The 56032-nt window shown below is 60.4% G+C and carries 55 protein-coding genes (1 of these 55 cut by a window edge); 40 read left to right on the forward strand and 15 right to left on the reverse strand.

The genetic code is table 11. The features are described 5' to 3' along the window. Positions 1-37: 37 nt before the first annotated feature. Positions 38-751 carry an L-ribulose-5-phosphate 4-epimerase gene (locus ABRP93_RS00005; protein WP_023023045.1) on the forward strand — a complete coding sequence of 238 codons (714 nt, stop codon included), beginning with the start codon at positions 38-40 and terminating at the stop codon, positions 749-751. Positions 752-767: 16 nt separating this feature from the next. Here the strand turns inward: ABRP93_RS00005 and ABRP93_RS00010 are convergent, their stop codons facing one another. Further along, positions 768-1772 (reverse strand): zinc-dependent alcohol dehydrogenase, encoded by a 1005-nt coding sequence (locus ABRP93_RS00010; protein WP_023023043.1) that lies wholly within the window; start codon positions 1770-1772, stop codon positions 768-770. Positions 1773-2999: 1227 nt separating this feature from the next. On the opposite strand from ABRP93_RS00010, the gene ABRP93_RS00015 reads away from it, so the two are divergent. After that, the gene (locus ABRP93_RS00015; protein ID WP_023023041.1) at positions 3000-3248 is read left to right on the forward strand and encodes a hypothetical protein; all 249 of its coding nucleotides are present in this window, start codon (positions 3000-3002) and stop codon (positions 3246-3248) included. A gap of 569 nt (positions 3249-3817) precedes the next feature. After that, positions 3818-5176: a hypothetical protein gene (locus ABRP93_RS00020; protein WP_023023038.1), complete on the forward strand. Its 1359-nt coding sequence runs from the start codon at positions 3818-3820 to the stop codon at positions 5174-5176. A 139-nt stretch (positions 5177-5315) separates the two neighbouring features. On the opposite strand, the gene ABRP93_RS00025 is transcribed toward ABRP93_RS00020, so the two are convergent. Beyond that, positions 5316-6548, reverse strand: a complete 1233-nt coding sequence (locus ABRP93_RS00025; protein ID WP_349886400.1) for an MFS transporter — start codon at positions 6546-6548, stop codon at positions 5316-5318. Then, positions 6545-7189, reverse strand: a complete 645-nt coding sequence (locus tag ABRP93_RS00030; RefSeq protein ID WP_034659114.1) for a GntR family transcriptional regulator — start codon at positions 7187-7189, stop codon at positions 6545-6547. Before ABRP93_RS00030 ends, ABRP93_RS00025 begins: the two co-directional genes overlap by 4 nt. A gap of 79 nt (positions 7190-7268) precedes the next feature. Here ABRP93_RS00030 and ABRP93_RS00035 point away from each other — a divergent pair, with 79 nt between their 5' ends. Then, positions 7269-8654 carry a DNA polymerase IV gene (locus ABRP93_RS00035; protein WP_349886401.1) on the forward strand — a complete coding sequence of 462 codons (1386 nt, stop codon included), beginning with the start codon at positions 7269-7271 and terminating at the stop codon, positions 8652-8654. Here the strand turns inward: ABRP93_RS00035 and ABRP93_RS00040 are convergent. Then, positions 8651-9565, reverse strand: coding sequence for an asparaginase (locus ABRP93_RS00040; RefSeq protein ID WP_349886402.1), 915 nt, complete (start codon positions 9563-9565; stop codon positions 8651-8653). The genes ABRP93_RS00035 and ABRP93_RS00040 overlap by 4 nt on opposite strands. A gap of 107 nt (positions 9566-9672) precedes the next feature. Between ABRP93_RS00040 and ABRP93_RS00045 the strand changes: the two genes are divergently transcribed. Next, complete coding sequence (locus ABRP93_RS00045; protein WP_284771391.1) at positions 9673-10308, forward strand: WKL family lipoprotein; 636 nt, start codon at positions 9673-9675, stop codon at positions 10306-10308. 2 nt (positions 10309-10310) lie between these two features. Here the strand turns inward: ABRP93_RS00045 and ABRP93_RS00050 are convergent, their stop codons facing one another. Then, positions 10311-11255, reverse strand: a complete 945-nt coding sequence (locus ABRP93_RS00050; RefSeq protein ID WP_349886403.1) for a hypothetical protein — start codon at positions 11253-11255, stop codon at positions 10311-10313. Between the two features lie 32 nt (positions 11256-11287). Between ABRP93_RS00050 and lspA the strand changes: the two genes are divergently transcribed. Genes lspA through ABRP93_RS00070 form a run of 4 tightly spaced genes read left to right on the forward strand, consistent with a single transcriptional unit; the run spans position 11288 to position 14323 of the window. Then, a complete protein-coding gene (gene lspA, locus ABRP93_RS00055) occupies positions 11288-11788 on the forward strand; it encodes a signal peptidase II (protein WP_349886405.1) in 501 nt (166 codons plus the stop codon). Further along, complete coding sequence (locus ABRP93_RS00060) at positions 11781-12707, forward strand: RluA family pseudouridine synthase (protein ID WP_023023021.1); 927 nt, start codon at positions 11781-11783, stop codon at positions 12705-12707. Before lspA ends, ABRP93_RS00060 begins: the two co-directional genes overlap by 8 nt. After that, positions 12704-13243, forward strand: coding sequence for a hypothetical protein (locus tag ABRP93_RS00065; RefSeq protein ID WP_023023019.1), 540 nt, complete (start codon positions 12704-12706; stop codon positions 13241-13243). The genes ABRP93_RS00060 and ABRP93_RS00065 overlap by 4 nt, the downstream gene beginning before the upstream one ends. Positions 13244-13303: 60 nt before the next feature. Further along, entirely contained in the window at positions 13304-14323 is a 1020-nt protein-coding gene (locus ABRP93_RS00070) for an HNH endonuclease signature motif containing protein (protein WP_349886406.1), read from the forward strand. Positions 14324-14630: 307 nt separating this feature from the next. On the opposite strand, the gene rarD is transcribed toward ABRP93_RS00070, so the two are convergent. Then, entirely contained in the window at positions 14631-15506 is an 876-nt protein-coding gene (rarD, locus tag ABRP93_RS00075; protein WP_349886407.1) for an EamA family transporter RarD, read from the reverse strand. A 45-nt stretch (positions 15507-15551) separates the two neighbouring features. Here rarD and dnaE point away from each other — a divergent pair, with 45 nt between their 5' ends. Then, complete coding sequence (gene dnaE, locus ABRP93_RS00080) at positions 15552-19124, forward strand: DNA polymerase III subunit alpha (protein ID WP_349886408.1); 3573 nt, start codon at positions 15552-15554, stop codon at positions 19122-19124. 277 nt (positions 19125-19401) lie between these two features. On the opposite strand, the gene ABRP93_RS00085 is transcribed toward dnaE, so the two are convergent. After that, the gene (locus ABRP93_RS00085) at positions 19402-21270 is read right to left on the reverse strand and encodes a choice-of-anchor I family protein (protein WP_023023011.1); all 1869 of its coding nucleotides are present in this window, start codon (positions 21268-21270) and stop codon (positions 19402-19404) included. 122 nt (positions 21271-21392) lie between these two features. Here ABRP93_RS00085 and ilvA point away from each other — a divergent pair, with 122 nt between their 5' ends. Genes ilvA through ABRP93_RS00105 form a run of 4 tightly spaced genes read left to right on the forward strand, consistent with a single transcriptional unit; the run spans position 21393 to position 23930 of the window. Further along, positions 21393-22661: a threonine ammonia-lyase IlvA gene (gene ilvA / locus ABRP93_RS00090; RefSeq protein ID WP_023023009.1), complete on the forward strand. Its 1269-nt coding sequence runs from the start codon at positions 21393-21395 to the stop codon at positions 22659-22661. Continuing rightward, positions 22661-23305 (forward strand): YigZ family protein, encoded by a 645-nt coding sequence (locus ABRP93_RS00095; RefSeq protein WP_349886410.1) that lies wholly within the window; start codon positions 22661-22663, stop codon positions 23303-23305. Before ilvA ends, ABRP93_RS00095 begins: the two co-directional genes overlap by 1 nt. Next, entirely contained in the window at positions 23302-23541 is a 240-nt protein-coding gene (locus tag ABRP93_RS00100; protein ID WP_349886412.1) for a hypothetical protein, read from the forward strand. The genes ABRP93_RS00095 and ABRP93_RS00100 overlap by 4 nt, the downstream gene beginning before the upstream one ends. Further along, positions 23541-23930: an RNA-binding S4 domain-containing protein gene (locus ABRP93_RS00105; protein ID WP_284769542.1), complete on the forward strand. Its 390-nt coding sequence runs from the start codon at positions 23541-23543 to the stop codon at positions 23928-23930. Before ABRP93_RS00100 ends, ABRP93_RS00105 begins: the two co-directional genes overlap by 1 nt. Here ABRP93_RS00105 and ABRP93_RS00110 read toward each other — a convergent pair. From ABRP93_RS00110 to ABRP93_RS00125, 4 genes are all read right to left on the reverse strand, one after another. After that, positions 23927-24925: a GTP pyrophosphokinase gene (locus ABRP93_RS00110; protein ID WP_349886414.1), complete on the reverse strand. Its 999-nt coding sequence runs from the start codon at positions 24923-24925 to the stop codon at positions 23927-23929. The genes ABRP93_RS00105 and ABRP93_RS00110 overlap by 4 nt on opposite strands. Positions 24926-24935: 10 nt before the next feature. Continuing rightward, positions 24936-25553, reverse strand: coding sequence for a hypothetical protein (locus ABRP93_RS00115; protein ID WP_284771403.1), 618 nt, complete (start codon positions 25551-25553; stop codon positions 24936-24938). A 72-nt stretch (positions 25554-25625) separates the two neighbouring features. Continuing rightward, positions 25626-27011, reverse strand: a complete 1386-nt coding sequence (locus tag ABRP93_RS00120; protein WP_349886416.1) for an exonuclease domain-containing protein — start codon at positions 27009-27011, stop codon at positions 25626-25628. A gap of 102 nt (positions 27012-27113) precedes the next feature. Beyond that, positions 27114-27647, reverse strand: coding sequence for a TetR family transcriptional regulator (locus ABRP93_RS00125; RefSeq protein ID WP_023022998.1), 534 nt, complete (start codon positions 27645-27647; stop codon positions 27114-27116). A gap of 161 nt (positions 27648-27808) precedes the next feature. Between ABRP93_RS00125 and ABRP93_RS00130 the strand changes: the two genes are divergently transcribed. Together ABRP93_RS00130 and ABRP93_RS00135 are read left to right on the forward strand one after the other, a co-directional pair. Then, entirely contained in the window at positions 27809-28579 is a 771-nt protein-coding gene (locus ABRP93_RS00130; RefSeq protein WP_349886418.1) for a hypothetical protein, read from the forward strand. A gap of 106 nt (positions 28580-28685) precedes the next feature. Then, positions 28686-29129, forward strand: a complete 444-nt coding sequence (locus ABRP93_RS00135; RefSeq protein ID WP_349886420.1) for a hypothetical protein — start codon at positions 28686-28688, stop codon at positions 29127-29129. Here the strand turns inward: ABRP93_RS00135 and ABRP93_RS00140 are convergent. Next, on the reverse strand, positions 29116-30015 hold the full coding sequence (locus tag ABRP93_RS00140; protein ID WP_349886422.1) for a YbjN domain-containing protein: 900 nt from the start codon (positions 30013-30015) through the stop codon (positions 29116-29118). The two genes, ABRP93_RS00135 and ABRP93_RS00140, sit on opposite strands and share 14 nt — an antisense overlap. Positions 30016-30152: 137 nt before the next feature. On the opposite strand from ABRP93_RS00140, the gene hisD reads away from it, so the two are divergent. From hisD to pyk, 14 genes are all read left to right on the forward strand, one after another. After that, the gene (gene hisD / locus ABRP93_RS00145; protein ID WP_349886423.1) at positions 30153-31463 is read left to right on the forward strand and encodes a histidinol dehydrogenase; all 1311 of its coding nucleotides are present in this window, start codon (positions 30153-30155) and stop codon (positions 31461-31463) included. Then, positions 31464-32576: a histidinol-phosphate transaminase gene (locus tag ABRP93_RS00150; RefSeq protein WP_349886424.1), complete on the forward strand. Its 1113-nt coding sequence runs from the start codon at positions 31464-31466 to the stop codon at positions 32574-32576. A gap of 3 nt (positions 32577-32579) precedes the next feature. Further along, positions 32580-33182: an imidazoleglycerol-phosphate dehydratase HisB gene (gene hisB / locus ABRP93_RS00155; protein ID WP_349852702.1), complete on the forward strand. Its 603-nt coding sequence runs from the start codon at positions 32580-32582 to the stop codon at positions 33180-33182. Positions 33183-33194: 12 nt separating this feature from the next. Then, positions 33195-33353 carry a CG2302 family histidine operon protein gene (locus tag ABRP93_RS00160; RefSeq protein WP_034659193.1) on the forward strand — a complete coding sequence of 53 codons (159 nt, stop codon included), beginning with the start codon at positions 33195-33197 and terminating at the stop codon, positions 33351-33353. After that, entirely contained in the window at positions 33350-34600 is a 1251-nt protein-coding gene (locus ABRP93_RS00165; RefSeq protein WP_349852703.1) for an MFS transporter, read from the forward strand. The genes ABRP93_RS00160 and ABRP93_RS00165 overlap by 4 nt, the downstream gene beginning before the upstream one ends. Before the next feature lie 3 nt (positions 34601-34603). Then, positions 34604-35236: an imidazole glycerol phosphate synthase subunit HisH gene (hisH, locus tag ABRP93_RS00170; protein WP_349886425.1), complete on the forward strand. Its 633-nt coding sequence runs from the start codon at positions 34604-34606 to the stop codon at positions 35234-35236. 13 nt (positions 35237-35249) lie between these two features. After that, positions 35250-36038 (forward strand): bifunctional 1-(5-phosphoribosyl)-5-((5-phosphoribosylamino)methylideneamino)imidazole-4-carboxamide isomerase/phosphoribosylanthranilate isomerase PriA, encoded by a 789-nt coding sequence (gene priA, locus ABRP93_RS00175; protein WP_349852705.1) that lies wholly within the window; start codon positions 35250-35252, stop codon positions 36036-36038. Positions 36039-36041: 3 nt separating this feature from the next. Continuing rightward, the gene (locus tag ABRP93_RS00180) at positions 36042-36812 is read left to right on the forward strand and encodes an inositol monophosphatase family protein (RefSeq protein ID WP_284771414.1); all 771 of its coding nucleotides are present in this window, start codon (positions 36042-36044) and stop codon (positions 36810-36812) included. 36 nt (positions 36813-36848) lie between these two features. Further along, complete coding sequence (hisF, locus tag ABRP93_RS00185; protein WP_349886426.1) at positions 36849-37619, forward strand: imidazole glycerol phosphate synthase subunit HisF; 771 nt, start codon at positions 36849-36851, stop codon at positions 37617-37619. Then, on the forward strand, positions 37616-37978 hold the full coding sequence (hisI, locus tag ABRP93_RS00190; protein WP_349852707.1) for a phosphoribosyl-AMP cyclohydrolase: 363 nt from the start codon (positions 37616-37618) through the stop codon (positions 37976-37978). The genes hisF and hisI overlap by 4 nt, the downstream gene beginning before the upstream one ends. Beyond that, positions 37978-38613: a TIGR02234 family membrane protein gene (locus tag ABRP93_RS00195; RefSeq protein WP_349852708.1), complete on the forward strand. Its 636-nt coding sequence runs from the start codon at positions 37978-37980 to the stop codon at positions 38611-38613. Before hisI ends, ABRP93_RS00195 begins: the two co-directional genes overlap by 1 nt. Positions 38614-38699: 86 nt before the next feature. Beyond that, positions 38700-39530 (forward strand): indole-3-glycerol phosphate synthase TrpC, encoded by an 831-nt coding sequence (locus ABRP93_RS00200; protein ID WP_349852709.1) that lies wholly within the window; start codon positions 38700-38702, stop codon positions 39528-39530. A 53-nt stretch (positions 39531-39583) separates the two neighbouring features. Beyond that, positions 39584-40555, forward strand: coding sequence for a prolipoprotein diacylglyceryl transferase (lgt, locus tag ABRP93_RS00205; RefSeq protein ID WP_502879639.1), 972 nt, complete (start codon positions 39584-39586; stop codon positions 40553-40555). Between the two features lie 121 nt (positions 40556-40676). Then, complete coding sequence (pyk, locus tag ABRP93_RS00210; protein ID WP_349886496.1) at positions 40677-42095, forward strand: pyruvate kinase; 1419 nt, start codon at positions 40677-40679, stop codon at positions 42093-42095. Positions 42096-42165: 70 nt separating this feature from the next. Here the strand turns inward: pyk and ABRP93_RS00215 are convergent, their stop codons facing one another. After that, positions 42166-43368 (reverse strand): amidohydrolase, encoded by a 1203-nt coding sequence (locus ABRP93_RS00215; RefSeq protein WP_349886427.1) that lies wholly within the window; start codon positions 43366-43368, stop codon positions 42166-42168. 36 nt (positions 43369-43404) lie between these two features. Here ABRP93_RS00215 and ABRP93_RS00220 point away from each other — a divergent pair, with 36 nt between their 5' ends. Beyond that, positions 43405-43803 carry a hypothetical protein gene (locus tag ABRP93_RS00220; RefSeq protein WP_023022961.1) on the forward strand — a complete coding sequence of 133 codons (399 nt, stop codon included), beginning with the start codon at positions 43405-43407 and terminating at the stop codon, positions 43801-43803. Here the strand turns inward: ABRP93_RS00220 and ABRP93_RS00225 are convergent. Then, positions 43800-44885 carry a glycerate kinase gene (locus tag ABRP93_RS00225; protein WP_023022960.1) on the reverse strand — a complete coding sequence of 362 codons (1086 nt, stop codon included), beginning with the start codon at positions 44883-44885 and terminating at the stop codon, positions 43800-43802. The genes ABRP93_RS00220 and ABRP93_RS00225 overlap by 4 nt on opposite strands. A 201-nt stretch (positions 44886-45086) precedes the next feature. Between ABRP93_RS00225 and gdhA the strand changes: the two genes are divergently transcribed. Both gdhA and ABRP93_RS00235 read left to right on the forward strand, forming a co-directional pair. Further along, the gene (gdhA, locus tag ABRP93_RS00230) at positions 45087-46433 is read left to right on the forward strand and encodes an NADP-specific glutamate dehydrogenase (protein ID WP_349886428.1); all 1347 of its coding nucleotides are present in this window, start codon (positions 45087-45089) and stop codon (positions 46431-46433) included. 239 nt (positions 46434-46672) lie between these two features. Next, positions 46673-47452 (forward strand): SPFH domain-containing protein, encoded by a 780-nt coding sequence (locus ABRP93_RS00235; RefSeq protein WP_034659126.1) that lies wholly within the window; start codon positions 46673-46675, stop codon positions 47450-47452. A gap of 101 nt (positions 47453-47553) precedes the next feature. Here the strand turns inward: ABRP93_RS00235 and ABRP93_RS00240 are convergent, their stop codons facing one another. Then, entirely contained in the window at positions 47554-48171 is a 618-nt protein-coding gene (locus ABRP93_RS00240) for a hypothetical protein (protein WP_023022954.1), read from the reverse strand. Between the two features lie 150 nt (positions 48172-48321). Between ABRP93_RS00240 and ABRP93_RS00245 the strand changes: the two genes are divergently transcribed. The 7 genes in view from ABRP93_RS00245 to ftsY are tightly spaced (at most 57 nt apart) and all read left to right on the forward strand, a layout consistent with a single transcriptional unit that may run on beyond the window. Next, a complete protein-coding gene (locus ABRP93_RS00245) occupies positions 48322-48870 on the forward strand; it encodes a YceD family protein (RefSeq protein WP_284771424.1) in 549 nt (182 codons plus the stop codon). Further along, complete coding sequence (gene rnc / locus ABRP93_RS00250; protein ID WP_023022950.1) at positions 48867-49637, forward strand: ribonuclease III; 771 nt, start codon at positions 48867-48869, stop codon at positions 49635-49637. The genes ABRP93_RS00245 and rnc overlap by 4 nt, the downstream gene beginning before the upstream one ends. A 3-nt stretch (positions 49638-49640) precedes the next feature. Beyond that, entirely contained in the window at positions 49641-50456 is an 816-nt protein-coding gene (mutM, locus tag ABRP93_RS00255; RefSeq protein ID WP_023022948.1) for a bifunctional DNA-formamidopyrimidine glycosylase/DNA-(apurinic or apyrimidinic site) lyase, read from the forward strand. A gap of 53 nt (positions 50457-50509) precedes the next feature. Then, the gene (locus ABRP93_RS00260; RefSeq protein ID WP_023022946.1) at positions 50510-52012 is read left to right on the forward strand and encodes an alanine/glycine:cation symporter family protein; all 1503 of its coding nucleotides are present in this window, start codon (positions 50510-50512) and stop codon (positions 52010-52012) included. A 30-nt stretch (positions 52013-52042) separates the two neighbouring features. Next, positions 52043-52321: an acylphosphatase gene (locus ABRP93_RS00265; RefSeq protein WP_023022945.1), complete on the forward strand. Its 279-nt coding sequence runs from the start codon at positions 52043-52045 to the stop codon at positions 52319-52321. 57 nt (positions 52322-52378) lie between these two features. Then, positions 52379-55909: a chromosome segregation protein SMC gene (gene smc, locus ABRP93_RS00270; RefSeq protein WP_023022943.1), complete on the forward strand. Its 3531-nt coding sequence runs from the start codon at positions 52379-52381 to the stop codon at positions 55907-55909. A gap of 54 nt (positions 55910-55963) precedes the next feature. Next, a protein-coding gene (gene ftsY / locus ABRP93_RS00275) for a signal recognition particle-docking protein FtsY (protein ID WP_349886430.1) crosses the window boundary here: on the forward strand, positions 55964-56032 show its 5' end (the start). 1983 nt of this gene lie beyond the right edge of the window; only the first 69 of its 2052 coding nucleotides appear in the window; it begins with the start codon at positions 55964-55966; its stop codon lies off the right edge, out of view.

Below are 56032 nucleotides of genomic sequence, written 5' to 3' on the forward strand. Positions count from 1 at the left end.
CTCAAGAAGAAGACTAAGGCACTAGGGAAAGGCCACAATGGTTCAGCATCTATCTGAGTATCGCCCAGAAATCCAACAAGCGGTGTCTAAGACCCGCCAGCGCGTCAGCGACCTTCACGCCGAACTGCCGCGGTGGGGCCTTGTGTCGTGGACTGCAGGCAATGTCTCTGAACGCATTGTCGTCGATGCCTCCGGTACTCCGAGCACACAGGATCTTTTCGTCATCAAGCCCTCTGGCGTGCGCTACGAGGAGCTAAGCCCAGAATCGATGGTGCTCTGCGACTTAGAAGGCGTGCTTGTCGATGGCGCTTATGCTCCCTCCTCGGATACCGCCGCACATGCCTATGTGTATAAACATATGCCGGAGGTTGGCGGAATCGTCCACACCCACTCGAGCTACGCCACAGCGTGGGCCGCCCGCGGGGAAGAGATTCCATGCGTACTTACGATGATGGCCGATGAATTCGGCGGGCCAGTGCCCGTTGGACCCCTTGCGATCATCGGCGATGACTCCATCGGCCGGGGCATCGTGGAGACCTTGCGGGAGTCCCGTTCACCTGCCGTGTTGATGCAAAATCATGGTCCCTTCACCATCGGTGACGATGCTGAAAATGCCGTGAAAGCAGCCGTGATGGTTGAAGAAGTTGCGCGTACCGTGCACTTAGCCAAGGAGCTCGGCGGCCCTAAGCCCATCCCACAGGACATTATCGATAACCTCAATGACCGCTATCAGAATGAATACGGCCAATAAGGCTTCCGGCTGATATTCATTTATCCGTAATGAATATCTTGATGTGCTCTGGGCTCTTCATAGCCTCGAGCGCTTCTTCGTAGCGGTCAACTGGGAAAGTACCGGTGACTAGGCCATCGAGCTTGTCATAAAGGTGAGCCATCCGCTTGGCCGCAGCGGGGTACATATTAGCCAGGGACTGGGCCCCGATGAGCGAGATTTCCTTCTCGAATAGGTCGAGCGGGCGGAAATCTATCGTGGCATCTGGAGAAGGCACACCCATCTGGATTAAGCGGCCGCGCTTGCCGAGGATACGGATGGCATCAGCAATAGCACCTGCATTGCCGGATGCATCCAAGGTGAGGTCATAGGAATCCTGATCCAAATCTGCGGCTGAGTCCACTGCTTGGACGGCGCCCAGTTTCACAGCTTGCGCGCGCCGGGCCGGGTTGGGTTCAACAACAGAGACGCTTGCTGCGCCCTCATCCAATGCGACGACGAGCGCCACTAAGCCGATGGAACCGGCACCGAAGATGACCATATCCTGGTCTTTCCAATCAGGCGCGAGGTCCAATGCGTGTAAAACGCAAGATAGCGGTTCGGTCAGCGGTGCAACATGGTGAGGAATTTCTGTGGAGAGCTTGTAGACGAATTTGGCCGGCATGGCGATGAATTCCGCACAGGAACCATCCTGCATAATGCCGGCGGGTGAGATGTGCTCGCACAGATTCGTTGCGTTTTGCTTGCACCAGGTGCACTCGCCGCACGTCACGTTGGGGTTAGCGCCAACGTAGTCACCGACGGAAAAATCGGTGACCTCTGCGCCGACCTCCGTGATGTAGCCCGCCATTTCGTGCCCCAGAATGAGTGGGTAGTTGCCGATGACATAGTCACCTCTTACTAAGTGCAGGTCAGTGCCACAGATACCGGTGCCCACCGGTTCGATGATTACCTCGTTGGCTTTTGCGTGGGGAACAGGGACGTCTTGGATTTCAATATCGCCGTGACCAGTGGTAACAACGGCGCGCATGGTATCGGTCATGGGGTATGGCTCCTCTCCGGCGCAGATTGGGCTACGCCGGTACCTGGAATTATCCAGTTGTAGGGTGGGAAGAACTTAGTCTCGAGATGTGTTACCTACGATGTTAAGCGTATCACTTGGACTTGAAGATTTAAGGCAAATAAAATTTTAAAGATAGTGATAGCTACATCATAAAATGACTGGCTAAGCCTCACTTCCTCGTAGTGAGCCAGGCGAGCGAAGTCTCATCATGCGTAATGGCCAAAAGTGCGAGGAACATACACCGTAAAGGGGTTTGTCATTCAAATGGTTTACGCATGATCTGATGTACAGGTTGAAAACGCTAAGAGCACGGGAAGTATCGTGCTCTTAGCGTTTTCTGTGGATTGTTCTATCTCTCTATTGGCACTGACAGTGAAGGCGCATTATTGCGCTTATAGCCTGAAGTCCTCACTAACGCCTTGAAAGGTTCGTATGAAATTCAGTAAACGTATTGTCGCTTCTGCAGCTCTGCCTGTATCTCTCGTTGCTCCGGCCGTCACTCTAGTCGCTGGAGCTGCTGACGGTGAAGCTTGCTTTTAAAACTGTGAAACAGGCACTGTTGATCGATCCAAACTCAGGAATGCGGGCGGATTTGCAGTAGTCGAATACCTGCAAAAGCACTGCGGCATGACCCCAGGTGAGATCTAAAAGTTGAGCCTTCGAAGAGCTGAAGGAAGTAGTTCAACGGCCAAATGATGACGAGGGTAATCCGACTTTCACTGAGTTGGAATTTCTAAGGTATCAAAAACCAATCTCGCGCCTCCCTCCCCAATCTTGGCGTATCTGGACACGTCAGATAACCGGGCAGGTATTGTGCCGCAGGAGAATGGGGACCTTATTGGAGCTGCAAGGGTCTCCTGCGGAGGTTTCGGGTGATGTGAACGGCATCCAGCTCGGGGCAAGATGATCACCGGTAAAGTGGGCCTAAATTCAGGGCAGAAAGTTGAATGCGCGGTAACTTTCTAGGCAAGGACCCAGTGAAGACTCTTGTTGGACCGTTGCAAGGTGATGAGACTCAGGACATTCCGTTTCAAATTGGCGTTTCAGAAGGCGTTAACTAAAGACCGGTGATGAGGGATTGGTCACCGCAGTGCCGAACTTTTCAGTCTTCAAGACTGGGAAAGGAAACGGCAAAATCGTTGTTGTGAAGGCCACCGAGGAGGCTGGGGCCAAGAGCAAGATCCTGACAATGCCAAGGACTCTAATGTGCCTGAGGTGTTGCCGCAGCCTGAGTGCCCAGAGCAGCCGACCGAAACTGGGGGCAATGAGCCTTCGGTTGAGTCGTCTGAGGTTGAGCAGTCCGAGTCTGCGGGTAAGCCGACCTTGGAACCGAAGCCGGGAGACACTCCGGGCAACGGCACTGGCGACAAACTGACAAAGCCGTCGGTTACGAGCAACGATGGTGCCTCTGATGGCGTAGAAGTTGGCTCTAAATTTGGCACGGTTTTGGTGTAATTGATGGCCTCGGTGGCTTGGTTGCTCTGGTTGTAGGTGCTACCCCACTGAATGAACCAGAACCACGATGTCGCTCACTTGCTGCAGCCACTCTGTGACTTTTTGGCATCGTTCAACATCAAGTTCTAATCGCGCCCGGTAGCGCGGAATTGCGGGACAGAAATTCCGATTGCTTTTCGGTGTAGAGACGGAAACCGGAGCCCTCTTTTTCGGAGGTACTCCGGCTCCTCTTGGCTAATAGGGGTAGAGAAGTGGACTTTGGTTGTTTTGCTTCAGTCTCGTGCTACATCATGTACCCGGTGACCGCCCCTATTGAGCGGGGCTCGATACTGGTAATCGTTTCGCTGCACTACAGGCGCGGCTATTAAGTGATCTCGCACACTTTTCAGTAGAGGTACTATTGAATGAAAAATCAATATGATTTACTAATCCTGCGTTTAAAAACGTAAATGGCACGATAAAAGTCGTGCAATCCGACTGACTGCGGGGTTCGCTTGTGCCTTCGAATTCTTGAAAGCGCGACTTTGTATATAGATCCCGTAGCTTGTAGTTCCCCTTGGAAGGTTCGTATGAAACTCAAAAAGCGTGTTCTCGCTTCTGCAGCTATCTCTGCATCTCTCGTGGCTACCGCTGTTACCCCAGTTGCTTGGGCTGCTGGTGAGCATCTTAACTGCGCACAGAACTTCCGAGCCGGCGTCGATTTTGATGCTGGTATCAATGCCAACGTTGCGGAGCATCTGCAGCGTAACTGCAAGTTGAGTGTGGAACAGATTACTGAGCTAAGTGTTGACGATATGACACAGACAGCTAGGGGTCTCCTGGGGAAGGACAACACTCCACTTTATTCTGAAGAAGAGTTGAAGCGTATGTCACATTCTGAGGTTGTCAGGGAAGCGCGGATCAATGGTGTTTCGTCTGACGATGATGGAAAGGGTTCTGCTGAAGACGGACAGCAGTCTGAGGCTCCTCTGATGGTGGATGATGTCAAGGCAGGGGACAGGGAAATTACTGGCTCGGTGTTTTTGCTCCCAGGTCAAAAGAAGAGAGTTCAAGTTAATTTCCCAAACTTCAGGGCTTTAACTACGGACGTACAACTAAAGGAAAACTCTGTTGAGGAGGGTGGATCCTCTAAAGGTAAAGCTGTCACCTTTAAATTCGACGTTCCTGAAGGGATTGACCTAAAGGCAGGTGAAACACTATTTTTTAGTTCGCTATATGATTCCTTGGCTACGGACGATAGTAAGAGCAAATCTATACCAGTAGTCGTTAAACCTGCGGATGTGCCTGAGGAAGAGGGCTCAGATTCTGGGGATTCTGAAGGCGAATTCCCGTTTGCTGTTACTGCGGAAGTAAATGACATCAAGGCAGGAGACAAAAAGGTTACCGGTAAGGTTCGTTTGTACCCGGGCCAAGAGGTGGAAATTGAGGCTTATTTCCCCGGCGGAAGGATTCAGACAACTGTCGTGAAGCTAGAGAAAAAGTCTGCACAGGAGGGCCAAGTTCCTGCAGGTGAGTTTGTCCCGTTCGAAATCGATGTACCTGCAGACGTCAAGCTAATGGCAGGTGACAAGGTATCCGTTTCTCCAATTCCTCACGTCACGGATCCGAAAACCGGTGAAAGCAACAGCGTAGAGCTCATCGTGAAGGCTGCTGATAAGAGCAGCGAGTCGCAACCCGAGCAGACCCCTGGTGACGGTAATGGTAAGGAGGGCGGCAGCGGTTCCACAAAGCCGGCACAGCCATCGGTTCCGGGCGCTGAAGGTACCCCTGGTGCTGGAGAGGGCAGCTCTAAATTCGGCAAGGTCTTTGAAGCTATTCCTGGTCTGGCTGCTTTGGTTGAAGGTGTTGCTAAGTTCTTCAACAAGAACTCAGGCCTCGCTCGAATCTTGCAACCACTGCGTAACTTCTTCTCGCTGTTCAAGTTCTAATCTCGCCCCAATTAGCGGATGAGCGGATTAGTGCGGGCTTGAGGCTCGGACTTGGCTACCGGCAGTGATTAAACCGGAGCCCTCCATGAGGGGGTGCTCCGGTTTCTGTGTTTTCTGGTGAAATTTTACGGGACTTGGCCTAGCGCACCGGGCCGGGCAGGTGGGCGCGCCAGCCGTGAATCACGTTGATGAGGCAGCACATGGCGAGCAGGGAGCCGATGAGGAATAGCGCAGTGAAGCCGATATAGGGTGCGAGAGCGCTAAAGGCCATGGGGATAAAGAAGCCGGTATAGGACACGGAATAGAACACGGCGGTAAGGCCAGCGAGGTCATCTTTTCCGGCGATGCGCTGGACCTCGGAAAGGCCGGCGACAAGTGCTAGGCCGTAGCCGGCGCCCATGACGGCGGCGCTGGTGATGCCGAGCGGGAGGGAGAGCGTGCGCGCGGCGATGGCGCCGAAAATGGTGCCGACGGTAATGACGGCCATGGCAACGGCGGAGGCCCGGGCGGAGCGGTGGGTGTCAATGACCTTGCCAAACATTTGGATGCCAACCCCGCAGCCCAGCGTAATGACGGTCATGAGGCCGGAAAAGGCGATGGGGGCATCGCCGGCGGAATCGGAAAGCAGCTGCGGCAAGAGGGCATAGGCCGCACCCGCGCAGCCGAATACCCAGGGGGCGACGGGAAGGACGATGCGGGAAAAGCGGCGGTGTGCAGCGGATGGAATGTGCAGCATGTGCAGCATATCGCGGATGCTTAAGTCCAAGAATGTGTCTTTGACGGTCTCGCCGCGGGGTGGACGGGTTTCGGGGGTTTTCAGTAGCCAGACCGCGGTGACGACGGTGAGCAGGATGTGCAGGACATAGGCCAGGTGAGTAGGCCACGGGCCCCATTGCGCCAGTACCGAGGCCAGGGCGGCGCCGATGAGGAAGCCCAGGGTAAGGCACATCGATGCCTTTCGGGGGCCTGCGGCCGGGTCACCGCCGGAACGGGTGATGAGCTCGGAAATCCAGGTGGATCCGACCGCCATAACGATGCCTAGGGCGAGGCCGCACAGTACGCGGCCGGCGGCAATGATGAGGGGCTCTTCGGGAGCGATGGACAGCAGGAAGGATCCGGCCAGGGAGAGCGGTGCGGCGGGCAGCATCGTGGGGCGGCGGCCGATATAGTCCGAGAGCGGCCCGGAGATGAGCAGTGCGGGCACGATGCCGATGACGTAGGCCGCTAGGAGGCCATTGACGGTGACTTGTGAGAAGTGGGATTGCTCGCGGTACATCACGAGCAGGGGAGTAAATTCATTGCCGCCCCAGGCAACGGCCACCATGCTGCCTGCGACGGGTAGCCAATCGCGATTGGCGGTGTCTTGACTCATAGTTGATCCTTCGAATTTTTCAGGTGCGAGCGGAGTGCGGAGAGATAGTCGGGCAGGTTAGCGGTGAGGAGGGCATCGGCAAGCGTGCGGTGCTGGTCGACGAAAGCGCGGGCCCGCGCTACATTGCGCCCGATGGCGGTGGCGGTAAAGCGCTGCTGGCGCTCGCGCAGCTGGTGGCCAACATTGGCCAGCAGGCTATTGCCGGCGCTATCCATGATGATTTGGTGGAATTGAGCATCTAGGCGCGTGTATTCGCGAAGGTCTTCGGCGTCCAGCGCGGCGTCTTGGGCCGCGATGTTTTCTTGCAGGCGCTTGGCGATGCCCCCGCGTTCTTCCTCGCCCAGCTGGCAGATCTTCTCGGCACTGTGGGCATCGACAAGCAGGCGTGCCTCATAGACCTCGCGGATTTCTTGGGGACTAATCGGTACTACCAGCGCGCCGCGCTTGGGGTAAAGCTGCAAAAAGCCCTCGAGCTCTAGGCGCAGGAAAGCCTCGTGGGCCGGGGTGCGGCTGACTCCTACCTCGGCCGCGAGTGCGGCCTCTGACAGCATCTGCGAGGAATCGATGGTGCCGTCGATGATCCTTTCTTTGACTAATTCATAAACCCGCTCCGCGGCAGGCTGCATGCTTGTATCGCTCATGCATACATCTTGCATACAAGTTAGTTTAAACGTCAACCTATTCCCAATTCTGGGGTTAGAGTGTCTTAGACTGGAAGGCATGCAGCGTTGGGTCTTACACATCGATATGGATGCGTTTTTTGCCTCCGTCGAGCAATTGACCCGACCGACTTTGCAAGGCCGGCCGGTGCTCGTCGGTGGGGTCGGCGGCCGCGGGGTCGTCGCCGGCGCGTCCTATGAGGCTCGCGAATACGGCGCGCACTCGGCGATGCCGATGTATCGCGCCCAGCAGTTGGTGGGCCTGCGCGCGGTGGTGGTCAGCCCGCGCCGGGCGGTGTATTCGGCGGCCTCGCGCCGGGTATTTGAGATCATCTCCCAGCACGTGGAGGTGATCGAGCAGCTATCCATCGATGAGGCCTTTATGGAGCCAGAGGCATTGGTGGGTGCGACGGCGGACGAGGTGCAACAGTGGGCGGATGGCCTGCGCGCGCTCATCCGTGAGGAAACAGGCCTGCCGTGTTCCATTGGCGCGGGCTCCGGCAAGCAATTTGCCAAGATCGGCTCCGGTGAAGCCAAGCCAGATGGCACCTATGTCATCCCGGCGGAAAAGCAGCTGGAGATGCTGCATCCGCTCGCGGTGGGAAAGCTGTGGGGCGTGGGTCCGGTCACGGAGGCCAAACTCAAGGGCATCGGGGTGGAAACCATCGGCGCGCTGGCCGCCATGACCCAAAAGGAGGTGGAAATCTCCATCGGCAGCGTCGTCGGCGTGCAGCTGTGGCAGCTGGCGCAGGGCATCGACGATAGGGAGGTGGCCCCGCGCGCTATTTCCAAACAGATTTCCACGGAGCACACCTATCCCAAGGACCTGCTCACGGTTGCCGATGTCGATGCGGCAATTACCCGCGCGGCCGAGGGCGCGCACCGCCGCCTGCTTAAAGATGGCCGCGGGGCGCGCACGGTGACGGTAAAGCTGCGGATGGCAGACTTCCATATCGAATCGCGCTCGACCACCCTGGCCTATGCCACCGATGACCTGGAGGTATTGACGGCAGCCGCCTTCAAGCTGGCGCGCTACCCGGATGAATTGGGCCCCATCCGCTTGGTGGGGGTGAGCTATTCCGGGCTGGAAGCCGCGCGCCAAGACGTGCTATTTCCGGAGCTCGACCGCGAAATCGTGCGGCCCGTGCTGCCGGATAGTGACTATGAAACGGGCGTGAGCGATGACTCCCCGCCACCGGCGCCGACCACCGTGGTGGTCGAAGACGATGTGGAGGATCAATGGCACGCCACCCAAGACGTCTACCACCCGGAATTCGGCCACGGTTGGATCCAAGGCACCGGGCACGGGGTGGTCAGCGTGCGTTTTGAAACCCGTTCGACCGGGCCTGGCCGCACTAAATCCTTCGCCGCTAGCGACCCAGAGTTGGTGCCGGCCGACCCGCTCGATTCTTTAGACTGGCAGGACTGGCTGGGCAACCAAGATTAGGTTGCGCGGTAGGACTTGGGATCAGGGTTTTGTCGGAATACCTCGGCAGGATTCGTACCTGTGGCCAGCGCTGCGGCCAAAAGAATACGCGCCTGGCTGGGCCTGAAGGCTCCCGCGTTGATCGCGCCCAGGCTATGCAGGCTCGCCCCTCCGCCATCGCCACCATAGGACAACGGGGTCGCGCCGTACGGGGTGCGAGTGGAAATGACGACGGGGAGGCCGTCGCGGAGGGCATCGGCAACCGCGCGGCCCATATCCCCACTCATATTGCCCGCGCCCATGGCCTCAATGACGAGGCCGGCGGCGGAAGTGCGGGCGGCATCGACAAGCGCGCGCCCCGCGCCGGGGTAGGCAGGGATGATTTCTACTGGGTGAGGCGCCAAGGGGCGCGGCCGCAGCCGCGGGGTGGCGTCCGGTATCCGCAGGGACTCGAAAGCGCGCAGGTCGAAGGTGTGTTGCTTGCGGGCCCCGCGCGCCGGGATGGTCATGCCGCCAAAACAGATGAAGACGCCGGGCTGTCCGCTGAGGGCGAGCTCGCGCGCATCGCGGAGATTGCGCGGGCCATCTGGGCGCGGGTGATCGTAGGAGCGCTGCGCGCCGGTGAGCACGATGGGCGTATCACCGGCGCAAAAAATCTCCAGCGCCATCGCCGTCTCTTCCATCGAATCGGTGCCATGGGTGATGATGACGCCGTCAATATCCGAGCGGGCCGTCTGCTCGTTGACCACAGCAATGAGCTCATCGAGGTCAGCGAGCGTAATAGAAGAGGAATCGAGCTGGCGAAATTCCACCACCTCGGCGTCGATACCGGCCGCGAGCTGCGCGCCGGTAACGGTGGGAACGAGGGAACCATCCCGCACCGTGGTGCAGGCAATTGTGCCGCCGGTGGCGATGAGGGCAAGATGAGTCATGCATCCCAGAATAAAAGAAGACGCGCCGAGGCGGCAGGCGCGGACCAGAAAAGCTGGGGCAAATGTAAACTGATGGGAGTTTATATCCCAGACGTGAGGAGTGAGAAGTGAAATTCCGCAAATTTGGTGCCGCGTGCCTCGCATTGAGCGCGGCGGCCGCCCTGTCCGCCTGCTCTTCTGATGACGAGCAAGAAGACACCACCAAGAACAGTGAATCCAGCGAATCCGCGTCCGCCGACGGCGACTCCGCGGCTCCCGCGCTGCCGTCCGCCGCTGATCTGAACGCCATCCTGGCAAAGGCTACGGATCCGGCGGCATCGCAGGAAGAAAAGACCGCCACGGTGGAAGGCGGCGAATCCGCCCCAGAGATCTTTGACACCATGGCGCGCTCCAAGGAAGAATCCGGCGCGGAGTTTGCGGTCGTGGATCCCGTCCTGCCCGGCTATGACCCGCAATCCGTGCTGACCACGGTGAATTTCACCACGGCCGATGGCCAGGAGCAGACGACGGACCAGGTGGAATTTATTTACCAGGACGACACTTGGAAACTATCGAAGACTTGGGCCTGCACGCTGATTCAAAACACGGTGCCGCCTGAGCAGGTACCGGAGATGTGTGCGGATGCTGGTGCGGGTGTCTTTTCGGATGATGAGGGTGACGGCGCCCCCGCCCAAGGCGATGCCCCCGCGGCCGGCGCAGAGCAGGCGCCCGCCGAGGCCCCCGTAGAGGCCCCCGCCGAGTAGCTCTACTCCGAAAAAGCCAACTCCGTCAGGCTTGATTGCACGACGCGCAGGTCTGAATCGGCGGTGCCGTAGGTTACCTTCGTATCGAAGGACACGTCACCGCCCACGGGGAGCGGCTTAGTCAGATCCACCGTGACGTTGCCCGAGGAATTAGTGGAAGAATCCAGCACGTCGAGTTCCTTATCCTCCAACTCCGTGCCCTCGGCTTGGCCCTCGAAGGATAAAGCGCCCAGGGTAGGGCGTTGTTCCACCTCGACGGATAGCGTGACGCGGTCACCATCGATGGACTTAACCGTATAGCGGGTCGTTTGCAAGAGCGTGGATTCTCCCGTTACGCGCGAATCCACCGTCCACGTCGCGCCGGTGCCCACCTCTTCCTCTGGGAAAACGATGGGCAGCGCGGTCAGCTTCATGATTGCTTGTTCGACGGTGCCGCGCGCCTCATCGCTCGCGTCCTGCGGGGCGGCCAAGCGCAGGGAATTCATCTGGCCATTATCTTGACCGCGCCAGCCAAATTGGAACCCGGAAGCAGAAGAGATATCGGTATCGCCGGAGTATTCCGGATCCCCTGCGGTGACAAACGCGTTGCGCGAGGCCGGTAATTGATCCTCGACGTCCTCGGTGGCTTTATCCACCGACGCCGAAAGCGGCAGGGTAGTGGTCGCCTTATCTACGTCCGCGGCCTGGAAATCGGCGGCGGCGGATTTATTCAGCAGGTCCTGCGAAAATCCCTCCGTGGCGCGGTACGTTACCTCCTGCGAGGAGTCGATGTCGTGATATTCCAGCAGCTTCTTCTCACCGGTTCCGGCCTCTTCGACGGTCAGGCGAGGGGCATCGATATTCAGGCCAACGGGCTGCTCCACGGCGGGGCCGGGGGTCTCATAAGAACAGGCGCTTAGCGCTACGGCGACGGCGGAAAGGGCTGTAAAAACTTTGACTCGAAACACGCTTACCAAAATACCGGACACTCCAGATTAGAATGATGTGGGTGAGCCAAAAACGAAGGAGTAAGACAGGTCTTATCGCCGCGGTGGTCATCGCCGTGGCGGTTGTGGATCAAGCCGTAAAACAACTCATGCTTACCGTCCTGACGGAGGGCGAGCCGCATTATGTCATCGGGGACTGGTTCAGGTTTAACCTGCTATTTAATCCGGGCGCGGCGTTTTCCATCGGTGGCGAGGGCTCGACTTGGCTGTTTACCACCATCCAATTGGCGTTCGTCTTAGGTGTCGCCATCGCCGCCCCGCGTATCCACAATACGGGCCAGGCGCTGGGGCTGGCACTCATTGCCGGTGGGGCATTGGGCAACTTTGCAGACCGCATCTTCCGCGACCCCGGCTTCTGGTTTGGGCACGTCGTGGACTACATCTCGGTCGGCTCGTTCGCGGTCTTTAATATCGCAGATGCGGCCATTACCTGCGGCGTAGTCATCTTCATCGGCGCCATGCTTTTAGCGGAACGGAGGGCGGAAAATGAATAGGCAATTGCGCAGTTTTCCCATTCCAGAAGGCCTAGAGGGCATGCGTGCCGATGCCGCGCTTGCCAAGCTCCTCGGCCTTTCCCGCTCGGCCACTGCCCAGCTGTGCGCAGAGGGCGGGGTCACCGTGGATTCGCAGGAGCTGGGGAAATCCGAGCGCCTAGCGTCCGGCCAGGTGGTCTCGGTGCTGCTCCCAGAGCCCGAAAAGCCCCTGCTGCCGCGCGAGGAGCTAGTAGAGGGCATGGACGTTTTATATAGCGACGCCGATATCATCTGCGTGCACAAACCCGTGGGCGTCGCCGCGCACCCAAGCGTGGGCTGGGATGGGCCGACGGTCATCGGCGGGCTGCGCGCGGCAGGATATAACGTGGCCTCGCTAGGACCTACCGAGCGGCAGGGAATTGTCCACCGCCTAGACGTGGGCACCTCCGGGGTCATGGTCGTGGCCTCCTCAGGGCGCGCCTATTCGGCGCTCAAGCAGGCATTTAAGTACCGGACCGTGAAAAAGACCTATCACGCGGTGGTCCAGGGCCTGCCCGATCCGATCGAAGGCACCATCGATGCGCCCATCGGCAGGCACCCGAAATCGGGCTGGAAATTCGCTGTGCTGGATGATGGCAAAGCCGCGGTCACCCACTACCGCCTCATCGAGGCCTTTCGCGAAGCCAGCCTCATCGAGGTGCACTTGGAAACCGGCCGCACCCACCAGATTCGCGTCCACATGTCCGCCACGGGGCATCCCTGCGTCGGCGATCCCATGTACGGCTCGAACCCGCAGCTTTCCGCCCGCCTGGGCCTGGAGCGCCAGTGGCTGCATGCGGTGCAGCTAGGCTTTACCCACCCAGGCACCGGGAAATGGTTCGAGGCCCGCGCGCCCTACCCCGATGACCTGCAGCATGCCCTGGAGCGACTGCAGGGATGAGGAAGTTTTATTGGCGCCGCCGTCTAGCGGCACTGGCGCTGGTGCTGGTGGCTGTCGTGGTGGCTTTGGTGCTTTTTGGCACGCTGGGCACGCAGGCATCCACTCGCGTGCAAGGCGATCAGCTGGGCCCGGACGGCGAATCGCGCGCGGAGTATATTGAACGCGTCAATTCTATGGACATCGATCCGGATGCCGCTACGTATGCGCTGGTCACCTTCGATACCGAGTTGCCACCGGTCGCCGTCGCCGCTGCGTTGACTGATATTCCGCGCATGGATGCCATCCTTATGGGCTCGACCGCGCCCATCGCAGTGCCGGAGCCCGTCGCAGGGGAGGATCGCGCGGCGGTGATCAACCGCACCTTCGACCGCATCGGCGCCTCCTACGGCCAGCGCCCCAGCGCAGTCAGCGCCGCCGTGGTGTGGGGCACGGGCACCCAGCTTTCCGATGTCGCCTCCCTCCCCGCCGTCGCCGCCGTCGAGCCCGCGCCTGCCGATGCCGCCTGGGGTAGTTTCGCCGTGCGCCCACCCAGCTAAATTTGCCATCCTGAACACTCTGGCGCGCGAGGCGTGGGGTGGCGGCCTAGCATCGAGGGCATGGAACACATTCGGGCATATATTGCGGCTTTAAACTCGGCGATGGGCATTCTCGCCGAGGCTGCTGATATGCCCGCCTCCGAGCTGACCGCCGTCGGCATGCCGGATGCCGCTGCCGAGTCGATAGCCCACCTTTCCCAGATCTATTTCGGGCCGACCAGTTTCACGCGTCGCCAGCGTCGAGCGGTCGAGGGAGCGCGGCGCAATGGGCATTCGTTGCCGACGCTGGAGGTCATCGAAAAGCACGCCCGCCGCGCGCCCACCCAAGCCCGGGCCTGGGCCCTGCGCGCGGAGCTCGCCCAGATATCCGCCGATACCCAGGCGATGGACAAGCTCGCCCGCAAGAAGGTGCGCGCGCTGCGCCCGCCGCGCGAGCCCAAACCCGGGGTGCGGCTGCGCCGCCGAGCCGCCGGCAAACCATGGACGCTGACGATTACGGGCAGCTCCAGCCTCGTCGCGGAGCTGCATAACCAAGCAGGCACGCTTGCCGATGTCGCCGACCTCTTCCATTCCGCCGCCACCTCCACCGTGCGCACCAATGTGGTAATCCCGCTGGATAAGCTGAGCGCCGTTGTGCAGGGCGATAAAGACGTGACGGTCACCATGACCAACGGCGCGCAGATAAGCGGCGCCGAGCTGGCCCAGCGCGCGATGGCGGAAGAAGGCTTTATCACGCTTATCCATCCCGTGGAGGGGCCGGTGAACCTGTACCGCATGCGGCGCGGGGCAACGTGGAAGCAATTTATGATGGCCGCCGCCGAAAACCCCATCTGCCCGGCGCGCGGGTGCCACCGCCCAGCCGATGAGTGCCAGGTTCACCACATCTATAGCTGGGCCGGCGGCGGCTGGACCAATGCCAAGAACCTCACCGTAGCGTGTCCGCACCACAACGGACGCAATGACGACGACCGCGCGGCCCGCCCCCGCAATGGCCGGTTCGAGCGCGTGCACGGCGGCGTGCGGTGGATTAAACCCTGGCAGCCGCCACCGCCGGACCTTGTTGATACTGGCCCCAGTTAACCCACGGCTTTGGGCACAAGACCCGCCCGTCGGCCTCGACTTTTACGCGCCGTTTTCCCGCGCCGCGCACTCTTGCGCACCCCTTTCCACGCCGGACATTCCTGGGTACCGTTTTCCTGCGCGCGCAACCATTTCGCATTCCCCCCTCGCCGCGAACTCCTGTGCGCTGTTTTCCTGCGCCGCGCACTCCTGCGCAGCACCCTTCTCCCGTGCCGCGTACTCTTGCGTGCCGCTTACCCGTGCCGCGCACTCTTGCGTGCAGCGCTCTAACACCCTACTCACCGTGCCGGGGACTCCTGTCGGCCGCTTACTTGCGCCGCGCACTCTTGCGCGGCGCGCTTTGGCGAACGCGAATGAGATCCGCAATGTAGATGCTGACGGCCACGCCGATGATGCCGAAGCCAATCCACCGGTGCGTGGAGAAGTGCTCTTGGGTGACAAAGAGCGCCCATAGCATCTGCATGATGGGGGTGAGGTATTGGAGCATGCCGATCGTCGACAAGCGGAGCGTCCGCGCGCCTTGGGCAAAGCACAATAGTGGCAGCGCGGTGATTAGGCCGGCGCTGATTAACAGCAGCATGTGTGGCGTGCCTTCCGAAGCGAACGTGCCGTGGCCCGCCTGCTCGATCCACACGATATAGGCGATGGCGACGGGGGAGACCACCAAAGACTCCGCAGCGACCGAGACCGCCGCCGATACCCGCACCTGCTTCTTGATGAGCCCGTAGATGCCAAACGATGCCGCCAACAGCAGCGAGATATACGGCGCTTGGCCGGTAAAGAAGGTCAGATACAGCACGGCGACTGCGGCAACGGCGACGGCGGTCGCCTGCCACGGTCGCAGCTGCTCCTTTAAGAAGATCATGCCGAGCGCCACCGATACCAGGGGGTTGATGAAATAGCCTAAAGCGGCATCGGCCACGTGATCGGTATTAATCGCCAGCACATAAGTGCCCCAGTTGACCGTAATGAATACGCCTCCGGCGGCAAGCCAGCCCCACGTGCGCTTGTCCATGCGGACCAATTCGCGCCAGCCGCCGCTGAATATTAAAAAGGCCGTGACGATAACTGCGGTCCACAACACGCGGTGGGCGAGGATTTCTAGCGGCGTGGCCGGCAGCAGGAGCGGGAAGAACGCGGGGAAAAATCCCCACATGATGTATGCGGCAAGCGTGTAGATCATCACCGCATAATATCGTCATCTTGACCGCCCCGCTAAGATGACCGCATGGCCAAAAACTCCTCCTTCGTCCACCTGCATAACCATACCGAGTTCTCCATGCTGGACGGCATGGCCAAGGTCGATATGTTGGCTGATGAGGTGGTCAAGCAAAATATGCCCGCCGTGGGCATGACAGACCACGGCAATATGTATGGATCCGACGCCTTTTATAAGCGCATGACCAGTGCCGGGGTCAAACCCATCATCGGCATCGAGGCCTACATGGCCCCGGAATCGCGCTTTAATAAAAAGCGCGTGCTGTGGGGCACCCCGGACCAAAAGCGCGACGATGTCTCCGCCTCGGGCGCGTACTTGCACCAGACGATGATCGCGGAAAACGCGACCGGGTTGCGCAACCTGTTCACCTTGTCCTCGCTGGCCTCCTACGAAGGCCAGCTGGGCAAGTGGCCGCGCATGGATGCAGAGCTCATCGCCGAGCATGCCGATGGCATCATCGCCACCACCGGCTGCCCATCCGGCGATGTGCAGACCCGCCTGCGCCTCGGCCAATTCAACGAGGCCCTCGAAGCTGCGGCCATGTGGCAAGACATCTATGGCAAGGACAACTTCTTTTTGGAGTTGATGGACCATGGGCTGGACATCGAAAAGCGCACGCGCGATGGGCTGCTCGAAATCGGCCGCAAGCTGGACCTGCCGCCGCTGGTGACCAATGACTGTCACTACGTGCTGGAATCCCAGGCGCCCGCGCACGAGGCCATGCTGTGCGTGCAGACCGGTAAGACGTTTATGGACCCAGACCGCTTCAAGTTCGGCGGTACCGGCTACTACATCAAGTCCGCCGCGCAGATGCGCGAGACCTGGGATGACCTGATTCCGGATGGCTGCGACAACACCCTGTGGATTGCCGAGCGCGTGCAGGACTACAGCGAGGTGTGGGAGGAACACACCCACGACCGCATGCCCATTGCCGATGTCCCCGAGGGCCACACGCCCACCTCCTGGCTGACCCACGAGGTGATGGAGGGGCTGCAGCGGCGGTTCCCCGGGCGCGAGGTGCCGGAGGACTACATTGAGCGCGCCAAGTACGAGATCTCTGTGATTGAGATGAAGGGCTACCCCTCCTACTTCCTCATCGTGGCGGAGCTAATTAAGTACGCGCGTTCTGTAGGCATCCGTGTAGGGCCCGGCCGTGGTTCTGCGGCGGGCGCGCTCGTGGCCTACGCGCTGACCATTACCAATATTGACCCGCTGGAACACGACCTGCTCTTCGAGCGCTTTTTGAACCCCGAGCGCCCGTCCGCCCCCGATATCGATATCGACTTCGACGATCGCCGCCGCGGCGAGATGATTACCTACGCCGCCGAGCGCTGGGGAGAGGATAAGGTAGCCCAGGTCATTACCTTCGGCACGGTGAAAACCAAGCAGGCCATTAAGGACTCCGCCAAGGTGCACTTTGGCCAGCCCGGCTTCCAGATGGCTGACCGCATCAACGGCGCGCTGCCCCCGGCGATTATGGCGAAAGACATTCCGCTGCGGGGCATTACCGACCCCGACCACGAGCGCTATTCCGAGGCCGCCGAGGTCCGCCAGATGGTGGAAACCGACCCGGATGTGAAAAAGATTTATGACACCGCGCGCGGCTTGGAGGGTGTTGTTCGCCAGGCTGGTGTGCACGCCTGTGCTGTGATTATGGCCTCCGTGCGGTTGATGGATCACATCCCGATGTGGAAGCGGCCTGCCGATGGCGCGTATATCACCGGCTGGGATTACCCCGCCTGCGAGGCCATTGGCCTGCTGAAGATGGACTTTCTGGGCCTGCGAAACCTTACCGTTATTGGCGATGCCATCGAAAACATCAAGCGCAACCGCGGCGAAGAAGTGCAGCTCGAGCAGCTGCATGCCGATGACCCCAAGGTCTCCAAGGTCTATGACCTGCTCTCGCGCGGGGATACCTTGGGCGTGTTCCAGCTGGACTCCGGCGGCATGCAGGAGCTGCTCAAGCGCATGAAGCCTACCGGCTTCAAAGACATCGTGGCCTCCTTGGCCCTGTACCGCCCCGGCCCGATGGGCGTTAACGCCCACTGGGATTATGCCGACCGCAAGAACGGGCGCAAGGAAATTACCCCGATCCACCCTGAGCTCGAAGAGCCGCTGAAGGAAATCCTGGATGAGACGTATGGTCTCATCGTCTACCAGGAGCAGATCATGCGTATCTCGCAGAAGGTGGCGAACTACACCGCCGGTGAGGCAGACGGGTTCCGTAAGGCGATGGGTAAGAAAAAGCCCGAGGTCTTAGCCCAGCAATACGATAAATTCTGGGGCGGCATGCAAGAAAATGGCTACTCCAAATCCGCCATGGATGCCCTGTGGGGGACCATCGAGCCCTTCGCGTCGTACGCGTTTAACAAGTCCCACGCCGCGGGCTACGGGTTGGTTTCGTTCTGGACGGCCTACCTCAAGGCCTACTACGCGCCTGAATACATGGCGGCGCTATTGACCTCTGTGGGCGATAAGAAGGATAAGTCCGCCATTTACCTGTCGGACTGCCGCCACTTGGGCATTAACGTCTTGCCGCCTTCGGTCAATGAGTCCGAGGAGGACTTCCAGGCTGTGGGCGAGGATATTCGCTTCGGCATGGGTGCTATCCGCAACGTGGGCTCTGAAGTGGTTGAATCCATTATTGCCTCGCGCAAGGCAAAGGGGGCGTTCACCTCCTTTAGCGATTACCTCGACAAGATCGATTTGGCAGCGTGTTCCAAGCGCGTGACCGAGGCGCTGATTAAAGCCGGTGCCTTTGATGATTTCCAGCAGCCGCGCAAGGGGCTGATGCTTATTCACGAGGACGCCGTCGATGCCGTGCAGACCACCAAAAAGGCGGCGGATAAGGGGCAATTCGACCTCTTCGCCGGGTTCGGCGGCGGCGATGATGCCTCCTCTGAAGGTGCCTTTGCCATTGATGTTCCGGACGATTCGTGGGATCGCAAGCACGAGTTGGCACTCGAGCGAGAGATGCTGGGTCTCTACGTTTCTGGCCACCCACTTGATGGTTTCGAAGAGGCCTTAGCTGCGCAGACCAATACGCCGTTGACCAAGATCCTCAACGATGAGGTACACAATGGCCAAGAACTCATCATCGGCGGCATCATCTCCGGCGTGGACCGGCGCTTTTCTAAGCGCGATGGTTCCCCGTGGGCGATTGTCACGGTAGAAGACCACAACGGCGCGCAGGTAGAGATCTTGGTGTTCAATAAGGTCTATTCGCTGGCGTCGCCGCATATTGTGGAAGACAACATTATCTTGGCGCGCGTCAACGTGAAGGTGCGCGATGAGCGCCGGTCGCTGTTTTGTTCCGATATTCGCGTTCCCGAGCTGGGCCCAGGCGGTGGCGCGAGCCTGCCGCTGCGCCTGACCATGCGCACGGACCAGTGCACGATGGAAAATATCGCCCGACTCAAGCAGGTCTTGGTTAAAAACCACGGTGAGTCCGATGTCTATCTTGAGCTTGTTGAGGGCGACCAATCCACCACCATGGTTCTCGGTGAGCACCTCCGCGTGGAACGATCGGGCAACCTCATGGGAGACCTGAAGGCCACGATGGGTACAGGTATTTTGGGATAGAAACTCTCCTGCACCTTCTATGGACACTGTTACCGCCGCTCAGAGAAAGCAATTTCGCTGCACCTGCGGTAACGGTGGGCCAATTGTGAAGACCGCTCGCGTGCAGAGGAATAATCGCGTCTGTCTCAGAAGTTGGCGTGCCGTCCACGACTCGGATTTGTGAAATCGCACAAGCTCCCGCGCGATTACCGCTGGCAATGCAGTACAAGCGGAGCAAGTAGGCGGTGGCTGAAGAGCTGATTGCTCGCCCCAATCGCCACCGCTTTAATACCGAAATCTACGGAAGTAGCTGGCGGACCGGTTCTGGAAGCATCTTATAGAACTGATCGGCTACCTGCGGCATGAAGTGCAGAACACCACTCAACATGGCGCCGAGTGCAATGATGCCAGCGATGATTCCAACGCCCTTCGCGATGCTGCTGGAACCGTCATCAGGCAGCCATGCCCCGAGGGCATCGTCAGGAGCCTCGCCGTCTTCATCCTGGGAGCCACCGACAAGATCGGCGACAGAAAAGATCGTAGTGGTCCCGGACACCTCGTTGCCGGCGATAAGGAGGGCATCGTCAGTAGGCGAGTCTTCCTTGCCAACGAACGCCAACCCCTCTGGGCCCAAGTCGCCGGCCAAGCTGGTGGCGGCAACATTGTCCTCGTCGTAGTCCACGGCGAAATCGCGGTTGTTGGTATAGGTGACGAACTCGGCATGAGCCGGGTCGGTGACGTCGTAGACGAAGATGCCGCCCACGCGCTCCATGCCGATGAAGGCATAGGTGCGATCGCCAACTGTTCCAATCGTCAGGGCTTCCGGTTCGGGGCCTTTATTATTCGAGCGATCGTCAAAGTCGGGGTCTTCGTTATCGGCATTGAAGTTAAGTCCCTCGATGTCCTTGGTGATTTCCTCGAAGTCGGAACCGGAATCGAAGACGACGTTGCCCTCAGCATCGTAAATGCTAAAGGAGCGGGACCCGAAGGAATACAGGCCATCGAAGCAGCCCTTTTCCTCATTCCACCCAGAGGCATTGCTCAACTTGAGGTTGCCGGCGTATTTCTTGTCCTCGATGCCTTCTGGCAGATCGACGGAATCACAGACCTGGCCTTCTTCAACGAGCTCTTTCAGTTTGACCTCATCGGTGTAGCCGCCCCAATCGCGGGCATCGCCCTCATTGGCGGTGGCGAAGTAGGTCTGGCCGTTGGTCTGAAAGGCACCGATCGAATCCGGCATGGATAGCCCATGCACAGGGATCGTGCGCAGCTTTGCCTCGCCGTCCTTATTGGAGGGATCGATGGGGACAACGGAGTGATCCGCGATATGGGCGGGCAGCACCTTTTCTACAGTGGCGGAGGCGATATCGACCACGCCGATGGCGTTATTTTCTTGCAAGGTGACATAGGCCTTGCCATCGGCGGAAGAAATATACTCCGGCTCGAAGTCGAGCGAAGGCTTATTGTGGTGGTTTTCTGGGCCAAAGACGCGAATGGACGGGTCGAGTTCTGCATCTGGGCCGTCGAAGGCGCGGAAATCAGCGGTGCGGACATCCGCAGCGGAGGGGGCCTGGACGCCGTCTGGCAGGGAGATGACCGATACAGTACCTTCTGGATCTTTTGCGTATTCGGTGCCATCAGTGGTGAGTTCATCGGAGGGCTCGCCCTCATTCGCGGTCAATGCATAGGCACCGTCTTTGGTGATGTGCACGTTATCTGGCAGCGCGCCGAGCGGTACGCGGCCGAGCTCGTTGCCGGAGGAGGCATCGAAAATCAAGGCTTCACCGTTTTCGGTCTTGTCTGCCTGCTGCACGGCGGCGATGGCGAGGCCATCGGGGCGCACGGCCACGGAGTTGATTTCCTTATCGCCGCCGGCGGAAACCTCAGCAACCTTGGTGGGGTTGGCGGGATCGGAGGCATCCAGGATATCCACCTTGCCCGATTGCGCATTCACCGTGAGAATGCGCTGGGAGTCGGCGTGGTAGGCCACGATTTCCGCTGCTGATTTGCCCATCACCCCAGCCTCATAGGAGCCGATGGGGCTTAGTTTTACCGCAGCATCGTCGGCGGAGCGTTCTAAAACATTATCGACGATATGCGCGTTGGCGGCCGGGGCGCAGCTGAGCGCAAGGCAGGCAGCCACGCCGATGGAGGTGCGCTTAAACATAGAGAGAGTCCTTTCTTGTGGAGCACTCCATTGTCTCCAAACCACGTAACAGTGACGCTAAACCGGAATGAAATCTAGGTGAATCGGTCGAGCACTAGGTAGGGCGGGTAGACTCTGCAATCATGACTGAATCGACCATCCACGCATCCGATATCCAGCAGGCACAGGCACGCATCAGCTCCGAAATCGCGCCGACGCCGCTGCAGTATTGCCCCCGGCTTTCTGCGGAAACGGGCTGTGAGGTCTATTTAAAGCGCGAGGATCTCCAGGACGTGCGCTCGTATAAGATACGCGGCGCGCTCAATAGCATCTCCAGCTTGTCGCAGGAGGAGCGGGAGCGGGGCATCGTGACGGCATCGGCAGGCAACCATGCACAAGGCGTGGCCTATGCGTGCCGCACCATGGGGATTCCGGGCAAGATTTTCGTCCCGGAGCCCACGCCCATGCAAAAGCGCGACCGCATCCACGTGCACGGCGGAGACCAAGTGGAACTCGTAGTAGTGGGTGCCAACTTTGACGAGGCCGCGGCCGCCGCGCATGCCGATGCCTCCGAGCGCCACGCCACCTTCATCGAGCCCTTCGATGCCCGCGATACGATCATCGGCCAGGGCACTGTCGCGGCGGAGGTCTTGGCACAGCTTTCGGCAAAGGGCGCCTCGGTCGATACCATCGTCGTTCCCGTCGGCGGCGGCGGGCTGATTTCTGGCATCACCTCCTATATGGCGGATATGGCACCGCACGCGAAGGTGGTGGGTGTGGAGCCGGAAGGGGCGGCATCGCTAAGAGCAGCCTTCCGCAATGGCGGGCCGGTGGCGCTAGAGAGCGTGGATCCGTTTGTCGATGGCGCGGCGGTCAAGCGCCTGGGCTCGCTGCCGTATGAGATTTTGGAGGCCAACCAATCGCGCCTGCACTGGGACACGGTCTCTGAGGGGGCGGTGTGCACGGACCTGCTCAACCTGTACCAGAATGAGGGGATTATCGCCGAGCCCGCCGGTGCGCTGTCCGTGGCTGGGCTGCAGCGGGTGCCGCTGGAGCCGGGTTCGACGGTGGTCTGCGTGATTTCTGGGGGCAATAATGACGTGCTGCGCTACGCCGAAATCATGGAGCGCTCGCTGGTGCACCGCGGCCTGAAGCACTACTTCTTGGTCAATTTCCCGCAGGAACCGGGCCAGCTGCGCCACTTCCTGTCTGAAATCCTGGGGCCTAGCGATGACATCACGCTCTTTGAATATCTCAAGCGCAATAACCGCGAGACCGGTGCCGCGCTGGTGGGCATACAGCTCAGCCGTGCCGAAGACCTGGCAGGGCTGAAGGAGCGAATGGCTGAGTCCAAGATTTCGGTGCAGCACCTGCAGCCGAATACCCCCGAGTACGATTTCTTGGTGGCCTAATGCGCGATACCTATCGGCGCCCCACCGGCCAGGTGGAACACGAAATTGAGATCAAACGCTCGCGGTTCATTACCTTGATCGGCCGGGTGACAAATGAGGAAGAAGCACGGGCGTTTATCGATGCCGCCCGCCAGCGCTTTCCCGATGCCCGCCACTATTGCTCCGCCTATGTCTACCACGTCGACGACGCGAACCCTGTGGAGCGCTCCTCCGATGATGGCGAGCCTTCCGGGACGGCTGGAAAGCCCATGCTGGATGTGGTGAAGGGCTCTGGAATGCTCGATATTTGTGCGGTGGTCGTGCGTTATTTCGGCGGCATCAAGCTGGGCGCGGGCGGGCTCGTGCATGCCTACGGCGGGGCGGTGAGCGAGGCCATGGAGAAGGTCGAGGCGGTCACACGGGCGCGCCGGGAGCTTTATACGGTGGAATGCCCGCACGCCACGGCCGGGCGCCTCGAGGCGGATTTGCGCGGGCGCGGCATCGACATCACCGACACCGAATACGGCGCCGCCGTGACTTTTACCGTGGCCGTGCGCCCGGGTGGGCTCGATGAGCTCCAGGCGATGCTCGCGGCGCTTTCCCAAGGCGAAATCAGCGCGCGCGAAGCAGGTTCTGCCTGGGGTGAGGTAGGATCTGGAGCATGACTATGCAGCAGCGACCGAATAACCCCATTGCGCAGCGCAAGCAGCAGGTGCGCAAGCACTCCCGCAACGCCGTTATTTCCGTTGCCGGTGGTGTTGGTGCAGGAGTCGTTTTAGGTGTGTTTTCTGCTAATTTTGCCGCTTGGATGATTTTGGGTCTTATCATCGCCGTGGTGGGTGGTGGATATAACTGGTTGAAGATCCGCAAGATCGTCAACGAGAACCACAATAATTATTAATGCCTACCCCGCAGCCAAGCGGCCGCCCCGTCCGCATTGATGCTTGGGTATGGGCGGTGCGCATGTTCAAAACCCGATCCGCTGCGGCCACCGCGGTGCGCGCCGGGCACGTGAAAATCAACGGTGAAGCGGTAAAACCCGCCCAACAAGTCGTGCCAGGCGATAGGGTGCGCGTGTGGCGCAACCACCACGAGCACGACTTGGAGGTGCTGGCTACCGTTGCCAAGCGCGTGGGCGCGCCGGTGGCGCGCACCTGCTATACCGATCACGCGCCTCCGCCACCGCCCAAGGAATTCCAGCCCGCCGTACCGGTGCGCCCCCGCGGCGCGGGCCGGCCGACGAAGAAGGAGCGCCGCGATATGGAAAAATTCCGCGGCGGATTCCGCTAAGAGTTTGCTCGCAGCGCCTTAAGGCGCGCGTTCAGGCGGCGCCGCCGGCCGGTGCGGTCGCCGGATTCAGCGGTGGCCTCGATGTGCTGCTTGCCAAACTTATTGAGCAACAGATCATCGATAAGGCGCACTTGGCCTGGCCGAAAGCGGTAGCGCATGGTGTCGTGGACGTGGGCAATGGCGTCATCGTCAAGCAGCTGCTCGAGCTGGTCCAAGGATCGGATATCGTTTTCCTCCAAGATTTCCGCGAGGAAGCGGTAGTGCTCCGAGCGCGAAAGCGGAAAGCGATTGCCCAAAATGATGGCCAGGACGCCAGGCAGGGTTTCCGGGGTAAGCTCCACGTCCGTATCCGCCTCCGTGCGAGGGGCCTTGAGCGCGGCGATCTCATCGAATTGCTGATCGGCCAATTCGATGAGGCCGGCGGCCAGCGTAAACAGGCGGTCGACCTCGGGCGAGGGCGGGGTAGGGCCCTGCTTATAGCGGATATCGTGTTCGAATTCCGCCCATGCGTGCTGCAGCACGGTGCGAATTTGCACCTCAAAGGTCCAGCCCACGAAATCGGCGAGCTCCTCCATGGCCGCCGCGCTGTCGTCCGTCACGGTGAGCACCAGGTGGTGGGAGCCGTAGCCAAAGCCGCCGGAAATGCGGGTCTCGGCCGCCTTATCCACGGAACGCACGACCTTGAAGGACTCGCCCAGCACGTCTAGCGCATTGGGGATAATGGTGGAGTGGTACAGAGTAACGCGCACGCCCATGACATCGTGGATATCGTCCCACGGGGCGGGGTAGATAAAATCGCCGCCCTCGCCCCGCTTCTTGGCCTTGCGCTTGAGTGAGGACCACGTCTTGACGCGGGTCGATACCCGGTCAAAGATGATGCCAGCGTCATTGAGCAGATCCTCGATGGCGGTGCGAAAATCCTCCGCCGCCGTGGGGTGGCTGCGGGTCCAGGCATGGTACTGATTGCTCAGCCGCGACATCCTGCTTTCCGCCATGGTGCTCCTCTCATAATTCGCGGGGAAATCCGTTAGACCATACTAGCGGGCGCGAATGTAAAACGGTGCGATGGCGGGGAAGTTGTTCGGCGGCGGCGCGCGCGAGGTCGCGGGCATACTCATCGGGTAGGTGGGCGAAGACGAAAACCGTCGCGGAATCCGGCACCAGGTAGGTCAAAGAATGCGAACGCATGAGTCGGCGCATGTGTTTATCCAGCACAGTGAAGGTTTCCGGGTGGGCCAACCAGGAGGAAATCGGGGCGCCGTGGGAGCGGACTTGCAAGCCGCCATAGGGTGCTGCGGCGGGCAGAGCGCAGCGAGCCGGGCGCGTCCAAAAGCGCAGGCCCTGCGAGTCGAGCGCGGCGCGCTGCAGGTTCAGCGAGGCACAATTCCACGCCTGGCGGGTAGAGACATCCAGATCAGCGAGCCCGCGGTGGCTAAGCCTGCGAAAAGTGCGCTGCCCGGGAAAGACCAGCGCCATCGACAAGTTGGGCGAGAGCTGGATGGTGGCGAGGGAGTCGCAAAAGCCGTCATCGGAAAGCCGCTGGTGTTTAATCCACGACCGCGCGAACAGCGCCGGCAGCAGATTAGTGGTGGTGGGGCGGGGTGCGTCGAGCGTAAGGGTCATGGCGATTTCTCCAAGGTAGTGCGTATCCGCCCCTATTGGACTGGAGAAATGGCCAGGTGGTTCCCTGCGGGGTTAAAAAGGCGGCTCGGCGTCGAGCTCCAGCTCGGAAAAGAGCTGGGCGCCGGACCACATGGTGATGTCCTGGCCCTTTTCCTGCAGCTCTTCGGCGCGCTTTTCCTTGGAGGTCTTCTTTGCCCATTCGCCGACGACGAGCAGGGTAGTCTTCTTGGTGACGTTTTTGCCCACTTGCCCGCCGCGCTTGGCGATGCCCTGCCACAGCATCCCCTTATCGTACGGCTCGAAATCGCCGGTTAGGGTGACGTGCTGGCCGTAGAGCGCGCCCTGAGGATCGGCGTCGGGATTGGGATCCGGGATGGTATCCGGGGTGGCAACGGCCTGCCACGGCGCCCGGTTGGAGGACGCCGACTTCTTGCTGGTTCCCGCAGACCGAGTGGAATCGCGGAAATCGGTGCCGGCGCCCAAATCGTCGCCGGAGGTGGGCGCGGTATGCGCGCGCAGGACCGGCAGGATGGCTGAGGATTCGAGCCGCCCGAGGCGAAACTCGCGGCTGGTAAAGAGATCGGTGATGCTTCCGGTATGCCCGAAGCGCTGGGCCAGCCCCGTGATGATGGTGCCGGCTGCGCGGGCGTCCTCGGTGGCATCGTGGTGGGTAAAAGAGGCCCCGCCAAGGTGCTTCACGACGGTAGGAAGCTTGTGGTTGGCCACCGAAATAACACCTTGCTTGGAAGCATCGCGGGACAAAGCGAGCGAGCAGGCGAGTGGGACGGTGGGGACATTGGCGCCGGCGGCCAGCAATCCGGAGCGCAGCGCGGAAGAGTCGAACTGAACATTGTGCGCGACGATGACATCGCTGTCGATGAAGTCAAAGAGCTCTGCAGCCGCTGTGGCAAAGGGCATGGCTCCTTCGACATCGGCGGCGGTAATCCCGTGGATGGAGATATTGATCTCGGCAAAGTGCTCCAAGCCTGGGGGAGGGGTGCACAGCCACGACTGGGACGCGGTTTCTTGGCCATCGCGGTAACGCACGGCGCCGATCTGGCAGATGGAGCCCCAATTATCATTGGCGGTTTCCACATCTAGCGCGACGAAATCAAGCCCTGGGTTTTCTTCTTTAGCGGATGTGCTTGCGGCCGTGGCTGCCGCGGGTTCGGGTGCGGCTGCGGCTTCCGCCGGTGCGTCGCCCTTTTGTGCCGCCTCGATGGCGCGCGCCACGCGGTGGGGATCCTGGTGCGGCGCGAAGGCAATGCTGCCGGCGCTGCCTAGGGACAGCGAGCCAAAACCGGTGGCGGTGGGTTCGTGGGCGCGCAGGTCATCGATGGCATCAAGCGCAATTTCTGCGGTGGCAGGCTCGCCCAAGCTGCGGGAGAGCAGGCTGCGGTGAAGCACTATTTTTTCCGCAGTGACATCGATGAATACGCCATGCGCGGGATACGACACGAAAATGGCCTTTCTTCTGAGGTGACAATCTAGGGAGGGCTGCTGCACAGAGATCGTACTCGCTTGTGCTCGGCGGAAATCCGCCGCGGGGGGTGAAGGGTTTTAATCCGCCCCGCTGTGTTGCAAACCGGCATTGATAATCTGCACGCCATGCACCAAATCGGCGCGGTAGTCGGCCGCGGTGGTCCCGCCGGTGGTTTCTAGCAGTTGGCGCTGGGACTGTTCGAGCAGCGTGGCGCCCAAGACGAGGTGAACGGCAGTAAGGGCGGCGGCCTTGCGGGCGGTATCATCGAAATCGGGACAGGTGGCGGAGCTAAACTGCGCGACGAGGTGCTCCCAAGCCGGGGAATCAGGCTGCGAGAGCCCAGCTATGGCAACCTCCGCTCCATCGCGCCGGGCCAGGAGCAATTCGCGCAGGTGCAGGCTAATTTCTTCCAGCGTGGAACCGGCAACAGGGGCGATAATATCTTCGGCAAGAGCGGCAATGAGCGCCTGCTTATTGGCGATGTGCCAGTACAGTGCGCCTGGAGCAACGCCGAGGGAAGAAGCGACGCGGCGCATGGTGACATCGGCAAGCCCATAAGTATTCAATAGGGTCGTGGCGGCCTCGATGATGCTCTCGCGATGTAGTTGCACAGTGGAAATTGTACGTGCTTCAGCGCGGCAAGGAATAGCTCACAGGTACTTTTAAGACTGCAATAATGTCCCTTGCAAACTTGCATTGTTAAGATTGCGGGGACAAAAGAACCCGTCGTGAGGCGGCTTCGCATTCGAAAGATTGATTCAGGAGCTCTCCCTTGTCCTTTTTGACCCCTGCAAAGAAGTCCCTTTTCGCGGTCGCTATGGTTGCCCCGCTTGCTTTGGCTGCATGTAGCTCGGATGATGAGGACGATTCGACGAAGACCACGTCGTCTTCGTCTGCTTCCTCGTCTTCTGAGACCTCTGCGAAGGAATCGGCGAAAAAGTCTGAGGACAAAGACGCAGATAAGGACAAAAAGAAGGAAAAGGAAGAAAAGGACAATAAAAAGGCCGCCGAGGACACTAAGGAGAAGGACGAAGAAGGCGGCGATGAGGGCGCCGACGCGAACCCCATGCAGAATGAGGATGATCCCTTCGCCAACGCACAGGACATCAAGCCCATTGAGGGCGGTCAAGAAGCAAACGACGGCGATAAGCAGGCCATTGAGCAATTGGTGCGCGGGCAGCATGAGATTGACAATGTCAAGGACTACTTTGGCTACATGCCTGCCCATGCTTGCAAGGCCGTGCGCGAAGGCGAGTCCGGGGATTTCCAGCAGTACCTCAACTACGTCGATAGTCTTCCCAGCCAGTCCTTTTCGGAATACGCAAACTCCATGCGCCAGCAAAGCCAGGGCAATGCCAAGGTCAACGAGTTCGCCAACCAGCTAGAGGCCATCCCTACCTCCACCAAGCTGGAATCGATCAATGACGTTGTGGTCAATGGCGATGATGCGTCCGCTACCGTGAGCGTTTCGAACCCAGAAGGCACCGATACCTCCACCGTTCGTTTCCGCCGCGAGGGCGACAACTGGACCTTCTGTAACTAAATTGTCTTCCCGCCAAGCTCGCTTGCCCCGCACTCTCGGTTTCGGTGCGGGGCTCCTCGCGTGTTCCCTGTTTGTTTTTGGCATCTGTGGCGCACTCTGGGGTTTTATGCGCCCCACGATGACCGGCCATGCTGTCGACGGTGGGGGCTATGCCATTGAAGCCGAAAGTAACGCGCAATTTGTCGCATTTATGACCTTTGCGCTAGTCACGGGTTTCTTGGGACTGTGCCTCGGACTGGCCGCATTTTCCCAGCGCCGCGGGCGCGGTCTCACGATGTTGCTGTGGGTAGGCCTATGCGTCCTCGCCGGTGCGGCTTCCTTCTACGTCTTTGGCGGTATCACTGCGACGCACCCGCCGGAGAATCCAGGGGAAGTCGTGGAATTTGCGCCGAATTTTTCTCCCGCCGTGGCCTGGGCGGTTGCCCCATTTTTGGCGATGTTTTCCTACTGGTGTACCGCGTTTATTAGTTCCGACGCGGACTGGGAAGCTGTTGGCAAAGAGTCTGCTCAAAACGGCAGTGCGCAACAGCAAGTAATTACGCCCACTTAACCGGCGAGCTGCCACAGAATTTCCGCGCGATGTCATCGATTGCGTGCAGGACCGCATCGAGGCTGTGGCTTAAAACCCGCAGCAGCTGGCCTTGGTTAAGGCCCGCTCCAGTCAGGGTCGGCACATCGACATGGACATGGATGCCGTCGTCGGTGGAGCGGCAGTAGGCCGTGGCGCCGTGGCTCGCTAGGTTCCAGTCATTGCAGATCAGAAACAAGCGGGTGAACTCGTCCTCATCCGCATTCAGATCCCACCGGCCAGTGATGATGAGGCTCGACCCAGAGTCGAGAGTAAAGGTGCAGGCGATGGAATTGACTAGGGCAAATAGGCAGATTTCACCATCGCTATGGAAGCGGTCGATGCCTATTTGCGGCAGTGCCGCGGCGAGGAAATCCAAGGTGAACACCGGCGGTGCGGCGGTGCCGTCTGGTACCAGCAGAAGCTCGGGTTCTTGGGCCAGGGCCGGAAATTCGCGCGTCACTATGCTAATTAGCACCTCTGCGCCGTTAAGTGCGGCGGGCACGAACGCGGCTAGTTGATCGTGCGTTGGTGCAGACCCGGTGGTGAAGTGGCTTTGCCCGCTCAGTACTAGCGACCCGGCCTCGTCATAGTCCAGCACGGCGGTGGGGTAGAGGCAATCGGCGTTCCAAGTGGTGATAAACCGGGACAGCGCGGCGGCCTCGCCCAAGTCAACCGCGCCGCGCAGAGTGGTGTGCAGGTGGACGATCGCATCGTCGGCCTGCGACACAAACACCAGCGTGGACCCCTCCTGCCCATGGGAAATAACGAGTTCTCCAGAAGGTAGCGCCCAATAGGAAAAATCAAGCTCGCGGACGATGGCGCGCAGGTGCCGCTCAAGACTGGTGGATTCAAATTCGATCATCATGCACCGCACACTCGCCTTCGCTGGAAGTTGATTTGAGTCTATCGCTCCGGAGGGTGTCCCCGCGGCGCTTTGGGCGATAGTATATTGGTTTGTCTACAGATATAGCCCACGGTGATCAACCAGAAAGTGAGCCAGGAATGCTTCGAACCATCGATCTCCGCGGTCAACAGCTCCGCCCCGCCACGCTGCGCCGCGTTCTTCCGCGCGGCGGCACCGATGTCAATTCCGTCATGGGCACCGTCGTGCCGATGGTGAATAAGGTGCGCGACGAAGGCGTCCAAGCTGCGTTGGATTATGGGGAGCAATTCGATGGGGTGCGCCCGTCGTCACTGCGCGTGCCCCAGGCGGAACTGGAGCGGGCTGCCGAAGAACTTGATCCCCAGGTGCGCGCGGCCATCGAGGCCTCCATCGCGCGGGTGCGCCGCGTGCATGCGGACCAAAAGCCGGATTCGCACACCACTCAGCTGGCCCCCGGCGCCACCGTGACCGAGGTATTCCGCCCCATCGAGCGCGTTGGCCTCTATGTTCCCGGCGGCAAGGCGGTCTACCCGTCCTCAGTCATCATGAATACCGTGCCCGCGCAAGAGGCAGGTGCCTCCAGCTTGGTGGTGGCCTCCCCGCCGCAAAAGGAACACGGTGGCTTGCCACACCCTACGGTTTTGGCCACGTGCCACATGCTGGGCGTGGAGGAAGTATGGGCCGTAGGCGGCGGCCAGGCGGTCTCGCTTTTGGCCTACGGCGATGCGGAAGAGGACGTAGAGCCCGTGGACATGATTACCGGGCCGGGCAATATCTTTGTCGCGGCGGCCAAAAGGGCGGTGCGCGGGGTGGTCGGTACCGATGCGGAGGCCGGCCCGACCGAAATCGCCATCTTGGCGGATGAGACCGCAAACCCCGTCTACGTTGCCTATGACCTCATCTCTCAGGCGGAGCATGATCCGATGGCGGCAAGCGTGTTAATCACGGCATCGGAAAGCGTGGCCCAGCAGGTGAAACAAGAAGTCGAGCGCCGCTATACGGCCACGGAGAACTCCGCCCGCGCCGCCGAGGCCTTAACCGGCGAACAATCCGGAATCGTGCTGGTGGATTCCGTGGACGCGGGCGTCGCCGTGGCGAATGCATATGCCGCCGAGCACCTAGAAATCCACACCGCGCAGCCGCACGCGGTGGCAGAGCGCATCAATCACGCCGGCGCCATCTTCGTCGGGGCGTATTCCCCGGTGCCCCTGGGAGACTATTCGGCCGGTTCCAACCACGTGCTGCCCACCTCCGGCACGGCGCGGTTTTCCGCCGGGCTTTCCACCCACACCTTCCTCCGGCCGGTCAATCTCATCGATTATGACCGCGGCGCCCTGGAAGAAATCGCCCCCAACGTCATCGCCTTTGCTAATGCCGAGCGCCTTCCCGCCCACGGGGAGGCTATCCGCGCCCGATTCGAGGAGAAATAAATGGCCCAGCTACATGACCTACCGCTGCGCGAGGAATTGCGCGACGAGACCGCCTATGGCGCCCCGCAGCTGCGGGTGGCCTACCAGCTCAATACCAACGAGAATCCTTTCCCGCCCTCGCCCGCGCTTGTCGATGCCCTCGTGGACGAGGTCCGCCGCTGCGCCAGCTCGCTGAACCGCTACCCAGAGCGCGATGCAGTCGAGCTGCGCACCGAGCTGGCCCGCTATGTTTCGCAGCAAACCGGGGTGGATGTCACCTACGAGCAGATCTGGGCAGCCAACGGTTCCAATGAGATCCTGCAGCAGCTTTTGCAGACCTTCGGCGGGCCCGGGCGCAGCGTGCTGGGATTTACGCCGTCGTATTCCATGCACCCGATCCTTTCTGCCGGTACTCACACGCGTTTTATCGAGTGCCCGCGCGATGAGAACTTCGCCATCGATATGGACCGTGCCTTGGCAGCAGTGGCCGAGCACCAGCCCGACGTCATCTTTGTTACCACCCCGAATAACCCCACCGGTGGGGTAACCAGCCTGGAAGATATTGCCGCGCTTATCGATGCCGCCCCCGGCATCGTCATCGTGGACGAAGCCTACGCCGAGTTTTCTGACTCGCCGTCCGCGACGAGCCTGTTAGAAAAATACCCCACCAAGCTCGTGGTCTCGCGCACGATGTCGAAGGCCTTCGACTTTGCCGGCGGGCGCTTGGGCTACTTCGTGGCGGACCCGGCCTTCGTGGAGGCCATCATGCTGGTGCGCCTGCCGTATCACCTGTCCGTCTTATCCCAGGCAGCGGCCACTGTGGCCCTGCGCCACAGCGCAGATACCCTCGCCACCGTGGCGACCATCGCCGCCGAACGCAACATGGTGGCAGGGCGCCTGCGCGAGATGGGTTATACCGTCATGCCGAGCGAATCGAATTTCCTTTTCTTTGGCAATTTTGCGGACCAGCACCGCGTGTGGGAGAAGTTCTTGGATGAAGAGGTGCTCATCCGCGATGTAGGAATTGATGGGTACTTGCGCGTGACCATTGGCCTGCCGGAAGAAAATGCGGCCTTTCTGGCTGCGGCGGAAAAGCTAGCGACTACAGTAGGAGCGGATACTTCAAAGGAGTGAGATATGACAAACCGTGTGGGGCGTGCCCAAAGAGCAACATCGGAATCGGATATCACCGTTTCCATCGACCTAGACGGCACCGGGAAAAGCGATATTTCCACCGGGCTGCCGTTCTTTGACCATATGCTTACCGCATTTGCCACACACGGTCTATTTGACCTGCAGATAAAGGCCACTGGTGACGTGGAGGTTGACGCCCACCATACCGTGGAAGACACCGCCATCGTGCTGGGCCAGGCCCTGAGTGAAGCCGTGGGGGATAAGGCCGGGATTCGCCGCTTCGGCTCCCAATTACTACCCATGGATGAAGCGCTGGTTGAAGCGGTCGTAGACTTTTCGGGCCGCGCATACTTCGTGATGAATGGCGAGCCGGAGCACCTGCAGTGGCAGGTCATCGGCGGGCACTATGCAACGGTGATTAACCGCCACTTCTTCGAATCCCTGGCCACCCACGCAGCCATTACCTTGCACGTCAACGTGCGCTACGGCCGCGATCCGCACCACGTGACCGAGGCGGAATACAAGGCAGTAGCCCGCGCGCTGCGCGCTGCCGTGGACCAAGATCCGCGCCAGAATGGCATCCCTTCGACGAAGGGAGCCCTGTAGCCCGTGCAGTTTATGATCCTTATCCTGTTTTTGGTGGCGGGCCTCTTGGTAGGAGGGGCCTGGTCCGCGTATCAGCAGGACTCGAAGTTTTTTACGGTCGTCGCCGCGCTTTTAGCCGTTATTACCGTGGCCGCGGCCATCGCCTGGATGGTTGGAGGCTTTAGCAAATGAGCGAATCCCAAGAGACCAATATTTGGAAGGTGCCCGGCTATACGCCGACGATGGTAGCCATCGCAGCCGCCTTTGGCGCCTGGTCCATCCTGCTTCCCGTAGTCCCGCTGGCCGTCATTGACTCCGGCGGTTCCGCGACTTTGGCGGGTGGATCCACCGGTATCTTCATGGCCTTTACCGTAGCCACGCAGATCATGTCCCCGTGGCTATTGCGTCGCTGGGGCTACCGGCGCGTGATGGCGCTATCCGCCTTTACCCTAGGCGTTCCAGCCTTTGGCCACCTGCTGGGCACCGACGCCTGGATCGTCTTGCTATTTTCCGCCATGCGCGGGGTGGGCTTCGGCGCCCTCACCGTGTCCGAATCCGCGCTGATTGCAGAGCTCTCCCCGGTGCGTCTGCTAGGCAAAGCCACCGGCATGATTGGTGTATTCACAGGCTTGGGGCAGATGATCTTCTTGCCGCTCGGCCTGTTCATGGCGGATTCGTTAGGATACGCCTCTACCTATATCACCGCCGGTCTCATCGGCTTCTTGGGCTTTGCTATGTGCCTGCGTATCCCCAAGATCAAGGTCACCTTGGCCGAGGATAATGACGAGGAAGTCAATATCATCCGCGTTCCCACCTGGAAGCTGGTACTGGTCCCGGCCCTGGCCTTGACTACCTTTTCCATGAGCTACGGTGCCATTTCCTCTTTCTTGTCCCCCGCAATGCAAGAACTCGATGCCGCAAAGGGTGCCAGCCTGGCCGGCGTCATGCTGTCCATCGTGGGCGGTGCGGCGATGATCTTCCGGTATTTCGCCGGCGTGGTGGCAGACCGCACCGGGGCCCCAGGTAGCCTGTACATTCCAAGCCAGATCATGGCAATCGTCGGCGTCGGGACGATTTCCCTGACCCTGTTTATGGAAAGCTCCATCTGGTGGCTGGTGCTCGGCGCCGTTCTTTTTGGTGGCGCCTTCGGTATCGCACAGAACGAGGCCTTGCTATCCATGTTTGACCGGCTGCCCCGCGAGCGGGTTTCGGAGGCTTCGGCCATTTGGAATATTTTCTACGATAGCGGCACCGGCTTAGGCTCGACCTTGCTCGGCGCCATGGTGGCAGGCTACGGCTACGACGGCGCCTTCGGAGCGGGGGTTGCGATCCTCATCGCCGGGCTGCTCCTCACCACGGCGGACTTCATCTTGGGCCGGACTCGCATCAGCGAGACCAACGATATCCGCACCCGTTTGCGTCGAATGCGTAAGGTATAGCCCATGACAAAATCGGTGGTGTTATTGGACTACGGCGCGGGCAATATTCGCTCCGCGCAGCGTGCCCTCGAGCGCGTCGGGGCGGAGGTCACCGTCACGGCGGATCCTTATCAGGCCCTCGAGGCTGAAGGGTTGCTGGTTCCTGGCGTGGGCGCGTTCGATGCCTGCATGAAAGGGCTTAAGGCAGTGAATGGGCCGAGGGTCATCGGCCAGCGCTTAGCAGGCGAGCGGCCGGTCATGGGCATTTGTGTGGGCATGCAAGTGCTTTTCGATGCCGGCGTCGAGCACAGCATGCACTCCACTGGCTGCGGCGAATGGCCAGGGACGGTCGAGCGCCTGCAGTCCGACGTCTTGCCGCATATGGGCTGGAATACCGTCGAGGTGCCAGATGACAGCGCCATGTTTGCCGGGCTTAGCGCCGATGAGCGGTTTTATTTCGTGCATTCCTACGGCGTGCGCCGCTGGGAATTAGAAACCGTCATTACCCGCCCGCCGCTGGTGAGCTGGTCCACGCACGCCGGTGATTCATTCGTGGCGGCAGTGGAAAATGGCGCGCTCTGGGCTACGCAATTCCACCCCGAAAAATCCGGAGATGCGGGCGCGCAGCTATTGGAAAACTGGATGCAGACTCTCTAGGTAGGATGAAACCATGACTTTTACGCTTTTGCCCGCAGTCGATGTCGTCGGCGGCAAGGCCGTGCGCTTGGATCAGGGAGAAGCCGGCACCGAAAAGGTCTACGGCGCCCCGCGGGACGCCGCTCTCGAGTGGCAGCGCCAGGGCGCCCAGTGGCTGCACTTTGTTGATCTCGATGCTGCCTTTAACCGCGGCTCCAACCACGAGCAAATGGCGGGGATTACCCAAGAACTCGGTATTAATGTCGAGCTTACCGGCGGCATCCGCGATGATGCCGGGGTAGAGCGTGCGCTGGCCACTGGCGCGAACCGCATCAATATTGGCACCGCCGCCTTAGAAAACCCAGAGTGGATAGAAAAGATCCTTGGGCAGTATGGCGAGAAAGTTGCCGTGGATTTGGCTGTGCGTTTAGAAGATGGCGAGTGGCGCACGAAGGGCAATGGTTGGGTCTCCGATGGCGGGGATCTCTGGGAGGTACTCGAGCGCCTCGATGCCGCAGGATGTCAGCGCTTCGTGGTCACGGACGTGTCCAAGGACGGGACGCTGACTGGGCCCAATGTGGAATTACTGCGCGAGGTAGCTATGGCAACCGATGCCAAGGTGACCGCCTCCGGCGGCATTTCCTCCCTGGCAGATCTTAGCGAGCTGGCTCGGTATGAAAATGAGGGCATCGATTCGGCGATCATCGGCAAGGCGCTATATGAGGGAAACTTCAGCCTGAATGAGGCGCTAGCGGTAGTGGCAGAGGTAGAGCCGCTTCCCGCAGAGGTGCCCATCGATCCTTATGACCCCGAGGAAGAGTAAACGATGATGGATCCGCGCGAGTTGGTGGCCTTCGCGGAGGCGGCCGTTGACCAGGTCGAGCCCATCTTTCGATCCGGCATCGGGGCGCCACCGGCCCACTTTAAGAGCCGGGGCGATTTCGCCACAGAGGTAGACTTGGCCATCGAAAAGCAGCTGCGCGATATCTTGCAGCAGATGACCGGTATCCCGGTCTACGGGGAGGAATCCGGCGGTAGTATCCACGACACCGTGTGGGTCGTCGATCCAATCGATGGGACCGCAAACTATTCCGCGGGCAACCCGATGGCTGGCATCTTGGTGGCCCTGGTTCACGAAGGCCAGCCCATCGCGGCTGTCTCCGACTTTCCGCTCTTGGGCAGGCGCTTGGTTGCCAGCGACGGTTCGCCGCTGCGTTCTGCAGGCGGGCCGTCCGGCGGATTCGGTGGCGGGGAAGAGTCCCCAGAATTGGATGAAGCCCGTGGACACGTGGGTTGTTCCTCCTATCTTCCCACTGCGGCAATCCACGAATTGCGCGAAACCGGCTTGCGCCCGCGCATGACGGGCTCGGTGGGACTAGATAGTGCCTTCGTGGCCCAGGGAGTTTTTGACGGTGCCGTCAATTTCTCGCCGCACCCGTGGGATAACGCGGCGGGAGCGCTCCTTATTAAGGCCGCCGGGGGCATCGTCACGGATCCAGAGGGCAATCCATGGACCGTGAAGTCGGGGGGGATGGTCTCTGGTACCCCGCAGGTACACGAGACAATCCTGGAAATCCTATCTCACCACTCAACTTAATCCCACCCTACCGACCTGTGAAGGAGTAAGCCCCGCATGGCTGTAGCCGTACGCATAATCCCGTGCCTTGATGTGGATCAAGGCCGCGTAGTCAAGGGCGTGAATTTTGCTCACCTGCGCGATGCAGGAGACCCCGTGGAATTAGCCGCGCGCTATGAGGAATTGGGAGCGGACGAACTGACTTTTCTTGATGTCTCCGCCTCCAAACACGGCCGGTCCACCATGCTCGATGTGGTACGCCGCACCGCCGATCAAGTCTTTATCCCCCTCACCGTGGGCGGGGGAGTGCGCAGCGTTGACGATGTCCGCGAGCTCCTGCGTACTGGCGCGGATAAGGTATCGGTCAATACCGCCGCGATTGGCAATCCCAGCCTGCTGCGCGAATTGGCGGAAGTCTTCGGCTCGCAGTGCATCGTCTTATCCGTGGACGCACGGCGCACCGACGCGGCGCACGCACCGTCGGGCTTTGAAGTTACGACGCACGGCGGGACGACATCGGCTGGCATCGATGCTGTGGAATGGGCCCGCACCGGCGCCGAGCTGGGCGTGGGGGAGATCCTTTTAAACTCCATGGACGCAGATGGCACGAAGGCCGGGTTCGACCTCGAGCTTCTGCGCGCGGTGCGGGAGACGGTGAACATTCCTGTCATCGCCTCCGGTGGGGCAGGCGCCGCAGCGGACTTTCCACCCGCCGTTGAAGCCGGTGCCGATGCCGTCCTAGCAGCTAGCATTTTCCACTTTGGGGAGGTAGAAATTGGCGAGGTCAAAAAGGCCTTGACAGATGCCGGATACGAGGTACGCCGATGAGCAATCCCGCAGACTATGAGCTAGACCCACAGATAGCTGCGCTGCTCAAGCGCAATGAGCAAGGGCTCGTGCCAGCTATTGCCCAGGCCGATTCCGGCGAGGTACTGATGCTTGCCTGGATGGATGACCACGCGCTCGCACACACGCTGGCCACGCGCAAGGGCACCTACTTCTCGCGCTCGCGCGGTGAGTATTGGATTAAGGGCGAGACCTCAGGACATACGCAGGACGTGCTTGGTGTGCGCCTTGATTGCGATGGCGATACCATCTTGCTGACCGTGCGCCAGCGCGGCGCGGCATGCCACACCGGTGACCGAACCTGCTTCGATGCGAAAGTTCTTTTAGGGGATGATTCCTAATGACGAGGCGACTTGGCCCACTCCTTATGGCGGTGGGCACGGCGGTGCTGTGGTTTTCTTCCCGCAGCACCTGGGTAAAAGCCGTAAGCGAGGACGATAAATCGGGCTCGGCAACCAATGAGATCGTGGGTTCCGCGTGGTCCCTAGAGTTGATGGCATTGACGCTGGTCCTCCTCGCCGGGGTCCTCGCGGGGATTGCGCTGCGCCGAACGGGGCGCCGCATCGTGGCTATTGTGTGTGCCCTTGCCGCAGCAGCCGCCGCGTGGAGTCCTATTAGCCTGCTAACCAGTGGTGCCGATGCGGAGCGCGCGCAAAAAATATTGCAAGGCGCGTCCGCGAATGAGAACGCGGTGGATTCCGCCGCAATCTCTGATTGGGCGACCGTCATTTCCACGGAGGTCACCAAGCTCGGCCCCATCGTCGCCATTATCGGGGCAGCACTGGCATTTTTCGGCGCCGTACTCTTGGCCCAGAACCCGGGCAAGGACAAGGTCAAGGCGTCGAGCAAATACGAAACCCCCGCCGCCCGCCAGGAAAAGCTGGCGGAAGATTTGGAGACCTCATCTGATTCCGGCCGCGTGATGTGGGACGCGCTTGATAGCGATATCGACCCGACCGATGTGGGCCGTAAATAGCCCCGTTCGCGCAGCGCAATTTCCGGAAACGCCCCGAATAGCGTTAATCTAAGTGTGATTTTAATCGCGCTCGGAGGGAGGTGCTCATGCCCACACCCATTGCCGTCGATCACCTGGTCGCTGGGGTGCTAGAGGATGTCGCCGCGCGCGAAGCACGCGTTTCTTTCCAGGACATTAAGGCGCGCTCACGGGATATGGAGCCTCCTCGTGATGCCCGCGCAGCCCTCTTAAAACCCGGTTGTTCAGTCATTACTGAGCTTAAACGCGCAGTTCCTTATACCGGAGAAATCGCCCACGTGGGCTCGGCCGAGCAGATGGCCGAATGGGCGCGCACCTTTGAGAACTGCGGCGTGCATTTAATGGCCTGCCAGACGGATACGCGGCGCTTTAACGGTTCGCTTGAGGATATGGCCGCCGCGCGCGCTGCCATCGATATCCCGATGATGGCGCGTGATCTCATCGTGGATCCGTACCAGATTCACGAAGCCCGCTGCTTTGGCGCCGATGCGATCCCGCTGCAGGTCGAGCTTTTAGAACAAGCCCGGTTGGAAGCCCTCCTGGACCGCGCGGAATCGCTGGGGATGACCGCCGTCGTGGAGGTGCGAACCTGCGGGGAGGTCAACCGCGCCATCAAGGCCGGCAGTAGCGTCATCGCGATCAATGCTTGGTCCCTCGCCTCTGATGAGATCAACCGGGAGGCCTTTAACGATATTGCCCCGGGGTTGCCGGAATCGATCCTGCGCATTGCCGTGGGCGGGGTGAATAATGCCCGCAACCTTTTCCACTATGCCTCCCGTGGGGCGGATGCGGTATTGGTTGGTGAATCCGTCATGGCGGCCCAGGATCCCACCGCCTTGGCGCGCTCTCTGGTGGCTGCGGGCCAACACCCTGCGTGCCCCTCGCGTAAAAGTTCCTAGGAAAAGTGACCCCAAACTAGCTCACGGGCACGCTGATAAGGCACACTATCTACGTGCATACTCAGAATCTTGCAAATATTCCCTCTCCGCCGCAGGGCGTGGTGTGGCATCTTGGCTCCATTCCAATCCATGCGTATGCGCTGTGCATCATCGCCGGCATCCTCGTGGGCATGTGGATGACGCTGAGGAGATACACTGCCCGAGGCGGCAATCCCGATACCGTGTGGGATGCGACCATCGTCGTTATCCCCGCAGGCATCGTGGGCGGGCGGCTCTATCACGTCATCACGGATAACCAGAAGTACTTCTGTGATACCTGCAATCCGGTCGATGCCCTCAAGGTCACCAATGGCGGCCTCGGCATCTGGGGTGCGGTCGCCTTAAGCGCCGTAGCGCTGTGGGTAATGTTCCGGATTAAGAAAATCCCCTTGGCGCCGTTTGCGGACGCGGTGGCGCCTGGCCTCATCCTTGCCCAGGGTATTGGCCGGTTGGGAAACTGGTTCAATCAAGAACTCTACGGCCGGCCGACCGACGTTCCGTGGGCGCTGGATATTTACTACCGCGTCGATGAGGCAGGGGAGTACGCGCCGGTTTCCGGGCACTCTACCGGCGAGGTCATCGCTTCGGTGCACCCAACGTTTTTGTATGAGCTCATCTGGAACGTGTTGGTGTGCCTGTTCCTGTTGTGGGCACACAAGGCATGGAAGCTGGGGCGCGGCCGGGTATTTGCCCTCTACGTCGTGGGCTACACATTGGGCCGCTTTTTCATCGAAGGCATGCGCTCTGATGAAGCCACCGAAATCTTCGGCGTCCGTGTGAACCTCATCGTCTCCGCCGTTGTCTTTATCGCAGGCCTCATCGTCTTCTTCTTGCTGGACAGGCAGCGCAAGGGCCCAGAGACCCCGGCCGAAGTCGACCCGCGTTACTACCGCAAGCAGGCTGAGGGATCTGCAGAAGACGGCGGTGAGGAATACGACAACACGCGTGCACAAGGCACCTCGGGCACTGCTAGCGGCCGGAAATGACCGGTTATGTGTGATCGTGTCCGATTGCCGTAGTTAAGGCGCCAAAAAATTGTGGCCTGTCGGCGCGCGAGGGAGTAGGTTGGGGGTTGTTCAATTTCCCCGATGGAATAGGCCAATAATGCTGGATAGAAGAACCAAAATTGTCTGTACTCTCGGCCCCGCGGTAGCTAGCGGGGACGGAATTTTGCGCCTTGTAGAAGACGGCATGAACGTCGCGCGTCTTAACATGTCGCACGGCGAGCATGCGGACCACGAAGCCAATTACAAGTGGGTCCGCGACGCCACCGAAAAGACCGGCCGGAACGTAGGTATCCTGGCCGATCTCCAGGGCCCCAAGATTCGCCTCGGCCGCTTTAAGAACGGCGAAGAGCAGTGGGATAACGGTGAAATCGTCCGCATCACCGTAGACGACGTAGAAGGCACCCACGACCGCGTATCCACCACCTACAAGGGCTTGGCAGAAGACGCCAAGCCGGGCGATCGCTTGCTTATCGATGACGGCAAGGTCGCCGTGGTCTGCAAGGAAGTAGACGGCAATGACGTGGTGTGCGAGGTTACCGAGGGCGGCCCCGTATCCAATAACAAGGGCGTGTCCCTGCCCGGCATGAGCATTTCGGTGCCGGCACTGTCTGAGAAGGACATCAAGGACCTGCGCTTTGCCCTGCAGCTCGGTGTGGACTACATCGCGCTGTCCTTCGTGCGTTCGCCTGCCGATGTCGACAAGGTCCACGAGATCATGGACGAGGAAGGCCGCCGCGTGCCGGTCATTGCCAAGCTGGAAAAGCCCGAGGCCGTCGATGCCCTCGAGTCCATCATCTTGGCCTTCGACGCAGTGATGATTGCCCGCGGTGACTTGGGCGTTGAGGTTCCGCTGGAAGAGGTGCCGCTATTCCAGAAGCGCGCTATCCAGATTTCCCGCGAGAACGCAAAGCCGGTCATCGTGGCCACCCAGATGCTGGATTCCATGATCGAGAACTCCCGCCCGACCCGTGCGGAGGCTTCCGACGTGGCCAACGCCGTGCTCGACGGCGCCGATGCGGTAATGCTGTCCGGCGAGACCTCCGTGGGCGCGGATCCGCACAACGTGGTGCGGACGATGTCGCGCATCGTCAAGCGCTCCGAGACCGATGGCCAGGTCCCGCCGCTGGCGCACGTCCCGCGTACCAAGCGCGGCGTGATGTCCTATTCCGCCCGCGATATTGCAGAGCGGCTGAACGCCAAGGCCATTGTTGCCTTTACCTCTTCCGGCGATACCGCAAAGCGCGTTGCTCGCCTGCACTCTGACCTACCACTGCTGGTATTCACCCCGCATGAAGATGTGCGCTCCCAGCTGGCGCTGACCTGGGGTGCGGAGACCTTCTTGAGCCCCGACGTCAAGTCCACGGATGAGATGATGGAGGCCATCGATAAGTACCTGCTGGACTTGGACGAGTACGACGAGAATGACTTGGTCGTCGTCGTTGCAGGTACCCCTCCGGGAATCTCCGGCAATACCAACATGATTCAGTGCCACATTTTGGGAGAAACCATCAAGGACTAGCGCACTGAAAAAGCCGCCGCGCCCCCACACTCCAGTGAAGAGGGGACGCGGCGGATTTTTTTATGTTGAGTTAAGCGCCCAGATACGCCAGCACCGCCGCATGGGCGGCCTGGGTAGAGGCCTTGACCGTGGGCTCGTAATCCGGCAGGAAGTTGGCCTGGTGGTTGACTGGGGGATCTGCCAACTCGGATTCCGGGGTGCACCCTACGTGCCAAAAGACGTACGGCACGCCCCATGCCTGCGGAAGGTAACAGAAGTCTTCAGAAGCGGTCGAGGGCGAGGCGGTAACGGATTCTTCCCCGAAGGTGGCCGTAAAGACCTCGTCGATGGGCGAATACGCGGCGGCGTCGTTATCGGTGACCTCGCCGTGCGCGTAGTACTCAAAGGTGGGGTCTTTTTCGCAGCCTGAGGCCATGCACTCGGCTTTCACCATGCGCTCGAGAGAGGCATAGACCTTTTCCGCCAAGGCTGGATCATAGAAGCGGGTATTGAGCACGAGCTCGGCGGAATCCGGGATGATGTTGTTTTTATCGCCGGAATGTAGCTCGCCTACGGAGATGACGAAGAACTCGTGCGGGGCTACCTCGCGGCCGACGATGGCCTGGAGCCGGGTGACGATCATCGCCGCGGTATAGGTCGGGTCGATGGAATTATGCGGCATGGAGGCGTGGGCGGACTTGCCAAAGATGCGAATGCGCAGGGAGTCGCAGCCCGCCATGATGGGGCCGGCCGTATGGCGAACGGTGCCGGCACGACCGGGCATGACGTGTTGGCCTAAGCAAATATCGGGGCGTGGCACGCGCTCGGTGAGGTTATCGGCGATCATGTATTTCGCACCCATGGATGATTCCTCCGCTGGCTGGAACAGGGCGAGGAAGGTGCCGGACCAGGTATCGCGGGAGGCATCGAGAAGCGCATAGGCACCGAGTAGGGCCGTGGTGTGCATATCGTGCCCGCAGGCGTGCATGTAGTCATTGGTCGAGGAATACTCCACGCCGGTGGCCTCCTTGACCGGCAGGGCATCGAAATCGGCGCGCATGAGCGCGGTGGGGCCATCGCCGTTGCGGAAAATGGCGACCATGCCATGCCCGCCAATGTTTTCTTCTACCTCGCAATCAAACTCCGCTAACTTGGCGCGGATGCGCGCCGCGGTGCGTTCCTCCTCGTGGGAAAGCTCGGGGTGGCGGTGCAGATCTTCGTAAAAATCCCGCTGCCACGCCAGGTCAGTATCCGCAGTGTGGACCACGGAAGCGATGTTTGTGGAATAAGACATAGTTTTCATCCCTTTGGTTAGGGTAGGGTCAGCTATATGCCGACTATTCAATTCGATGTATTGGTTCCAGATGAGCAAGCGGACCGCGTGGAGGAAATTTTTACCACTGCCACCGATAAGCTGGTAGCGGGCGGATCGCTTACCTCCGCCGAGGTTACTCGCCCAGCAGATCCCCGATTCCCTGAGGGGCTGGAGGAACAGCTGCAGCAAAATTACCGCGATGAACATGAAGAGCGCGATTTGGAAGGCGCACACGCACACCGCTATAACATCGCGGTGGAGGGGGCGACCGGATCCGTGAACCAGCTGGCTATGGTGTTGTCGCGTTTGCTCACGCCGCACGCCGTATTGCCCAAGGATCACGTGCTATTAGAAGATGAATTAGCGCATGAGCGCCCCGCCATCTTTCCGTGGACGGTCGAGATTCGCCCTTAGCCCAGCTGCTTGACGATGTCCCGGGCGGCCCTAGCCAGCTGCTCCGGCATTCCACCTTCTTGGTCTAGCTCCGCGGTGAAGTGCTCGGTGTCCCGGTTGATGGCCCCGGCAATGATGCCGACGGGGGTAGAGGTCTCCGCCGCCAAGTCCGCAACGGTGCCGGCGACCTTGCCGGTTAAGGATTGCTCATCAAAGGCGCCTTCGCCGGTGATGACGAGGTCCGCCTGAGAAATGGCTTCTGGGAGGCCGAGGGCCTTCGCCACATGGGCCCCGCCAGAAACGACGCGGGCGTGCTCATCGGTGCCCCACAGAGTACGCGAAAGCCAAGTAAGGCCGATGGGAATGCCGCCGGCGGCACCGGTAAATTCCGTTTCCGGATCCGTGCCGGTGACCTTGCACATTTGGAGAAGTGCCCCGGCAAGCAGGGCTACTTGTTCGCCTTCCGCGCCCTTTTGGGGTCCGTACATGGTGGCAGCCTGCATGGCCATAGCCCGGGTATCGGCCAAGAGCGTGAAATCAACCATGCCCGCTTTGATATTTAATTGCGCGGTATCGATGGAATCGAGCTGCACCAGCGGGGCACCGCCCTTGGGTAGGGCATAGCCGCGTTTGTCGTGGGCGGCGGCGCCAAGGGCTGCAAGGATGCCCATGCCGCCGTCGATGCTGGCCGTGCCGCCAAGGCCGAGCACGATGGAGGTGGCGCCGCGGGATTGGGCATCGGCAAGCAGCACGCCCGTGCCATAAGAATCCGCGTGGAGGGGATCGAGGGCGTCGCGGACCGCGGGCAGCCCGGTGGCGGCGGCGACGTCGATGAATGCCGTGTGCCCAGCAAGGAAATACTGCGCCTCGGTCAAGCGCCCCACCGCATCCGTCGTGGGCAGGGTAATGGTTTGAGTTTCTTGCCCGCCCGCCGCGGCGGCCTGGGCCAGCACCTGGGCGGTGCCTTCGCCGCCATCGGCCATGGGCAAGGTGGTGACGGTGGCGTTGGGGTAGTGCTGGCGGATCCCGTTGGCGATTCCGGCTGCGGCTTCCGTGGCGGAAGCGGTACCTTTAAAAGAGTCTGGCGCGACAACAATATGCATGCCCGCGATTATAAAGCCCGCGACCCGTGCGGCGGCTTTTTACTAGGAATCCGAACGTTCTACAGAAAATATTTACCTTTATCGTCGCAGGTAAAAGCGGATAAGCGGGGGAGTGAGAAATAATTGTACTTGCATTATCGGTAGATTGATAGGAAACTGGTTCCTGCTAGTCAAACTCCACGAGAATGGGATTTATACACTATGTCTGTTGATAGCCAGGTTTCTGAGTACTACGACAAGCTACTCAAGCGTAACGCCGGCGAGCCGGAATTCCACCAGGCGGTGTCCGAGGTGCTGGATTCCCTCAAGATCGTCCTGGATAAGGACCCACACTACGCAGACTACGGTCTGGTTGAGCGCCTGTGCGAGCCGGAGCGCCAGCTCATCTTCCGCGTCCCATGGGTTGATGACAACGGCGAGGTGCAGGTCAACCGCGGCTTCCGTGTGCAGTTCAACTCCGCGCTCGGCCCGTACAAGGGTGGTCTGCGTTTCCACCCCTCGGTAAACTTGGGCATTATTAAGTTCTTGGGCTTTGAGCAGATCTTTAAGAACTCCCTGACCGGCCTGCCCATCGGTGGCGGCAAGGGTGGCTCCGACTTTGACCCGAAGGGCAAGTCTGAGCAGGAAGTTATGCGCTTCTGCCAGTCCTTTATGACCGAGCTGCACCGCCACATCGGTGAGTACCGCGACGTTCCTGCCGGCGATATCGGCGTCGGCGGCCGCGAAATCGGCTTCCTCTTCGGCCAGTTCCGCCGCCTGACCACCCAGCACGAGTCCGGCGTCCTGACCGGTAAGGGCCTGACCTGGGGCGGTTCCTTGGTACGTACCGAGGCGACCGGTTTCGGTGCCGTCTACATCACCGAAGAAATGATGAAGACCCACGGCGAGTCCTTCGATGGCGCCAAGGTCATCGTGTCCGGCTCCGGTAACGTTGCCATCTACGCCGCCGCAAAGGCACAGGAATTGGGCGCTACCGTCGTCGCAATGTCTGACTCCTCCGGCTACATCACCACCCCGAATGGCGTAGACGTTGACCTGCTTCGCGATGTCAAGGAAGTTCGCCGCGAGCGCATCTCCACCTACGCCAAGGAAGCTGGCAACGGCGTGGAGTTCCACGAGGGTGGCAACATCTGGGATGTGCAGGCTGACGTTGCACTGCCGTGTGCAACCCAGAACGAGCTCGATGGCGAATCCGCTAAGAAGCTCGTCGAGGGCGGCGTTCGCTACGTTGCAGAGGGCGCTAACATGCCGTCTACCCCGGATGCAGTACACGTATTCCAGGACTCCAAGATCAACTTCGCCCCCGGCAAGGCTGCCAACGCCGGTGGTGTGGCAACCTCCGCACTGGAGATGCAGCAGAACGCTTCCCGCGACTCTTGGTCCTTCGAGTACACCGATGACCGCCTGCGTGGCATCATGAGCAACATCTTCAAGAACATCGACAACACGGCCAAGGAATACGACCGTGAAGGCGATTACGTGGCTGGCTCCAATATCGCCGGCTTCAAGAAGGTGGCTGACGCCATGCTGGCACAGGGCGTTATCTAAACTCCCATAAACCACGGCTCCCCATTTCTCCGTACTCGCGGAGAGGTGGGGAGTTTCTGCATTGCTGCGAGGATACGGCGGCCGTGTGCGCCAGTGCCGCGGGTATGTGGAGGGAAAATAGGTTAAACGAACACGGGAAGCGAATCGAACTCGGAGAGCTTTAGCCTTCCTTGCCCCGGCCTGAGAACCCAAGGCGCGCCCTCCACACAATGGAGGTCCTGCGTTGTAGAATTCCCAGCATGTACCGTGTCTTTGAATCCCTTGATGAATTAGTTCAGCATTTGGAGCAGGCTTCTGGCTTTCCCATGACCTCCAATTGCTTGGTCCCCCGCCATGAGATGCTGGCGCTTCTCGATGACCTACGCAACGCGCTACCTGTAGAAATCGACGATGCGCAGGACGTTTTAGACAAGCAAGACGAGATTATCCGCGGCGCCGAAGAGCGCGCGGATAACACCATTAATGAGGCGTCTGCGGAGGCCACCGACATGGTGAATCAGGCGCGCCAAGAGGCCGATACCACGGTCGCGCAGGCAGAAGAACATGCCCAGCGGCTGGTGGCCGATGCTGAGGCGCGCGCTCAAAACACCGTGGAGCAAGCCCGGGCAGATGCAGACCGCACCATTGCTCAGGCCAACGAGGAATATGAACGCTCGGTGGCGGAAGGCCGCCAGGAACAAGAGCGGTTGGTCTCCGAGTCTGAAGTCGTCCGCCGCGCCAATGAAGAAGCCAACCGGATCGTGGAAACCGCATACACCGAATCTAACCGGCTGCGCACGGAATGCGATGACTTTGTAGATAGCAAGCTCAGCGAATTTGAAAGCTCTCTTAGCGGACTGCTGCGCACCGTAAACTCCGATCGTTCCGCCCTGCGCGGTGGGGCTGGCGTGCGCTCTCGCGGCGGCGATTACTTGCCTTCCCCTAACGCTGGGTCCTCCCGCGGTGGTGCTACCGGTGGTACCGGTGCTGCACGTTATGGCGCAGACGACGGCTACGATCGCCGTTATACCGAGCGCTAAAGGCTCAAGTTACAAGGCACGACGCTTAAAAAGTCCTGCTGCACGGGATATTCGCGAAAATCGCGTCACCGTGTAGCAGGACTTATTGTGCCTGTCGGAGGCTAGACCGAGCTGCGCGAGTTGGAGTAGCGCGGGGCGGGGGATGATGAGGGGGCATCGGCAAGCGTGGCCTCAGCAGCATTCGTAGCAGGGTGAGGGCGCTGGCTCTGGACCGCCACGAAGGCGACGATTCCCGCGCTGACCAAGCCGGGGAAGAGGAAGGTGACCAAGGCCGTAGTGAAGTAGGACGAGAGCGAGGTCACCGAACCGTTCATAAAGTCTTGAGGGAAGAACATCGCGCTAAGACTAATGACCGCGCCGGTGGTAAGGAACATGGCGCCGACGCTAAGCAACGCGCAGGCAAGGGCTTCGCGCGAGAGCCACGTGATGGCGGCGGCGCTGGCAGAAAATACAAGGGCGCCGGTAAGCACCGTGAGGTCGAGGCCGGAGGGGATGACCAAAATCGCGCCGGCGATAAGCCCGGCGCACATGCTGAGGATGAGGGCGGAGGAAAGGCGCAGGCCCTTGTCGCCGTAGATGCCAGAGTGGTTAGCCTTGGGCAGGCGATGGAGGACTGCCCCAGAGATGACTAAGAAGGTGGCGGGAAGGCAGCACAACACTCCGAATCTAGGAGCGATAGCGCTCAAATCTCCTGAGGCCGCGGCCAAGTTGTAAGTCATGCCTTCAGGCTAAGGCCGCCGCGGCCTGCAGGAAAGGGAAAACCGGCAAGCCATAGCGCTTTATGCCCGAACCTTCAGTTTCTTGCCAGAAAATGCGGTCGTGCCAGCAACTACGCGGAGTTTGCGAGGCAGGGTAGACTACCAACTGTTATGACATCTCCATTGAAGTTCGATGTGGGCGAATTATTAAACGCCCAAGGCGCTGACGCAATGCCGGAACAACGCACCCAGACGGGCCCTGCACCGGAAAGGATCGGCGTGGAAATGATCGCCATCCCCAAGGGCGAAGATCTCACCGTTGCCGCGACCCTGACCCCGTTGGGCTCAGGAGTGCTGGTTGATGCGGATATCTCCGGTGTCCTCACGGGCGAATGTGCGCGCTGCTTAAAAGAGCTCCACCCGCAGCTAGACCTGCACGTGACCCAGGTCTTCGCCGCCGATGAGTCCTTTGTCAGCGGCGACGAAGCCGAATCCGACGATGCCGGTTCGGGCGATGAAATCCCCGAAATCCAGGACGATGAACTGGATCTACTCCAGGCGGTTATCGATGAAGCAGGCCTGAATCTTCCCTTCGCCCCCGTCTGCGAAGACGGCTGCGATATCCAGACCCCCGAGGGCGTGACCACCGGAATCTCCGGGGAAGAAGAGGAAGAGGAAAAGATAGACCCGCGCTGGGCAGGTCTGGAGAAATTCCTATGAGCCGCAAGAAGAAGCTAACCGGGCAAGAGGCATGGGAGGCCACCTTTGCGGCGGTCGATCACACCCCGCTTTTGGAATCGCTCGGTGTTTCCCTTGAACCGGAAAACCTGCGCTTGGCGCTGACGCACCGTTCTTTTGCTAATGAAAACGGGCACCTGCCTAATAATGAGCGCCTCGAGTTCTTGGGCGATGCCGTCTTGGGTCTATCGGTGGCGGCGAAGCTATACGTGACGTATCCATCGCGCCCCGAATCCGATATCTCGAAGATGCGTGCGTCCATCGTCTCGCGCTATGGGCTTTCCGATATCGCGCGTGAAATCAACCTGGGCCCGCATATTCTGCTGGGCAAGGGCGAACAGTCCACCGGTGGGCGCGATAAGGATTCCATCCTTGCGGATACCACCGAGGCGATTTTCGGTGCCATTTATCGCGAGCACGGCTTTGAAACCGCCCGCGATGTGATCTTGCGCCTATTCGCGGAAAAGATCGATAATGCCTCCGTTAGTGGCCGCCACTTGGACTGGAAGACCACCTTGCAAGAGCTGTGCGCCGAGCTGAAGGCGCCCATGCCGGTCTATTCGGCTACCGCTACCGGCCCAGAACACGATCAAACCTTCAGCGCGGTTGCCACCGTCGCTGGGCTGACCGTGGGCCATGGGCAGGGCCATAATAAGAAATTAGCGGAGCAGCAGGCCGCGCAAGAGGCATGCCAAACCCTGCGCGAAACCCCGTTGCTGGTGCAAGGGACCGCCCATAAAGAAGTCTAACTAATGCCAGAATTGCCCGAAGTAGAATCGGTGCGCCGCGGGGTGGAAAGCTACGTCGTGGGCAAAGAGATTACGGCGGTAGACATTGCGCATCCGCGGGCGAACCGCGGCCAAGATGAACCGCTAGCGGGCCTTGTAGTGGGTAAGGAAATCGCAGCGGTCGCCCGTCGCGGCAAATTCATGTGGCTGGAATTCGTGGGGGAGGACCCGATGGATAGCCACCGCGACGTGCTTTTTATTCACTTAGGCATGTCGGGCCAACTGCGCATCGGCCCTACCGATTCGCCGCATCGCCGCATCACGGTAGGGCTCAGCGATGGCACCGAGCTGCACTTTGTGGATCAGCGCACCTTTGGATACTGGCTGTATGCGCCGTGGTCCACGATCTCGCATATCGGTTTGGACCCTCTGGAACCCGATTTTGATATCGCCAGCGCCGCGCGCCGCCTGCGGCAGAAGAAAACCGCGGTAAAGACGGCGCTATTGGATCAAACGTTGGTATCTGGCATTGGCAATATCTACGCCGATGAAGCGCTGTGGGCAGCGCGCATTTCACCGCGCAAGAAGGCTTCGGCACTGCGGCAGAAAGATGCCGTGGCGCTATTGGCCGCGGCACAGACCGTGATGTCTGCCGCCCTCAAAGCGGGGGGAACGAGCTTTGATTCTTTGTACGTCAACGTCAACGGTGAATCCGGCTATTTTGCGCGCTCGCTTGCGGCCTATGGCCGTGCTGGCCAGCCATGTTCCCGCTGCGGCTCGCTCATTGCGCGCTCCGTCATCGGGGGCCGCTCGAGCCATTATTGCCCCCACTGCCAATAGTGCTTTACCTGTGAGGTTCACGTTGTAGACCTTCAGGCAGTAAATTAATCCGCATGGAATTTCTCGAAAATGTCGTCACGACATTTAACGATGGCGTGTGGACATACATCCTGCCCTGGCTGCTCATTGGAGCGGGCCTTCTATTCGGTGCGCGCACCGCAGTGGTGCAGATCCGCAAGGTGCCCGATATGCTGCGCGCTGTGGTCGAGCGCCCCAAAACCGACGATGAGGATGAGGGCGCAGGAAGCGGGGGAATCTCCGCATTTAAGGCATTTACCATCTCTGCTGCCTCGCGCGTGGGCACCGGCAACGTGGCCGGCGTCGCGGTGGCCATTTCGCTGGGCGGTCCTGGTGCCGTCTTCTGGATGTGGATCATCGCCCTCCTCGGCGGCGCTACCGCCTTTGTGGAATCCACCTTGGCGCAGCTGTGGAAGGTCCGCAATGGCGATACGTACCGCGGCGGGCCGGCCTACTACATGAAGCGCGGGCTGGGCTGGGGCCCGCTCGGCGTTCTTTTCTCTATCGCCATCGTCTTTACCTTCGGCTTGGTCTATAACTCCTTCCAGACCAACGCCATCGCTGAGGCCGTGGCCTTTTCCTTCGGCCGCGAAGACGATGCCACCTTTGGCTCCATCATTGGCATCATCATCGCGATTGCCGCGGGCCTCATCATTTTTGGCGGCGTAAAGCGCATTGCCAATATCACCCAGGTGGTCGTTCCGTTTATGGCCCTGGCGTACCTGCTCATCGGCGGCTTCGTGGTCATTACGAACTTTGACAAGGTCCCGGGCATGCTGGGCGATATCATCGGCCACGCGCTCGGCTTTAAGGAAATCGCCGGCGCGAGCATCGGCGCCGCGATGATGAAGGGCATCCAGCGCGGCCTGTTTTCCAATGAGGCCGGCGAGGGTTCTGCCCCTAACGCGGCGGCTACCGCCACCGTCTCCCACCCGGTAAAGCAGGGCTTGGTGCAGACCTTGGGCGTGTACTTCGACACCATCGTGGTCTGTACCATTACCGCCTTCCTGATCCTGCTCGGCCCGGAAGTTGCCTACGGCGAAGAGGCCGAGGGCGTTTCCCTTACCCAGGCGGCCTTGTCCGCCGAGGTTGGCCACTGGGGCATTCACTTCGTCAGCTTCATCTTGTTCTTCCTGGCCTTTTCTTCCATCTTGGGCAATTACTACTTGGCAGAAGCCAACCTGGAATACCTCACCACCAATAAAACGGTGCTGAATATCTTCCGCCTTGTGGTGCTGTTCTTCGTCTGGTTCGGTGCCGTCGGCTCCTTGCCCTTGGTCTTCGCCCTGGCGGATACCGGTGCCGCGACGATGGTGATCCTGAATATCATCGCTATCGTCCCGCTATCCGGCGTGGCCATCCAATTGCTGAAGAACTTCAACGAGCAGCGCAGTAAGGGAGTCGATCCGGTCTTCCACCGCGATATGCTTCCGGATGTGCCCGGTGTGGAGTGCTGGGACGGCTCCGACCCCGTGACCCGCCGCAGCGATGCTGACCGCAGAATCTTGCGCGATCGCGGCGAGGCCGATCGCTATTAATATCGCTATTAATGAGGAAGGTGCAGTGACATGGAAAGAATGACCGCCTTTGTGCACGGCAACGTGCAAGGAGTGGGCTTTCGCTGGTGGACGCGCTCGCGCGCCCTGGAACTAGGCCTCGCTGGGCATGCAACCAACCTGGCAGATGGCCGCGTGCAGGTTGTTGCTGAGGGACCGCGCACCGAGTGCGAGAAGCTTTTGGAACTGTTGCAAGAGGAACCAAGCACCACCCGCCGTCCGGGTAGCGTCGATCTCGTGGTTGAGCAGTGGGCGGCTGCGAAGGGCGAAAGCGGCTTTGTGGAGCGCTAATAGCCAACCCAATGCTGGCTGCAACTCGTGTCTTAATGGCTTGCTACACTATCCAAAATGCACCTGAAATCGCTGACGCTCAAAGGCTTTAAGTCATTCGCGTCGGCGACGTCTCTCAAATTTGAGCCGGGCATCTGCGCCGTCGTCGGACCGAATGGTTCCGGTAAGTCCAACGTGGTTGATGCCCTTGCGTGGGTCATGGGAGAGGCTAGCGCAAAGACCCTGCGCGGCGGCAAGATGCAAGACGTCATCTTTGCTGGGGCTGGCGACCGCAAGCAATTGGGCCGGGCCGAGGTCACACTCACCATCGATAATGCCGATGGTGCCCTGCCCATCGAGTACTCCGAGGTCTCTGTGACCCGCCGCATGTTCCGCGACGGCGCGAGCGAATACGAAATCAACGGGGCAAAGGCCCGGTTGATGGATATCCAGGAACTGCTTTCTGATTCCGGCATCGGCCGAGAGATGCACATCATCGTGGGGCAGGGCAAGCTTTCTGAAATCCTGGAGTCGCGCCCCGAGGATCGCCGCTCCTATATCGAGGAAGCCGCAGGTGTCCTCAAACACCGCCGCCGCAAAGAAAAGGCCCAGCGCAAGCTTACGGGCATGCAGGCTAATTTGGACCGCCTGCAGGATTTGACCGATGAGCTGGGAAAACAGCTAAAACCCCTGGCACGGCAGGCGGAGGCCGCCCAGCGCGCGGCTACGGTGCAGGCGGATGTGCGCGATGCGCGCCTGCGCCTGGCCGGAGACCGCATCGTCGGCTTGCGGCAGAAGCTTTCTGCTGCCGAGCAGACCGCGACGGTCCTATCTACCCAGGTGGAAGAGACCACGGCGCAGCTCGAAGCGGCGACCGAGCATCAAATGGAGCTGGAAACCCAGCTTGAGGAGGTCAACCCGCAGGCAGAGGCTGCCCAAAAGCTGTGGTTTGATCTGTCCACCTTGTCCGAGCGCATTGCGGCGACCCAGCGCATCGCGGAGGAGCGGGCGGATAACGCCGGGTCCCAGGTCGCCTATGCCGGCCAGGATCCGGATGATCTTGAGGCCAAGGCGACGCGCGCGGACGAGGAGCACGAGGAGCTCCTGGTAGCGGCAGAAGAAGCCGCGGAGCGGTTAGAAAGCATCCGGGAGGAAGTGGCGGAGCGTCGGCAAGCATTTGAGGCCGCCGAGCACGAACATATGGCGCAGGTGCGCGCCATTGCGGACCGCCGCGAGGGCGTGGTGCGCCTTTTTGCCGCCGAGGAAAAGGCCGCGGGGCAGGTGGCCAGCGCAGAAGAGGAGTTGGCGCGGCAGGAAGAGGCCGTGGCTTCGCTGCAGCGACGCACCCAGAATGCGCAGGCAGAAGCCGCTGAGGTAGCGCAGAAGCTGGATAATTATGCTGCGGAGCGCCAGCCTTTGGAGGAGGCGCATACGCGGGCCGCCAGCGAGTCGGGCGCTGCCGATAAGCGCTTGGATCAGCTCCGCGATGCCCAGCGCGAGCGCGAGCGCACTGTCTATACGCTGCGGTCCCGCATCGATACGCTGTCCCAGACCATCCCCGAGTCGGTCGAGGTGGGCGAAGAATTCCAGCCATTGGCCGCGTATATTTCCACCACCTATGAATCGGCGGTTGCGGCCGCGTTGGGCACCTTTGCGGAGGCGCAGGCGGGGCAGTTGACCGAAGGGTTGATTGCGGATTTGGAAAAGGGCCCGCGCTCGGCGCTGTTGGATGCGGCGGCGACCGCGCCTGCGAGCTCGTGGCGCGTCGATGCCGATTTGCCGCCGCAGACCTCCTGGCTGCTGGACCACATATCGGTCCAACCTGCGGTGTCGGCGGCGTTGCACAGGCTGCTTGCCGATGTCGTCCTCGTCCCCGATTTTGCCCACGGCCGGCGCCTCGTCTCCGAGGATCCGCGCCTGCGCGCCGTGACCGCTTCGGGCGTCGTCATTGGCGAAGGGTGGGTCGAGGTCGGTACCGGGTCCTCGTCTACCGTGGAAGTCACCGCCCGCATCGCGGAGGCCGAAGAGGAGCTAGAGCAGGCCAATCAAGCACTACACGAACTCTCCGGCACCCTGGAGGGAGCGAGGATTGCTGCCGAAGATGCCCGCGTGACGGCCGCGTCTGCGAAGGCGGCATTGCGGGAGCACGATACCGAGGTTGATGCCTGGAAGCGCGATCACCACCGCTTGGAAAAGCAGTACGAGGCCAATAAAGCGGAGCTGGAAAAGTCCGCGCAGCGCGCCACCGAGATTGAGGTGCGGCTGCAGAAGGCTAACCAGGAGCTTGCCGATGCCCGCGATAGGCTCGCCCGCGTCGACGCCGACGATCAACCAGACGAGCCCTCGTCTGCCGATAGGGATGCCGCCTCGGCTGCGCTCGAAGAAGTAAAATCCATGGAAATGGAAGCCCAAGTTGCCGCCCGCTCGGCGCAAGAGCGCGTGGGCCAAGTTGCCGGCAAGGCCGATAATCTGCGGCGCCAGGCCCAGCACGAACGCCAAGCGAAGGCCCGCCATGAACAAGCCATGGCCCGCCGCAAGGCCCAGGGCCAATTGGCCGCTACAGTGGCGCGACACGCACAGGACTTGGCCGCGCGGGCCAACCAACTCTTAACCCGCGCCACCTCTGAGCGCGATGAGTTTTTGCATGAGCGCAACTCCTTAAATTCCCAATTGCAGCAAGCCAAGCAAGCGGTATCGGTCGCACGCCAAAATAGCGACCGGCTAACCGCACGGGCGCATGAAGCAGAACTGGCGCGCTCGCAGGCGCAGGTGCGCCTGGATGAAGCGGAGAAAAAGATTGGCGAGCAGCTGGGCATCGCCATCGCTGACCTGCTGCGCGATTTCACCCCGGGCGAAGACTTTGACCGCAGCGCGGAAAAGTCGCGGCTGCAGCAGGCGGAAAAGGATCTGAACTCGCTGGGCAAGGTTAACCCCTTGGCCCTTGAGGAATATAAGGCGCTGGAAGAGCGATACAGCTACCTGTCTACGCAGCTAGACGATGTCATCCAAGCCCGCCAGGATCTCGCCGGGGTGATTTCGGACGTGGATAAGCAGATCCTGCAGCTGTTTACCGATGCCTGGCGGGACGTCGAAGCAGAGTTTCCCAAGGTATTCAACACCCTCTTCCCAGGTGGAGAGGGCCGGCTGATCCTCACCGAGCCAGAAGACATGCTCACCACCGGCATCGAGGTAGAAGCACGCCCGCCCGGTAAGAAGGTCAAGCGCCTGTCGCTGCTTTCCGGCGGCGAGAAATCCCTTACCGCACTGGCCATGCTCGTGGCTATCTTCCGCGCACGCCCCAGCCCGTTCTACGTCATGGATGAGGTCGAGGCAGCGCTTGATGATGTCAACCTGCGCCGGCTCATCGCCTTATTCGAGGAGTTGCGGAAGGATTCCCAGCTCATTGTCATCACGCACCAAAAGCCCACCATGGATGTGGCCAACGTCCTCTATGGTGTGACCATGCGCGGTGACGGCATCACCCGGGTCATCTCCCAACGCATGAATCCAGCCGGACTCGCGCCGGGAGCCGAGCAAGCAAGCCAGGATGCGATGCGGCTTGGAGTTGATGCGCCGCAATCAGGTGATGGGCTGCAATCAACGGAATAGAAGATTTCGCCTCCCTTATGTGCCGCAAGCCCGAAAGGCTGGCACTATAGAGGCATGAATTCTTTATGGTTATGGATCGGCATAGCAATCGTTGTCATTGTGCTGATTGTCGTCTTTATTGCA

The organism is Corynebacterium sp. KPL2850 (assembly GCF_040225855.1).
Taxonomy (GTDB): Bacteria; Actinomycetota; Actinomycetes; order Mycobacteriales; family Mycobacteriaceae; genus Corynebacterium.

Bases quoted from the DNA above. Each gene is read 5' to 3' on its own strand.
- ABRP93_RS00005 (WP_023023045.1), top strand. From the start codon at position 38: ATGGTTCAGCATCTATCTGAGTATCGCCCAGAAATCCAACAAGCGGTG.
- ABRP93_RS00010 (WP_023023043.1), bottom strand. From the start codon at position 1,772: ATGACCGATACCATGCGCGCCGTTGTTACCACTGGTCACGGCGATATT.
- ABRP93_RS00020 (WP_023023038.1), top strand. From the start codon at position 3,818: ATGAAACTCAAAAAGCGTGTTCTCGCTTCTGCAGCTATCTCTGCATCT.
- ABRP93_RS00025 (WP_349886400.1), bottom strand. From the start codon at position 6,548: ATGAGTCAAGACACCGCCAATCGCGATTGGCTACCCGTCGCAGGCAGC.
- ABRP93_RS00030 (WP_034659114.1), bottom strand. From the start codon at position 7,189: ATGAGCGATACAAGCATGCAGCCTGCCGCGGAGCGGGTTTATGAATTA.
- ABRP93_RS00035 (WP_349886401.1), top strand. From the start codon at position 7,269: ATGCAGCGTTGGGTCTTACACATCGATATGGATGCGTTTTTTGCCTCC.
- ABRP93_RS00040 (WP_349886402.1), bottom strand. From the start codon at position 9,565: ATGACTCATCTTGCCCTCATCGCCACCGGCGGCACAATTGCCTGCACC.
- lspA (WP_349886405.1), top strand. From the start codon at position 11,288: ATGATGTGGGTGAGCCAAAAACGAAGGAGTAAGACAGGTCTTATCGCC.
- ABRP93_RS00060 (WP_023023021.1), top strand. From the start codon at position 11,781: ATGAATAGGCAATTGCGCAGTTTTCCCATTCCAGAAGGCCTAGAGGGC.
- ABRP93_RS00065 (WP_023023019.1), top strand. From the start codon at position 12,704: ATGAGGAAGTTTTATTGGCGCCGCCGTCTAGCGGCACTGGCGCTGGTG.
- ABRP93_RS00070 (WP_349886406.1), top strand. From the start codon at position 13,304: ATGGAACACATTCGGGCATATATTGCGGCTTTAAACTCGGCGATGGGC.
- rarD (WP_349886407.1), bottom strand. From the start codon at position 15,506: ATGATCTACACGCTTGCCGCATACATCATGTGGGGATTTTTCCCCGCG.
- dnaE (WP_349886408.1), top strand. From the start codon at position 15,552: ATGGCCAAAAACTCCTCCTTCGTCCACCTGCATAACCATACCGAGTTC.
- ABRP93_RS00085 (WP_023023011.1), bottom strand. From the start codon at position 21,270: ATGTTTAAGCGCACCTCCATCGGCGTGGCTGCCTGCCTTGCGCTCAGC.
- ilvA (WP_023023009.1), top strand. From the start codon at position 21,393: ATGACTGAATCGACCATCCACGCATCCGATATCCAGCAGGCACAGGCA.
- ABRP93_RS00095 (WP_349886410.1), top strand. From the start codon at position 22,661: ATGCGCGATACCTATCGGCGCCCCACCGGCCAGGTGGAACACGAAATT.
- ABRP93_RS00100 (WP_349886412.1), top strand. From the start codon at position 23,302: ATGACTATGCAGCAGCGACCGAATAACCCCATTGCGCAGCGCAAGCAG.
- ABRP93_RS00105 (WP_284769542.1), top strand. From the start codon at position 23,541: ATGCCTACCCCGCAGCCAAGCGGCCGCCCCGTCCGCATTGATGCTTGG.
- ABRP93_RS00110 (WP_349886414.1), bottom strand. From the start codon at position 24,925: ATGGCGGAAAGCAGGATGTCGCGGCTGAGCAATCAGTACCATGCCTGG.
- ABRP93_RS00115 (WP_284771403.1), bottom strand. From the start codon at position 25,553: ATGACCCTTACGCTCGACGCACCCCGCCCCACCACCACTAATCTGCTG.
- ABRP93_RS00135 (WP_349886420.1), top strand. From the start codon at position 28,686: ATGCGCCCCACGATGACCGGCCATGCTGTCGACGGTGGGGGCTATGCC.
- ABRP93_RS00140 (WP_349886422.1), bottom strand. From the start codon at position 30,015: ATGATGATCGAATTTGAATCCACCAGTCTTGAGCGGCACCTGCGCGCC.
- hisD (WP_349886423.1), top strand. From the start codon at position 30,153: ATGCTTCGAACCATCGATCTCCGCGGTCAACAGCTCCGCCCCGCCACG.
- ABRP93_RS00150 (WP_349886424.1), top strand. From the start codon at position 31,464: ATGGCCCAGCTACATGACCTACCGCTGCGCGAGGAATTGCGCGACGAG.
- hisB (WP_349852702.1), top strand. From the start codon at position 32,580: ATGACAAACCGTGTGGGGCGTGCCCAAAGAGCAACATCGGAATCGGAT.
- ABRP93_RS00160 (WP_034659193.1), top strand. From the start codon at position 33,195: ATGATCCTTATCCTGTTTTTGGTGGCGGGCCTCTTGGTAGGAGGGGCC.
- ABRP93_RS00165 (WP_349852703.1), top strand. From the start codon at position 33,350: ATGAGCGAATCCCAAGAGACCAATATTTGGAAGGTGCCCGGCTATACG.
- hisH (WP_349886425.1), top strand. From the start codon at position 34,604: ATGACAAAATCGGTGGTGTTATTGGACTACGGCGCGGGCAATATTCGC.
- priA (WP_349852705.1), top strand. From the start codon at position 35,250: ATGACTTTTACGCTTTTGCCCGCAGTCGATGTCGTCGGCGGCAAGGCC.
- ABRP93_RS00180 (WP_284771414.1), top strand. From the start codon at position 36,042: ATGATGGATCCGCGCGAGTTGGTGGCCTTCGCGGAGGCGGCCGTTGAC.
- hisF (WP_349886426.1), top strand. From the start codon at position 36,849: ATGGCTGTAGCCGTACGCATAATCCCGTGCCTTGATGTGGATCAAGGC.
- hisI (WP_349852707.1), top strand. From the start codon at position 37,616: ATGAGCAATCCCGCAGACTATGAGCTAGACCCACAGATAGCTGCGCTG.
- ABRP93_RS00195 (WP_349852708.1), top strand. From the start codon at position 37,978: ATGACGAGGCGACTTGGCCCACTCCTTATGGCGGTGGGCACGGCGGTG.
- ABRP93_RS00200 (WP_349852709.1), top strand. From the start codon at position 38,700: ATGCCCACACCCATTGCCGTCGATCACCTGGTCGCTGGGGTGCTAGAG.
- ABRP93_RS00215 (WP_349886427.1), bottom strand. From the start codon at position 43,368: ATGTCTTATTCCACAAACATCGCTTCCGTGGTCCACACTGCGGATACT.
- ABRP93_RS00220 (WP_023022961.1), top strand. From the start codon at position 43,405: ATGCCGACTATTCAATTCGATGTATTGGTTCCAGATGAGCAAGCGGAC.
- ABRP93_RS00225 (WP_023022960.1), bottom strand. From the start codon at position 44,885: ATGCATATTGTTGTCGCGCCAGACTCTTTTAAAGGTACCGCTTCCGCC.
- gdhA (WP_349886428.1), top strand. From the start codon at position 45,087: ATGTCTGTTGATAGCCAGGTTTCTGAGTACTACGACAAGCTACTCAAG.
- ABRP93_RS00235 (WP_034659126.1), top strand. From the start codon at position 46,673: ATGTACCGTGTCTTTGAATCCCTTGATGAATTAGTTCAGCATTTGGAG.
- ABRP93_RS00240 (WP_023022954.1), bottom strand. From the start codon at position 48,171: ATGACTTACAACTTGGCCGCGGCCTCAGGAGATTTGAGCGCTATCGCT.
- ABRP93_RS00245 (WP_284771424.1), top strand. From the start codon at position 48,322: ATGACATCTCCATTGAAGTTCGATGTGGGCGAATTATTAAACGCCCAA.
- rnc (WP_023022950.1), top strand. From the start codon at position 48,867: ATGAGCCGCAAGAAGAAGCTAACCGGGCAAGAGGCATGGGAGGCCACC.
- mutM (WP_023022948.1), top strand. From the start codon at position 49,641: ATGCCAGAATTGCCCGAAGTAGAATCGGTGCGCCGCGGGGTGGAAAGC.
- ABRP93_RS00260 (WP_023022946.1), top strand. From the start codon at position 50,510: ATGGAATTTCTCGAAAATGTCGTCACGACATTTAACGATGGCGTGTGG.
- ABRP93_RS00265 (WP_023022945.1), top strand. From the start codon at position 52,043: ATGGAAAGAATGACCGCCTTTGTGCACGGCAACGTGCAAGGAGTGGGC.
- smc (WP_023022943.1), top strand. From the start codon at position 52,379: ATGCACCTGAAATCGCTGACGCTCAAAGGCTTTAAGTCATTCGCGTCG.